Source organism: Tenacibaculum agarivorans, assembly GCF_001936575.1.
Taxonomy (GTDB): Bacteria; Bacteroidota; Bacteroidia; order Flavobacteriales; family Flavobacteriaceae; genus Polaribacter; species Polaribacter agarivorans.
Genome location: NZ_MSMP01000001.1, coordinates 346,029 through 403,699 on the forward strand (window position 1 = coordinate 346,029; position 57,671 = coordinate 403,699).

The 57,671-nt window shown below is 31.0% G+C and carries 46 protein-coding genes (2 of these 46 cut by a window edge); 16 read left to right on the forward strand and 30 right to left on the reverse strand.

What is annotated here, in order from left to right:
* Positions 1-415 carry the 3' portion of a succinate dehydrogenase/fumarate reductase iron-sulfur subunit gene (locus tag BVC87_RS01565; protein WP_075340577.1) on the forward strand. Its footprint begins 332 nt before the window's first position, so the window shows 415 of its 747 coding nt (coding positions 333-747); its start codon lies off the left edge, out of view; the stop codon is at positions 413-415.
* 77 nt (positions 416-492) lie between these two features.
* A complete protein-coding gene (locus BVC87_RS01570) occupies positions 493-2,262 on the forward strand; it encodes a MutS-related protein (RefSeq protein WP_075340578.1) in 1,770 nt (589 codons plus the stop codon).
* Between the two features lie 122 nt (positions 2,263-2,384).
* Here the strand turns inward: BVC87_RS01570 and BVC87_RS01575 are convergent, their stop codons facing one another.
* Complete coding sequence (locus BVC87_RS01575; protein ID WP_075340579.1) at positions 2,385-2,756, reverse strand: DUF1573 domain-containing protein; 372 nt, start codon at positions 2,754-2,756, stop codon at positions 2,385-2,387.
* 19 nt (positions 2,757-2,775) lie between these two features.
* A complete protein-coding gene (locus BVC87_RS01580; protein WP_075340580.1) occupies positions 2,776-3,657 on the reverse strand; it encodes a thioredoxin family protein in 882 nt (293 codons plus the stop codon).
* A gap of 476 nt (positions 3,658-4,133) precedes the next feature.
* Here BVC87_RS01580 and BVC87_RS01585 point away from each other — a divergent pair, with 476 nt between their 5' ends.
* The 3 genes from BVC87_RS01585 to BVC87_RS01595 all read left to right on the forward strand — a co-directional run bounded on the left by BVC87_RS01585 (position 4,134) and on the right by BVC87_RS01595 (position 6,168).
* Positions 4,134-4,814: a sensor histidine kinase gene (locus BVC87_RS01585; protein ID WP_234974611.1), complete on the forward strand. Its 681-nt coding sequence runs from the start codon at positions 4,134-4,136 to the stop codon at positions 4,812-4,814.
* Positions 4,811-5,494 carry a LytR/AlgR family response regulator transcription factor gene (locus tag BVC87_RS01590; RefSeq protein ID WP_075340582.1) on the forward strand — a complete coding sequence of 228 codons (684 nt, stop codon included), beginning with the start codon at positions 4,811-4,813 and terminating at the stop codon, positions 5,492-5,494. Before BVC87_RS01585 ends, BVC87_RS01590 begins: the two co-directional genes overlap by 4 nt.
* A gap of 341 nt (positions 5,495-5,835) precedes the next feature.
* The gene (locus BVC87_RS01595; protein WP_075340583.1) at positions 5,836-6,168 is read left to right on the forward strand and encodes a hypothetical protein; all 333 of its coding nucleotides are present in this window, start codon (positions 5,836-5,838) and stop codon (positions 6,166-6,168) included.
* A 1,574-nt stretch (positions 6,169-7,742) separates the two neighbouring features.
* On the opposite strand, the gene BVC87_RS01600 is transcribed toward BVC87_RS01595, so the two are convergent.
* The 4 genes from BVC87_RS01600 to BVC87_RS23300 all read right to left on the reverse strand — a co-directional run bounded on the left by BVC87_RS01600 (position 7,743) and on the right by BVC87_RS23300 (position 11,156).
* Positions 7,743-8,420: a response regulator gene (locus BVC87_RS01600; protein ID WP_075340584.1), complete on the reverse strand. Its 678-nt coding sequence runs from the start codon at positions 8,418-8,420 to the stop codon at positions 7,743-7,745.
* Positions 8,413-10,248, reverse strand: a complete 1,836-nt coding sequence (locus BVC87_RS01605; protein ID WP_075340585.1) for a tetratricopeptide repeat-containing sensor histidine kinase — start codon at positions 10,246-10,248, stop codon at positions 8,413-8,415. Before BVC87_RS01605 ends, BVC87_RS01600 begins: the two co-directional genes overlap by 8 nt.
* Positions 10,249-10,328: 80 nt before the next feature.
* Entirely contained in the window at positions 10,329-10,466 is a 138-nt protein-coding gene (locus tag BVC87_RS23295) for a hypothetical protein (protein WP_159439297.1), read from the reverse strand.
* 531 nt (positions 10,467-10,997) lie between these two features.
* Positions 10,998-11,156 carry a hypothetical protein gene (locus tag BVC87_RS23300; RefSeq protein ID WP_159439298.1) on the reverse strand — a complete coding sequence of 53 codons (159 nt, stop codon included), beginning with the start codon at positions 11,154-11,156 and terminating at the stop codon, positions 10,998-11,000.
* 369 nt (positions 11,157-11,525) lie between these two features.
* Here BVC87_RS23300 and BVC87_RS01610 point away from each other — a divergent pair, with 369 nt between their 5' ends.
* Both BVC87_RS01610 and BVC87_RS01615 read left to right on the forward strand, forming a co-directional pair.
* On the forward strand, positions 11,526-11,894 hold the full coding sequence (locus BVC87_RS01610; RefSeq protein ID WP_234974612.1) for a ribbon-helix-helix domain-containing protein: 369 nt from the start codon (positions 11,526-11,528) through the stop codon (positions 11,892-11,894).
* Complete coding sequence (locus tag BVC87_RS01615; protein WP_075340586.1) at positions 11,881-12,168, forward strand: type II toxin-antitoxin system RelE/ParE family toxin; 288 nt, start codon at positions 11,881-11,883, stop codon at positions 12,166-12,168. Before BVC87_RS01610 ends, BVC87_RS01615 begins: the two co-directional genes overlap by 14 nt.
* Before the next feature lie 224 nt (positions 12,169-12,392).
* Here the strand turns inward: BVC87_RS01615 and BVC87_RS01620 are convergent, their stop codons facing one another.
* Positions 12,393-12,923 carry an RNA methyltransferase gene (locus BVC87_RS01620; protein WP_075340587.1) on the reverse strand — a complete coding sequence of 177 codons (531 nt, stop codon included), beginning with the start codon at positions 12,921-12,923 and terminating at the stop codon, positions 12,393-12,395.
* Between the two features lie 130 nt (positions 12,924-13,053).
* On the opposite strand from BVC87_RS01620, the gene mutS reads away from it, so the two are divergent.
* Positions 13,054-15,663, forward strand: a complete 2,610-nt coding sequence (gene mutS / locus BVC87_RS01625; protein ID WP_075340588.1) for a DNA mismatch repair protein MutS — start codon at positions 13,054-13,056, stop codon at positions 15,661-15,663.
* 18 nt (positions 15,664-15,681) lie between these two features.
* Here mutS and BVC87_RS01630 read toward each other — a convergent pair whose 3' ends face one another.
* The 8 genes from BVC87_RS01630 to BVC87_RS01665 form a co-directional block, all read right to left on the reverse strand.
* The gene (locus tag BVC87_RS01630) at positions 15,682-17,133 is read right to left on the reverse strand and encodes an SH3 domain-containing protein (protein ID WP_075340589.1); all 1,452 of its coding nucleotides are present in this window, start codon (positions 17,131-17,133) and stop codon (positions 15,682-15,684) included.
* A 146-nt stretch (positions 17,134-17,279) separates the two neighbouring features.
* On the reverse strand, positions 17,280-18,317 hold the full coding sequence (gene glpQ / locus BVC87_RS01635; RefSeq protein ID WP_075340590.1) for a glycerophosphodiester phosphodiesterase: 1,038 nt from the start codon (positions 18,315-18,317) through the stop codon (positions 17,280-17,282).
* The gene (locus BVC87_RS01640; RefSeq protein ID WP_075340591.1) at positions 18,302-18,646 is read right to left on the reverse strand and encodes a DUF2147 domain-containing protein; all 345 of its coding nucleotides are present in this window, start codon (positions 18,644-18,646) and stop codon (positions 18,302-18,304) included. Before BVC87_RS01640 ends, glpQ begins: the two co-directional genes overlap by 16 nt.
* Positions 18,647-18,702: 56 nt before the next feature.
* Entirely contained in the window at positions 18,703-20,472 is a 1,770-nt protein-coding gene (locus BVC87_RS01645) for a T9SS type A sorting domain-containing protein (protein WP_075340592.1), read from the reverse strand.
* A gap of 68 nt (positions 20,473-20,540) precedes the next feature.
* Positions 20,541-21,128: a Crp/Fnr family transcriptional regulator gene (locus BVC87_RS01650; protein ID WP_075340593.1), complete on the reverse strand. Its 588-nt coding sequence runs from the start codon at positions 21,126-21,128 to the stop codon at positions 20,541-20,543.
* A gap of 361 nt (positions 21,129-21,489) precedes the next feature.
* The gene (locus tag BVC87_RS01655) at positions 21,490-23,388 is read right to left on the reverse strand and encodes an amidophosphoribosyltransferase (protein WP_075340594.1); all 1,899 of its coding nucleotides are present in this window, start codon (positions 23,386-23,388) and stop codon (positions 21,490-21,492) included.
* Between the two features lie 57 nt (positions 23,389-23,445).
* On the reverse strand, positions 23,446-24,570 hold the full coding sequence (locus BVC87_RS01660; protein WP_075340595.1) for an acyltransferase family protein: 1,125 nt from the start codon (positions 24,568-24,570) through the stop codon (positions 23,446-23,448).
* A 4-nt stretch (positions 24,571-24,574) separates the two neighbouring features.
* The gene (locus tag BVC87_RS01665; RefSeq protein WP_075340596.1) at positions 24,575-25,501 is read right to left on the reverse strand and encodes a PfkB family carbohydrate kinase; all 927 of its coding nucleotides are present in this window, start codon (positions 25,499-25,501) and stop codon (positions 24,575-24,577) included.
* A gap of 75 nt (positions 25,502-25,576) precedes the next feature.
* Here BVC87_RS01665 and BVC87_RS01670 point away from each other — a divergent pair, with 75 nt between their 5' ends.
* The 5 genes from BVC87_RS01670 (at position 25,577) to BVC87_RS01690 (ending at position 29,158) form a co-directional block, all read left to right on the forward strand.
* The gene (locus BVC87_RS01670; protein ID WP_075340597.1) at positions 25,577-26,002 is read left to right on the forward strand and encodes a SufE family protein; all 426 of its coding nucleotides are present in this window, start codon (positions 25,577-25,579) and stop codon (positions 26,000-26,002) included.
* Between the two features lie 2 nt (positions 26,003-26,004).
* Positions 26,005-26,325, forward strand: a complete 321-nt coding sequence (locus BVC87_RS01675; protein ID WP_075340598.1) for a DUF59 domain-containing protein — start codon at positions 26,005-26,007, stop codon at positions 26,323-26,325.
* Positions 26,325-26,834: a DUF2480 family protein gene (locus BVC87_RS01680; RefSeq protein ID WP_075340599.1), complete on the forward strand. Its 510-nt coding sequence runs from the start codon at positions 26,325-26,327 to the stop codon at positions 26,832-26,834. The genes BVC87_RS01675 and BVC87_RS01680 overlap by 1 nt, the downstream gene beginning before the upstream one ends.
* An 85-nt stretch (positions 26,835-26,919) precedes the next feature.
* Complete coding sequence (locus BVC87_RS01685; protein ID WP_075340600.1) at positions 26,920-27,846, forward strand: DUF3078 domain-containing protein; 927 nt, start codon at positions 26,920-26,922, stop codon at positions 27,844-27,846.
* Between the two features lie 238 nt (positions 27,847-28,084).
* Positions 28,085-29,158 (forward strand): CNNM domain-containing protein, encoded by a 1,074-nt coding sequence (locus BVC87_RS01690; protein WP_075340601.1) that lies wholly within the window; start codon positions 28,085-28,087, stop codon positions 29,156-29,158.
* A 362-nt stretch (positions 29,159-29,520) separates the two neighbouring features.
* On the opposite strand, the gene BVC87_RS01695 is transcribed toward BVC87_RS01690, so the two are convergent.
* The 6 genes from BVC87_RS01695 to BVC87_RS01720 all read right to left on the reverse strand — a co-directional run bounded on the left by BVC87_RS01695 (position 29,521) and on the right by BVC87_RS01720 (position 41,270).
* Positions 29,521-32,379, reverse strand: coding sequence for a TonB-dependent receptor (locus BVC87_RS01695; protein ID WP_075340602.1), 2,859 nt, complete (start codon positions 32,377-32,379; stop codon positions 29,521-29,523).
* 27 nt (positions 32,380-32,406) lie between these two features.
* Complete coding sequence (locus BVC87_RS01700; protein WP_075340603.1) at positions 32,407-33,147, reverse strand: energy transducer TonB; 741 nt, start codon at positions 33,145-33,147, stop codon at positions 32,407-32,409.
* A gap of 316 nt (positions 33,148-33,463) precedes the next feature.
* The gene (locus BVC87_RS01705) at positions 33,464-36,331 is read right to left on the reverse strand and encodes a TonB-dependent receptor plug domain-containing protein (protein ID WP_159439299.1); all 2,868 of its coding nucleotides are present in this window, start codon (positions 36,329-36,331) and stop codon (positions 33,464-33,466) included.
* A gap of 139 nt (positions 36,332-36,470) precedes the next feature.
* Positions 36,471-39,314, reverse strand: coding sequence for a carboxypeptidase-like regulatory domain-containing protein (locus tag BVC87_RS01710; protein ID WP_075340605.1), 2,844 nt, complete (start codon positions 39,312-39,314; stop codon positions 36,471-36,473).
* 165 nt (positions 39,315-39,479) lie between these two features.
* A complete protein-coding gene (hflX, locus tag BVC87_RS01715; protein ID WP_075340606.1) occupies positions 39,480-40,670 on the reverse strand; it encodes a GTPase HflX in 1,191 nt (396 codons plus the stop codon).
* A 21-nt stretch (positions 40,671-40,691) separates the two neighbouring features.
* Positions 40,692-41,270 carry a class I SAM-dependent methyltransferase gene (locus BVC87_RS01720; protein WP_075340607.1) on the reverse strand — a complete coding sequence of 193 codons (579 nt, stop codon included), beginning with the start codon at positions 41,268-41,270 and terminating at the stop codon, positions 40,692-40,694.
* Positions 41,271-41,312: 42 nt separating this feature from the next.
* Here BVC87_RS01720 and BVC87_RS01725 point away from each other — a divergent pair, with 42 nt between their 5' ends.
* Together BVC87_RS01725 and BVC87_RS01730 are read left to right on the forward strand one after the other, a co-directional pair.
* Entirely contained in the window at positions 41,313-41,990 is a 678-nt protein-coding gene (locus tag BVC87_RS01725; protein WP_075340608.1) for a ComF family protein, read from the forward strand.
* 40 nt (positions 41,991-42,030) lie between these two features.
* Positions 42,031-43,638, forward strand: coding sequence for an Ig-like domain-containing protein (locus tag BVC87_RS01730; RefSeq protein WP_234974613.1), 1,608 nt, complete (start codon positions 42,031-42,033; stop codon positions 43,636-43,638).
* Between the two features lie 51 nt (positions 43,639-43,689).
* Here the strand turns inward: BVC87_RS01730 and BVC87_RS01735 are convergent, their stop codons facing one another.
* The 4 genes from BVC87_RS01735 to BVC87_RS01750 form a co-directional block, all read right to left on the reverse strand.
* Entirely contained in the window at positions 43,690-44,409 is a 720-nt protein-coding gene (locus BVC87_RS01735) for an energy transducer TonB (RefSeq protein WP_075340610.1), read from the reverse strand.
* Positions 44,410-44,569: 160 nt separating this feature from the next.
* The gene (locus BVC87_RS01740; protein WP_075340611.1) at positions 44,570-46,258 is read right to left on the reverse strand and encodes a glutamine--tRNA ligase/YqeY domain fusion protein; all 1,689 of its coding nucleotides are present in this window, start codon (positions 46,256-46,258) and stop codon (positions 44,570-44,572) included.
* Positions 46,259-46,364: 106 nt separating this feature from the next.
* On the reverse strand, positions 46,365-48,227 hold the full coding sequence (locus BVC87_RS01745; protein ID WP_075340612.1) for a M1 family metallopeptidase: 1,863 nt from the start codon (positions 48,225-48,227) through the stop codon (positions 46,365-46,367).
* 59 nt (positions 48,228-48,286) lie between these two features.
* Entirely contained in the window at positions 48,287-49,933 is a 1,647-nt protein-coding gene (locus BVC87_RS01750) for a S8 family peptidase (protein ID WP_075340639.1), read from the reverse strand.
* 148 nt (positions 49,934-50,081) lie between these two features.
* On the opposite strand from BVC87_RS01750, the gene BVC87_RS01755 reads away from it, so the two are divergent.
* Positions 50,082-50,330 (forward strand): hypothetical protein, encoded by a 249-nt coding sequence (locus BVC87_RS01755; protein ID WP_075340613.1) that lies wholly within the window; start codon positions 50,082-50,084, stop codon positions 50,328-50,330.
* A 41-nt stretch (positions 50,331-50,371) separates the two neighbouring features.
* Here the strand turns inward: BVC87_RS01755 and BVC87_RS01760 are convergent, their stop codons facing one another.
* The 5 genes from BVC87_RS01760 to BVC87_RS01780 all read right to left on the reverse strand — a co-directional run.
* Positions 50,372-51,217, reverse strand: coding sequence for an MBL fold metallo-hydrolase (locus tag BVC87_RS01760; RefSeq protein ID WP_075340614.1), 846 nt, complete (start codon positions 51,215-51,217; stop codon positions 50,372-50,374).
* Between the two features lie 96 nt (positions 51,218-51,313).
* Positions 51,314-52,240 carry a hypothetical protein gene (locus BVC87_RS01765; protein WP_075340615.1) on the reverse strand — a complete coding sequence of 309 codons (927 nt, stop codon included), beginning with the start codon at positions 52,238-52,240 and terminating at the stop codon, positions 51,314-51,316.
* A gap of 39 nt (positions 52,241-52,279) precedes the next feature.
* Complete coding sequence (locus tag BVC87_RS01770) at positions 52,280-53,257, reverse strand: hypothetical protein (RefSeq protein ID WP_075340616.1); 978 nt, start codon at positions 53,255-53,257, stop codon at positions 52,280-52,282.
* Between the two features lie 1,243 nt (positions 53,258-54,500).
* Positions 54,501-56,030: a hypothetical protein gene (locus BVC87_RS01775; RefSeq protein WP_075340617.1), complete on the reverse strand. Its 1,530-nt coding sequence runs from the start codon at positions 56,028-56,030 to the stop codon at positions 54,501-54,503.
* Positions 56,031-56,676: 646 nt separating this feature from the next.
* On the reverse strand, positions 56,677-57,671 hold the 3' end of the coding sequence (locus BVC87_RS01780; RefSeq protein WP_075340618.1) for a hypothetical protein. 1,072 nt of this gene lie beyond the right edge of the window; only the last 995 of its 2,067 coding nucleotides appear in the window; its start codon lies beyond the right edge, outside the window; the stop codon is at positions 56,677-56,679.

A 57,671-nucleotide genomic window follows, 5' to 3' on the forward strand; every position in this document is an offset into this window, starting at 1 on the left:
AGATTTAGTTGTTGATAGATCTTCTTTTGATAGAATTCAACATGCTGGCGGATTTATTTCGGTAAATACTTCAGGGAATACTCAAGATGCAAATGCTATTCCAATTAACAAAGAGAATGCAGACAAAGCCTTTGATGCTGCAACTTGTATTGGTTGTGGAGCTTGTGTAGCTACTTGTAAGAATTCATCTGCAATGTTATACGTTTCTGCTAAAGTTTCTCAATTTGCCTTATTACCACAAGGACAAGTGGAAGCTACAGATCGTGTATTAAACATGGTGAAGCAAATGGACGAAGAAGGATTTGGTAACTGTACAAATACAGGAGCATGTGAGGTAGAATGTCCTAAAGGAATTTCTTTAGAAAATATTGCTCGCATGAATACTGAATTCTTAAAAGCAAGTTTAAAAGGATAGTATATACTTTTTAGATATATAAAAACCCAAGGCTCTGTCTTGGGTTTTTTGTTTCTTTACATCATCAAAAACAATACATGATTCATCACATCAGTTTCTATAAAGAACAACAAGAAAAATATCTTGGAGAAATCACCCTCATTAAAAAGAAAATTTCAAATTTAAGTTTGCTGCGATTATTTACTTTTTTAGCTACAGCATTTGGTATATATACATCTTTTACTATTTGGAAAATTAGTATTGTAATAGCTATTGTGGGGATTGCTACATTTATCTTTCTTTTATTGAAGTATACTAATGCAAAAAGAAAATTAGCGCTTCTTACTACTTTAGTTCACATAAATGAAGAAGAATTAGCCATTGTAGCTGGCGATTTTCACCATAGAGAAGCTGGTTTAGAATTTCAAGATCCTAAACATTATTACAGTTTGGATATTGATTTATTTGGGATTGGATCTTTTTTTCAATTCATAAATAGAACTACAATCCCTGAGAGTACATTAAAGTTAGCCAATGCTTTAAAAGCTAACAATATTGATAACATAAATTTTCGTCAAGAAGCTATAAAAGAATTAGCAACTAAACCAAAATGGCGACAACATTACCAAGCACTTGCTAGTTTAATTAAAGTAGAAACACCAGCAAAAAATATAATAGCATGGCTAAAAAATTACAAGTCTTTTATTCCGAATCAAATGCAATGGATTTCTGGACTATTCTCTCTAATATCATTAAGCTTATTTGTATGTGTGTATTTGAATTCAATTAGTCCATCTTTATTACTAATTTGGATGCTTTTAGGATTAGGAATTACTTCTCGTTATCTAAAAAAAATTAATGCTGTATCTCAAAATTCAGATCAAATAAAAGATACATTTCGCCAGTATGCACAGCTTTTAAACGAAATTGAAAATGAAGAATTCACGGCTTCAATATTAAAAGAAAAACAGCGTGAGATTCAGTCTGAAACGGAAAAAGCATCTGTCATTTTCACTGCATTCTCTAAAGCTTTGGATGCCTTAGACAACAGAAACAACATTATTATTGCCATTTTCGGAAATGGTTTCTTTTTATTAGATATCATAAACACCTTACGAATTGAAAAATGGATTGCAAATTATAAAAATACTGTTGAAAAATGGTTTGATGTGATTACCTATTTTGATGCTTATAATAGTTTAGGTAATTATACTTTTAATCATCCAGAATATGTATTTCCAGAAATAAAACAAAGTACAGCTATTTTAGACACAAAAGGTTTGGGACACCCATTACTTAAAAAAGAGAAAAGAGTTGATAATGACATCTTAATAGACAAAGAACAATTCTTTATTGTTACAGGAGCAAATATGGCTGGTAAAAGCACATTTTTACGTACTGTTTCACTTAATATAGTTATGGCAAATATTGGATTACCTGTTTGCGCAACATCCTGTGCTTATTCTCCAATACAATTAATTACTAGTATGCGAACTAGTGATTCTTTAACTGATGATAGTTCTTATTTTTTCTCAGAGTTAACACGATTAAAATTTATAGTAGATACAATTGAAACGGATCCTTATTTTATCATTTTAGATGAAATTTTAAAAGGAACTAACAGTACTGATAAAGCTATAGGTTCGAAGAAGTTTGTTGAAAAATTAGTAGGATCTAATGCTACTGGAATTATAGCTACACACGACTTAAGCCTTTGCGAAATAGAAAATGAATTAACCGCAATTAAAAATTACTATTTTGATGCTGAAATTGTTAATGATGAACTTTATTTTGATTACACCTTTAAAAAAGGAATATGTAGAAATATGAATGCTAGTTTCTTATTAAAAAAGATGGAAATTATTTAAAACTAAACATGTCACATTGAGTGATTTTTCAGAATAAAATGAAGAAAAATTGTATCGAGATGTTAACAAATCGCTCTCGATACAATCCTAATCGGTTCTTGAATCGTTACCAATTAACCCTTTTACTGTATTGCTTTAGCAATAAACCCCTTTATTTTTAATAATTTTCGTTCTTGCTTAGCGTTTGAAAAAACAGTTATTGCTTTTGAAAATTTACCCAGCCTCTTTGTATCGTAAGATACTGATATACTTCCTTTTTCTCCTGGCATAATTGGTTTCTCGGGTTTTTGCGGAACTGTACACCCACAAGTTGATTTAATTTGCTTCACAATTAGAGGAGCATCACCTATATTGGTAAACTCAAATACTCGTAATCCTTCTGATCCCTGAGCTATCTTTCCATAATCAATAGTTTCATTCTCAAATTTAAACTCTTGCGCATTACCACCTATTGCAAAGGCTAAAAGCAGTAAAAATGTAATTTGTACTTTCATAATATATAGTTTTTAATTGTTAACTCTTAGCATGTATTTCTTGAATTAGTTCTTTAATTTTTTTGTTTTCAGGATAAAGGCTCAATGCTTTATAGAATTGCTCTAATGCTTCTTTATACTTTTTTTGTTCATAATACAATGTTCCCAAACTGCTATATGTAACATAATTATTCGGATAGATTTTGGTGTTCAATTCAAATATATACGCCGCTTTATCAAACTCTTTATTTCTTAACTTCACAAAACCATAAGTATTCAGTTCTCTTGTTCCTTTTGTTATTTCTGGAAGGAAATGAAGTAACTGTTTTTCCATAGACTGAACACTATCTTTTGAATTTTTCAAGAGATTCTCTATAAGCTCTACAGCTCTGTATTTAGGATAATACTTTTCTTTAGTAACAATATTCAGCAAATCTCTTTCAAAAGTTTCTTTAGGATCTTCCACTATTCTATTAACTTCTTTTCCTTCTTTATACACTATAAATGTTGGGACTCTGTGAATATTCAATCCTTTTTCTTCTCTATTTGGAGATTGCTTATAGGCTTCTTTTTTTCTATCTACAGCAAAAACTTCAAGATTTTCTTTTGGAAATCCCGCCTCTTCAAGCACTTTATAAAAAATAGGAAGATTACGTTTGCTATCTCCACACCAAGAGCCAAAAAACACTTTTATGTTATAGTCTTTTAATTTACTCTTTAACTCAGTTATTACTTTATCATTAGTCAAATACTTTTGGTGATTTTTAGCAAACCAATCAAATGCTGAGGAATTAAAACCTTCTTTATCTACTTTTCCCAATAACATTTCGTTTCCTTTCTCATCTTTAGTTATAAAATTTAGTTGTGCATCTATACCTATAAAAGAGACTAAAAGCAAAAGGATGGTCATATTTTTTTTCATGGTTTATGTGTTTTTTTTCTCAAAACTAATAGCAAGATGGTTTTTAAAAAAAGAGAACTTAACACACTACATATAAATCGGTACAAACAACATTAACCAGCGTATAAAGTGCTTTTTATACTTCTTTTGCTGCATTTTGTACTTGATCTTATTGTAATAGCGTTTAAATCTGTATTTTCATCTTGACAATGGAAATTCTTAAAAAACACATTTCACAACTATTAGTACACCTATTATTTTGGGTGCTTTTTATATGTATATCATTATTTGTATTCTCAGAATACTATTGGTCTGAAAATCCTTTTTTACAATACCTATCTATTCTTATTTGTATAGTGTATACTAATAATTTCTTATTGCTTCCTTATTTTGTAAAAAAGAAAAGCTATTTTATTTACGCTATTATTTTCATTGCAATTTCATTTTTTGCTACTCAATTGTACTGCAACGTTTTTACACGATGTGGATGTACAATAATGAAATGTTTAAGTGATTATTTATGGCAAAGTTTAGTTCCTTTAATCTTTTTCTCTTTTGTTTGGATACTCTTTAAGTATTTAGAACGAGAGGACGAACTTCAAAAAGCACAACAAGAACGCACAGCAATGGAACTTAAGTTTTTAAAATCTCAAATGAATCCACATGTACTTTTTAATAACTTAAATACAATCTATTCTTATGCTATTGAAAAACCAGACGAAACTCCAGATTTGATTTTAAAACTATCTGATAATTTAAAACATGTATTGTATGAAAGTAATGCAGATTTTATTCCTTTAGAAAATGAACTACAATACGTTACTAATTATATCGATTTTCAAAGAATACGAATTGAGGGCGTTAAAAAACTAAATTATACTTCAACCATTAACAATACCAATTACCAAATTGCTCCACTACTTTTAATCGCTATTATAGAAAATGCTTTTAAACATAGTACGCCCAATAGTACTATTACTATTAGCATTTTTCAAGAAGACTCAAACATTATTTGTTTTTGTGAAAACGAATATGATGCTGCTAAAATTTCAGAAAGCACAAATATTGGGTTACAAAATTTAGAAAAAAGACTACACTTACTTTATGAAGATAAGTATAGTTTACAAATTAAGACTGATGCAACATTTTCAGTAACGCTAAAACTAAATTTAGTATGATTACCTGTATTATTATAGAAGATGAATTACCTGCACAGAACATTCTTAAGAATTTTGTAGGTAAAATTCCTGATATTACCATAACTGCTACTTTTCAAACGGCAGAAGAAGCAAGTCTATATTTAAAAACAAATAGTGTAGATTTTGTATTCTTAGACATCAATCTTCCTGATTATATGGGGCTCGATTTTATTAAAACGGTGCTAAATCCACCTCTTATTATTATTACTACAGCATATCCTAATTATGCCTTAGATAGTTTCGAATTAGAAACTATTGTTGATTATCTGGTAAAACCTTTTTCTTTTGATCGTTTTTTAAAAGCCATTCATAAAATTAAAAAGAGCACAAATAGTGTAGAAAAACAACCTCCTAAATCCATTGTTTTAAATATTGATAAAACATTACACAAATTATCTATTGAAGATATCCTATATATAGAATCTGATAGAAATTACATCACTTTTGTAACCATTGGTAAAAAACTTGTGATTATTGATACATTGAAGAGATGGAAAGAAAATTTATCCGATGCATTTTTCCACGTTCATAAATCTTACATCGTAAATATGCATCATATTGAAAAGGTTTCTGGAAATGTAATTTATATTAGAGATAAAAAAATTCCTATCGGAAGAGTTTTTAAAGCTGATTTTTTTAAAAAGTTTGACACTAAATAATTCTTCATTTTAGACTCATCAGTGCACCTGTAGGCATTGATTTTTATGAACTTCCTAACTTAAAATTAACTTAAGAGTTTAATTTTTATATCTTAAAATTTTATTAAAAACACATTTAAAATGCGTTTTTTGCTTTTTTAATTGAAAAATATATGTACTTTTGCGCCCGCAATTGAGAATTTATCAATGTTAGATAATTGTTAAGTTCTTTAAAAAGATCATAAAAAACATGTAAAAAAGACTTTTTGTTAATATAGCAAATCGCTCAAAAACAATTATCCGAAAGTATTTTTGCCATGTAATTTTTAACGAAAAATAATAAAACCCAAAATAAAAAAAAGATGAGAAAATTAGTAGTATTAGTTGTAGTAGCTTTAGTAAACTTTTCAGCATTTGCAAACAACGCTAGACCAGCAGAAGTGATTAAATCTGAATTAAGATCTGAGATTATTAAATTATTAGGAAAAGCAAACTTTGAGTTAGCTGAAAAAGAATCTACTGTAGTAGAATTTACAGTAAATCAAAAAGGAGAAATCATTGTTTTAACTGTTAACTCTAACAATAGTTTAGTTGATACTTTTGTAAAGAACAAATTAAACTACAAAGTAATCACTAACAATAATGTAGCTAAAGGTAAAACTTTCAAAATGCCTTTAACTCTTATCGCAGAATAATCATATACGAGTAGTATTTTTAGTAATAAATTATCCCTCAATTTAAAAACCAGTAAGAAGTCAGCTTACTGGTTTTTTGTTATATATAAGTTTATATAAACAAAAAGAGGTTGCTTTACAGCAACCTCTAAATAATCCCCTAAGATGTTTTCACCCTCTTATTACATTGTGGATGATCACCGATACAAAGGTATGACCAAGTCACTAGTTTATAAAGGGGATTTCCGCAGCATATATTGTGGATTTATGTAGTAGTGATTACTTTTTACAATAGTGAGATTATGAAAAGAAATCAGTTACACTAATTGCAACAGAAAACTGCTTTTCATTACACTTTTTTGTAATGATATTTTTAATCAATTATGATGGAATAAAAAGTTAGTTATTGAAATTCGAATCCTCAAAATGGATTCATAAAAAACTGAAGAAAAAAAAAGAGGTTGTTCCCACAACCTCTCATATAATCCCCTAAAATGTTTTTCACCCTCTTATTACATTGTGGATGATCACACGCACAAAGGTAGAACCAAGTCACTAGTTTATAAAGGGGATTTCCGCAGCATATATTGTGGATTTATGTAGCAGTGATTACTTTTTACAATAGTGAGATTATGAAAAGAAATCAGTTACACTAATTGCAACAAAAAACTGCTTTTCATTACCCTTTTTGTAATGATATTTTTAATCAATTATGATGGAATAAAAAGTTAGTTATTGAAATTCGAATCCTCAAAACGGATTCATAAAAATCTGAAACAAAAAAAGAGGTTGTTCCCACAACCTCTCATATAATCCCCTAAAATGTTTTTCACCCTCTTATTACATTGTGGATGATCACACGCACAAAGGTAAAACCAAGTCACTCGTTTATAAAGGGGATTTCCGCACTGTAGCGTGTGGATTTATGTAGTGGTGATCTCTGTTTATGATTAAAAGTGAGGGCAGGAAATTTACTAAGCTTTTTACAATTAACACGATAGGTAAACAACCTAAGTTAGATTAGTGTCATTTTAAAATTAGTGTTTTAATTTTAACATCACTTCTAGTGAAATTACCTGTAATATAACTAAGAGAAATTTTGTGCTGAATCAAATTCAGCAGAGCTATTGAGAAGCTTTCAATATGCATATTGTTCTCGATACACTTTTACTTTTGATTTCGACTAAGCTCAATCACCAGAAAAAGCACTCGAACTGACAATTAGTGTTTTGAAGACTTAACTGATCAAAATATGAAGCAAAAAAAAGAGGCTGTCACGCAACCTCTTATATAATCCCCTAAAATGTTTTCACCCTTACATTGTGGATGATCACTGAAACAAATGTATGGGATAGTCACATTTTTATAAAGGGGATTTCCGCAAAAAAAAATGTGGATTTCTGCAAATGGTTGTTTTTGAACCAAAAAAAACCCTTCAACCACGTTGAAGGATTCAATTCTTCTTTCTAATCTTTCCAAGGAATTTTTCCCTTTGTTCGTTTGAACTATTAAACTAATTCGATACAAATGTAACTAAGTTGTTTCTCCTCTGGAAAGGGATATCTGTAACTGAAAATGTGGATTTCCGCAACGGGTTAATCCAATATACCTAACTCTTTAGCTTTCAGCACTAAATCTGTATTATTATTAGCTTGTAAGTCTGTTCTAAGTTTTGCCAATTTGTTTTCTATGGATCTAATTTTTAAAAAACTACCATCTTCTTTTTTTACAACCCCCTCTAAGTTACTGATCTTAGGGTGGTTTGGTAATTCTTTTAAAATTTGAATAGCTACATCATCCATTTGAATTTCAACTAATGCTCTTTTCAATAGCTTCTGATGAATTTCATGTGTGTAGTATATTTCGCCTGCTAACATTTTTTGAATGGCAAAATTTAACTCATTCGTATTACATTTTCCTTTTAGTAAATACGCTGAAGGTTCTAAGTTTCTAATTACATTAAAAATACGATTGGTTTCAGAGTGCCCAGTAAGCACACCTACTTTAATATCTATATTTTCCGATCGTAATGTTTTAATTAGGTTTTCACCGCTATCTATTTTAGAACTATTATCTGTATTATCGAAACTTAAATCTGTAAAAAGAATATCAAATGGCTCATCAACCAATGCTACTTTAATTTTAGCATAAGCATCATCACACGAGTTTGTAGTTACAATATCTAAATTTTCTATTCCGTTTAAATACGAAAGTATTCCTTCAATGATTAACTGGTGATCGTCTGTTAAGAGTATTTTAGTAGTTTTAGGCATTTAGAGGTACTTGAATTGCTATTTGGGTTCCTTTTTCTAATTCACTAGAAATAGCCAACTTACCATTTAATTCCCCAACTCTCTCATCCATATTTTGTAAGCCAATTCCTTTTTTAGAATTATTTGTGTTGAAACCTTTACCGTTGTCTTGAATATCCAAATGTACAGCTTTTTTATGTACTTTAAAATTTATATCTATTCTAGATGCTTCGGCGTACTTCTGACAATTCTGAATGCTTTCTCTAATACTTAAATATAATACTCTTTTTATGGACTGATTTACATTGTGCCAATTGATCTCTTTTAGTCCATGTACCCTAATGATAAACCCTGGCTCGAAGTAATCACTAATTAGGTTAATAATCTGATCTACAAAGTTTACTTTCTCAAAACTTACACTACTCAATTGATGCGATAGGTTTCGAACGTTTTCTTTTACCTCTTCTAATTTTTGTGCCTCTGGTAGTAACTGTGATTGCGCTAATTTTTGATGCAACAAACGTAAATCTCCAGCTACCTCATCATGTAACGATTTTGCAATTTGCCTACGTTCATTTTCTCTGGCTTGTATTTTTTGTAATTGCGCTTGATACAATAACCGTTTTCTACGAAAAGAAAAGAAGGAAATACTCGATAATAAAATAAGTACACTTAAAATAGCTACTAGCCAACCTATTATTTTTTGCTGTCGTTGCTTTTCTACTTCAGCCAAACGCTTTTCATTCTCTGACTTTAAAAAAGTGTTTTCTTTTTCTTTTTTATCCGTCTCATAACGGATTTTAGCAAACTGATTTTTTAACTGACGTTCTTGTTGAAATAAACTGTCGTTTAAAGTTATATATTCTTCTAAATAGGCTTTAGATTCATTACCTGAGCTTAAAACAGAAAGTAATTGTAAAGCATCTAACCAACGCTTATTATTATGAGTTTGCTTGGCATATTTTAGAGCCTCAAGACCATATAGTTTAGCATTTTGGTTTTTATTTATATCTATATAAAAATTAGCTATATTTAGTAAAGTAGTACTAACCCCTTGTAAGTTATTTTCTCTTTTTTTTATTTCTAATACTTTATTGTAGCGATTTATTACTTGATCTTTCATCCCTAACTGCAACTCGCTAAATATTAAATTTTCTAATAGTAATGAGTATTGATGAGGGTGGTTTTGCTCTATACTATCGAACTTTAACCCCTTTAAAAAGTACTCTTTTGCTTTATTATGTTTTGATTGGTTTTGATATAAAAATCCTAAATTATTTATCGTAAACAAATACTCCCTATCATTCTTATTATTTTTATTGATCTCTAAAGCTTTATTATAATAAATAGATGCTTCTTCTTTTTTATCTAACTCTTCAGCAACAACACCGAGATTATTATATACTACCTCAATGTATTTATATGATTTTATTGGTTCTAAATATTGCAAAGCTTCTATAGAGCTGATTTCACTGCCTAAAAAATCTTTTGCATTTCTCTGCAGTACAGCTAAACTTAACAAACGCCTACCAACTGCTAAAGAATCATTAATTAGCTTTGAAATGTTCTTTGATTCATGATAAAAATAAAAAGCACTATCATTTTTATAAGTTAATTTATGCTGTAATGCTTTAAAATGATAGTATTTAGCAAATAAAATAGAGTCCCCTTCTAAATTATACAAAGAATCTACCTGAGTAGTTATTTTTTGTAACTTATTCAGATCTTTAGAAAAATATGCTTGTCTTCCTCTTTCTATCAACTCGTTTTTAATTGAAGGTCTTTCATTTAAATCCTGAGCAAATATGACAAGAGGAAACAATAAAAAAATAAGTAGTCGTTTAATCATTTACTTGTAAAATCAAAAAAACCATTATTTATCAAAAATAATGGTTTTTTTAATTTTCTAATTAGATAATTAGTCTATTTTTATCTATCACCATCTCCTGTTCCTGTATCTCCACCTCCACCTCCAGTAGATGTTCCGCCTCCTGTTGTAGGGCCTTCTTTTTCTTCGTTTGGAAATTTAGTAACTCCATTTTTTTGATTTTGAGTAATACTTAGCATGTTTAGAATTTTAAAGTTAATAATACAATAATCACTTAAATTTAAATCTTTCTGGCTAAAAAACACAATATACGACTCGTTTTCAACTGTAAATCAATAAATTGTTAGTTTTTTAACACGAATTTTAAATTTAGTTACTCTAATGTAAACTTATAATCTCTCTGTTTTTAGATTTTTCGTCATAGCTATTGCTAATTGACGTTAGTTTCCCTGTTTACAAAGATAAACAAACATTTTATTTGGGTAAGAGAAAAAAACAACGTCTTTACAGTGATCAGTTATCATTAATCAATTATCAATTTTAGTTTCCTTCGAGTGCCTCAGGAAACGCTTTGTGATTAAGAAAAGAAAGTCTTTGCGAGTGAAACGCAGTGGAACGAAGCAATCTGTTGTTTGAGAAACGAGAAGCAAGAAACAAGAATCGAGACATATTTCTAGCCCCAAGGGAAGCACTTAAATTATTTCTAATGAAGACATAAAAAAAACCGTTATTAACTAACAACGGTCTTAAACTTTTAAAAGAAATATAATCTAACAAACTTCTACAGTCTCATCGCAAACAGGTGTAGTGTTTACATCTCCGCTTCCATTACTTCCACCACCACCGCTTCCAGGACATGGTCTTCCTCCTCCATATACATTTAATAATTCTTTTTTTACAATTGCAAACTGCTTTAAATTTTCTAACATAATTTTAGTTTTAAAAGATTAATAAAGAGGAAAAATACTTTTGCAATACTTTTGCAATACTTTTAAAACAAATTTTTGCTGTTAAAAAAAGGATAAAGTAATTTTTTGTGTTTGGGAGTGGAGCATGAACGTTTTTGCGAGTGAAACGAAGCAATCTGTTGTTTGAGAAACATGAAGCAAGAGGTGAGAGAAAACTAATTCAATACTGCTATTTAGAATACTGGAAATTACTAACTCTTAGTAATAAGATCACTTCGGTCATTTCGATCCCTCGTGATGACGGAAAAAATAAACGTCTTTGCGAGCGATCCCTGGATGTTTCCTGAGGTTCTCGAAGGAAAGAGATGGGGAAGCGAAGCAATCTGTTGTTTGAGAAACGAGAAGCAAGAAACAAGAGAAAAGACTAATTCAATACTTCTATCTTATTATAACAATGGAAAAGAATTTGTGTTTGATTCGTTTTTGGTGTATTTTTACATCAAACAATACATTATGTCTAGACAAAGTATATCATTTACAAAACCAAACGATGAGTGGCTAAAAGCTCAAGTAGACAGTAAAGAATATTCAAGTAAAAGTGAGTTAGTTAACGACTTGATTAGACAAGCCAGAAAACAACAAGTTCAAATTGATTGGATTAAAGCTAAACTAGAAAAAGCTGAACATAGTGGATTTACAAACGATAGTAAAGAAAGTATTTTAGCACAATCTAAGTCTTTTCTAAATGGCCCAATATAGGTTATCCAACGAAGCAAAAAATGACTTAATTCGGATTCATCACTACGGAGTTGAAAAATTTGGAATGACCCAAGCAGACAAATACTTTGAATCCTTTTTCAATTATTTTGACATCATTGCTGAACGTCCTTTTTCCTTTGAATCCGTAGATTTTATAAAAAAAGGATATAGACGCTGTGTGTGCAGTGTTGACAGTATTTACTACAAAATAAATGGAAACACTGTAGAAATAATGGCAATAGTAGGAAAACAAGATTTGAATGAAAAACTATGATTCAAATTAAACCTCTTTATCAGCGGAACCCTTAACGTTTCCTGAGGTTATCAAAGGAAAGATAAGGGGAAGCAATCTGTTGTTTGAGAGACGAGAAGCAAGAAACAAGAGAAAAGACTAATTCAATACTGCTATTTAGAATGCTGGAAATTACTAACTCTTAGAATGAGATCACTTCGGTAATTTCAATCCCTCGTGATGACGGAAACATATAGCAAGTTATTCTAACCTCTTAACTTACAAAACAAATCCCATAACACTACTCCACAACTTACAGAAATATTTAGCGAGTGCTTGGTACCTAATTGTGGAATTTCAATACATACATTAGAAGCAGAAACTACGTCTTGCTGTACGCCTTTTACTTCATTACCAAATACCACAGCATATTTTTGATTTGGTACTACACTAAACGTATCTAACATAGTACTATTTTCTGCTTGCTCTATGGATAAAACCTGAACACCTTCAGCCTTTAATTTTTCTACCAAGGTCAAGGTATCTTCTACATATTCCCAAGCTACAGATTCCGTAGATCCTAATGCAGTTTTATGAATTTCTTTATTAGGTGGTGTAGCGGTTATACCACACAAATATATTTTTTCAATTAAAAACGCATCCGAAGTTCTAAATACTGAACCTACATTATTTAAACTTCTAATATTATCTAACACCACTATAATTGGCGTTTTATCAGCATTTTTAAACTCTTCTACAGATATTCTTCCTAGTTCGCTATTTCTTAGTTTCCTCATGTTTAGTTCGCAGTATATAGTTGGCAGTCGACAGTTATTTTTAAATAAAATATTCACAAACTGTTCACTGAAAACTGCCTACTGATGACTTTTTTCTATCTTCGCAAAACTAACTTAAAAATCTATAAACTTGGCAAAAACAAAGGCAAAAAAGGTAACTCCATTAATGCAGCAATACAACGGAATTAAGGCTAAGCATCCGGATGCTATGTTGCTATTTAGGGTGGGTGATTTTTATGAAACCTTTGGTGAAGATGCTATTAAAGCGTCAGAAGTTTTGGGTATTGTATTAACCAAACGTGGTAATGGTAGTGAAAGTGAAACAGCATTGGCTGGATTTCCACATCATTCCTTAAACACTTATTTACCTAAGTTAGTAAAATCTGGTTTACGTGTAGCCATTTGTGATCAGTTAGAAGATCCAAAAATGACTAAAAAGATTGTAAAACGTGGAGTAACTGAATTGGTAACTCCAGGAGTGTCTTTAAATGATGAGGTGCTACAATCGAAAACCAATAACTTTTTAGCTGCGGTTCATTTTGATAAAAAACAGCTTGGAGTTTCTTTCTTAGATGTATCTACAGGAGAGTTTTTAGTAGCTCAGGGGGATGAAGCGTATATAGATAAGTTGTTACAGAATTTTTCGCCAAGTGAAATTTTGGTTCAAAAACAACATAAACAACGTTTTTTAGAAGCATTTACTAACGATTTCCATACCTTTTATTTAGAAGATTGGGTGTTTCAAAAAGATTATGGTTATGAAACGTTACTAAATCATTTCAAAGTAAAAAATCTAAAGGGGTTTGGTGTAGACGAAATTACAAGTGGTATTATTGCTGCTGGTGCGGTAATGTATTACTTGTCAGAAACACAACTGAATAAAATTGAACATATTCAATCGATCAGTAGAATTGCTGAAGATTTGTATGTTTGGATGGATCGTTTTACGGTTAAAAACTTAGAATTGTATGGTGGTAATTCTGTAAACTCAGTTTGTTTATTAGATATTATCGATAAAACCATTTCTCCTATGGGAGGGCGTTTATTAAAACGTTGGTTGGCCTTACCATTGAAAGATTTAAAACCAATTCAGCAACGACAAGAACAGGTTCAGTTTTTAATTGATAACGAATCATTTTTCGATACAGTTACTTATCAATTAAAACAGATTTCTGATTTGGAGCGTTTAATTTCTAAGGTAGCTACAGGTAAAGTTTCACCTAGAGAGGTTGTTTTATTAAAGAATTCGTTAAAAGCTATTCATCCAATAAAATCTGCTGCCGAAGCCACTAAAAATGCTACGGTAAAAATGATTGGTTCTTTACTAAAAGATTGTAATGATCTTATTGATAAGATTAGCGCAACTTTATTTGAAGATGCTCCTGTAAATATTAACAAAGGCAATGCGATTGCCAATGGAATTTCTGAAGAGCTGGATGAACTACGAAATATTGCCAATTCTGGAAAGGAGTATTTGGATGATATGTTGGCTCGTGAATCAGAACGTACTGGAATTCCAAGTTTAAAAATTGCATTTAATAATGTGTTCGGCTATTATATTGAAGTCCGTAATACCCATAAAGATAAAGTACCTGAAGAATGGATTCGTAAACAGACTTTAGTAAGTGCAGAACGCTATATTACTGAAGAATTAAAAGAATACGAAGCTAAAATTTTAGGTGCTGAAGATAAAATTCAGTCGTTAGAAGCTGATTTATTTATTGAACTGATTCAGTATATTGTAAAAGATGTGCAAGATGTACAAAGTAATGCACAACTCATTGCGCAATTAGATTGCTTATTGTCTTTTGCCAATTTAGCTAAGGAGAATAATTATGTGCGTCCTGTTATTGACAAAAGCACTACTCTTGAGATAAAAAATGGTCGTCATCCTGTTATTGAAAAACAATTACCAATAGGTGAAGAATATGTAGCTAATGATGTTGTTTTGAATCGTGAAGATCAACAAATCATTATGATTACAGGGCCTAATATGTCGGGTAAATCGGCAATATTGCGTCAAACGGCTTTAATTGTGTTGTTAGCACAAATGGGAAGTTACGTTCCTGCAACTGAAGCTAAAATTGGTATCGTAGACAAGATTTTTACACGTGTTGGTGCTAGTGATAATATTTCGATGGGAGAATCTACATTTATGGTAGAAATGAATGAAACGGCTTCTATTTTAAATAACATTTCTGATCGTAGTTTGGTATTGTTAGATGAAATTGGACGTGGTACCTCTACGTATGACGGAATTTCTATTGCTTGGGCAATTACAGAATATTTGCATGAACATCCTTCAAAAGCAAAAACGTTATTTGCTACGCACTATCATGAATTAAATGAAATGACTACGACTTTTGAGCGTATCAAAAACTTCAATGTTTCTGTAAAAGAATTAGAAGATAGCATTATCTTTTTACGTAAACTAGTTGCTGGTGGAAGTAATCATAGTTTCGGAATTCACGTAGCTAAATTAGCTGGAATGCCTAATGTGGTGATTCGAAAGGCTAATAAAATCTTAAAACAGTTAGAAGAAAGTCATGCTAACAAAAATGTTGAAGACACCTTAAAAGATGTTCAAAACAATGATATGCAAATGAGCTTTTTTCAATTAGACGATCCTTTATTAGAAGATATTAGAGAAGAGATTTTAACCACAAATATTGATACACTAACTCCTATTGAAGCTTTAATGAAACTGAATGAAATTAAGCGGATGTTAGTAAAGAAATAATATTTGTTTTTCTAATTATTACCAATCTGTTATAGAAGCATAATTTAAGTTATAGGTATCCCTAAAAATAGCGGGGTAATTATCATTGTATTTTTTGATCCATTCTGGATAATAATATGTAGCTTTTAAGGTATCTCCTTTCCATACATACTTTGCAAAAGGTTTTCCTTTTTCTGGAACATTTTGTAAATCAAAGTTATCACTAAGACCACTTTTAAATTTACAATCCATGTCTTGAGACCAAATCAACTCTACTTCTGTGTCAGAAATAATTTTAACAGGGTACGTATAATAACATTGACTATGCAATTCAATTATTATTCCTTGTTTAGAAATTCTTAATTCACCCCATCGACTAAAAATAGAATAGTAATCTAAATTAATTAAAAAACCACTAAATACATATCCTAATCTTTTTGTATTACTTTCCTTATCTATAAATTCAGTTTGATACCAATAGCCTTCAATAGGATACTCTTCTTCTTTATCATTATACTTCATTTCAATATCTGTCTTCTCTAGAATAGTTATCTCAGTACCATAATCAAATTTACCTATTACATTACCATATGAAGCTGGTTGATCACGAATAAGTAGGCCGTTTTTTGCAAAAACTTTATATCTATTATTTAGAGTAATGTGGGGCTTGTATTTGTATTTTTCTCCATCCCATGCGAGAATCTCATTACAATCAATTACTAAATCGTTAACTTCATTTGTTTTTGATGCCAACACTCCCAACCTTTTTATACTTCTTTTCGGTATTGCTATATTTCTATTAGGATTATATTCATGAAATAGCACGTCTAACTTATCAAATCCTTTGGTAATTTTATTATATGTTAAAGTCAATTGATCTATATGACCATCATTATCTAAATCAAAATCAATATACTTTCTAGACTCAACAATCGATTGGTTTTCGATGAGGTTTATACAATCTACTCCAGTAATTGCCTTTCTTTTGCCTACTTGATTGACAGAAACTCTCTTAAAATTATAACCATCCAATACAAAAACCTCTTCTTTATCATCACAGGAAAGTGTTGTTGTATTACTGTAAACACTTGCAGCATGAGTCTCAATAGTGAAATGAAGTTTCTCTTCTTTCATTTCCATTTCAATACCATTCCAAGCTTTTCCTACTTCTTTTGTTCTTCGAAATTTTTTTCCATCATAAGTCATAATGAAATAAGAACTTCCTTCATGGCTTACATAACTATACTCACCTTTATCATAACATCCTTTTCTATTTTCTAACAAAACATCTAACGCTCCATCGTTATTAAAATCGTCTTGCAGTTGAATATACAAATTCAACTTTTCATTGTAATTAATAAGTATCTGTTCTTTACCATTAACATTAGCCAATAATTGCCTACCACAATGATCTTTACCTTCTTTTAATTGATAAGAAATAGTAACATCCTGTTGTTTTAAAATCTCTTCTTTGTCGGTTTTGCAACACATCAAAGACATAAAAAAAGTTAAAATGGTACTACAGGAAAAAAACTTCATATAAGGTATTAATTGTAAATGAGAAGTAATGTTAAAGAAAATAACCCAAAATGAATATTATGATTGTATTATTGCCTGTATTAAAGTAATATTCGCAACTATTGTTTCTCTAAAAAACGGACCACCTGATCAGGAAAATCGCTAAAACAACCATCTACTTTTGCTTCAAATAGTAGGATTTTTATATTTTCTTCAAAAGAAGAAAACTCTCCTAATTGGTCTGCTCTCAACGTGTAGGTATGCACTTTTAAATCTAAATCATGTGCGTCATTTACTAATGAAGTAAATTGCCATTTTCCATCTACTTTTTTATCTACAATTTGTTTATACCATGGACCTATTCCATCAGCATAAGTGGCAAAATATGCTAACTGTTTGGTTTCTTCAGGAAATTCAATTAATTGAATTAAAAACAATTCAGATTTTAATTCTTTTCGAATGCGCTCTAACTCTTTTGCATCAAAACATTGGAAGATACATTTATCTGATTTGCTTGTATAACCGTACTCTGCTAAAATTGAAAGTGTAATTTTAGCGATATCTTTTCCTTCTTTATGATGGAATTCAGGATTTTTAATCTCTGGGTAAATTCCAATATCATTTCCTGTACTTGAGTTTAATCCTTGAATTAACTCTATCTCTTGTTGCAGTGAATGCAACCTAAAATTTCCTTTTCCTTTGGGGAAACGATTCGGATAAAATTGTTTTCCGTTTTCATGATTAAATCGTTCATAAACTTGAAGCTGTTGTATTTCTTCGAAAGTAAAATCTATAACATAATAACGTCCATCTTCTCTTTTTCTATCTGGAAATTTTTCTGCTACGTTAGTTACCTCGTCCAAGTGGATATCGTGAATTACTACTGGCACACTATCTTTACTTAACACCAAATCTTGCTCAATATAATCAGGCTGCATCGCATACGCCATTGCTTTTGCTTCCATGGTATGTTCAGGTAAATATCCTGATGCTCCTCTATGCGCTACTACAATTTTGGATTTCATAGGTTTTGGGGTTGGTTTTTCTTCGGTTTTACAGTTACTAACACATAAGATAACTATTGCAACAACTAAATATCGCATTATTTTTTGGTTTGATACATTTCTAATGGCATTAATAATTATGACCTGGTCCATAGCATCGTTTTTTTGAAGAGTCCAGCTTTTACCAATACATGAAGTTCATTTTCTTTTAATTCTAAAATAGCATTGTACCATTTATTACGTTTAATACTAAATATTTTTCCTTTCCATTCACCATCTTTAACCTGAACGTCTTTTACAATTTGCTTTCCTACTTTAGCTTTACTTGTATCAGAAGAAACTATAAATCCGTTACATACTCCTTTATTTTCTTTGATCTCTATTTTAGTATTGAATCTTGCTGTATTCCATACACCTACTATTGCTTCCTGAGCATTTAGTGTTGAAGAAAATAATAGTGTAAAAATGATAATTAATTTCATTTGATAATTTTATGTACCAAAACATTATAAGCATCCAATATTTTAGTCAAAAAAAATTATTTCTTAATTAGTTTGGAAATATAACTATTTTTTTTCTCATTGTTTATATTAATAAAGTAAACCCCCAAAGGTAGATCTTTAATATCAATTTGAAGATCTTCATTAGTTTCTTTTGTTAAAATTAACTGCCCTTTAATATTATATAGTGCTACTTTAAAATTACTGCTGATACTATAGTTTTCAATGTTTACAATATCTGAACTAGGATTGGGGTAAATATTAAAAGAAGTATTGGGTTTTAAAGACAAATTATCATTAGTTAAACTTAGAGTAGCTGTAATATCTAGTTTCATCACAAAAAAGTCTGAACCTCCATTAGAATTTACAGGAAAAGATATATTGTTACCAATCGTAAAATCAATATTTTCTTTAAATATGCCCGAAATCACCCAAGCATTATCGGTTATATCTGCTTCATAAACATTTTCGTTTCCTGTTCCACTAATCATTGAACTCCATTCTATTGCCCCATCTACTGTATTTAATCTAGCCAATAATATATCTTGAAGTATTGGAGTATATGTAGTATTTCCGAACAAAAAGTTTTTTTCTTCAATAGAATTAACATCCCCTGCATAGTATAAATTATTGTTATTATCTAATGAAAGGACACCTCCTTGCTCTGGGTCTAAAAAGTCAGGGGTATTATACCAAGGCCCAAATGTTGTAACCCATTCAAAATCACCTGAAGCATTTAGTTTGTGAATGAATTGTTGACTTTCAGTTGTTTCAGATCTACTAATAGAAAAAACTTCAGGTCCAGGATCAAAATCTATTCCACTAGTTGAACCTTGGTATACCCCACTAGTATATACATTCTGCTCCTGATCGACAGCTATCGAGTGAATTACCGTATTATATGGATTTTTTAGTTGCTTTGCCCAAATAAAATTGGCTTCTGAATCCAATTTTTGGATATACCCATCTTGAGTTATTGGAAAACCTGTAATAGACAGCCCTGTTTCTTTCATTATAAAACTCCCCTCCCCTTTATAGTCAAAATTATTTTCAAATAAAAAAAGACCTGCTATATAAATATTATTATCATTATCGAAAGTAATGTCTTTGGGAATTGTTACACCTGTTGCATAAGCCCACAAAATATTTGCATCTGAATCTATTCTAATTAAGGTACTAGATGCCGGTATGTTATCTGATGGGCTAGTCAGACTAACTGTTGACGAAAGTTGTATGAACTCATGAAATAAAATACTTAAAATAACATCCCCTGTATTATCTTCTGCCATAGCGTACAAGTAATCAGCACCAATCGAACCATAACTATTTGCCCAAACTAAATTCCCGTTAGAGTCTAAATGTATTATATAAGTATCATAATCACCATTAGAAATTAGATCAAAAGTATTATTGCTTGGATCTGCATCTATGATACCTTTATATATACCTCCAATTAGCACTCCTCCATTGATTGTGGAAGATAAAGATAAAACTTGCATTTCATTTGAAGTATTTAGGCTTTTAACCCATAAAAGATCTCCATCAGAATCTCTTTTTTCTATAAAAACATCTGTATTTCCCAAATATGGTAAGGAAAATTTGCCATAGGAAAAAGGTTCATTATAATTCCCAGAGGTAAAAACATTTCCATTATTGTCTAAATCTGTTAAAACAAAGTGTTCATCATCTTTAGATCCTTGACTTTTAACCCAGTCTAAATTTTGTGCTGTGGTTAGCAAACTATAGAGTAAAATCAACGGTAAAATTATACGAACTCTAATTTGCTGTAGGTAAGGTAATCGTTTCATTTTGTGTTTTTGTATAATGTAAAAATGGCAAATACACACAAAATTAACCTGACACAAATGTGACAGAATTATGTTAAAATTTTCTTTCTAATTCTACTTAGGGTTTGACGCTCTATCCCTAAGTAACTTGACAAATGAGAAATTGAAATACGATTTCGTAATTGTGGATTGTTTTTCAAAAAATTCAAGTAACGTTCTTTCGTATTTTCAAATAAAAAACTTTCGATTGTTTTTTGCCTTTCTATGAGTACTTTTTCACCTATTAACCTCCCAAAACGTTCGTAGTTTTTATATTTAGAATACACCTCTTGAATCATATCATAACTGAGTTCAATTACAGAAGTTTGTTCTAAACATTTAAAATTATAATTTGTGGGAATTTGTTGTATAAATGCACTGTAATCCGTAGAAAAACTATTATCAGCATTAAATCTTATACTGATTTCTTTTCCTTTTTTATCAATGTAAAATTGTCTTATTAACCCTTTTGAAACAAAGGCCATACTTCGTTGAACTTCACCTTGTTTTAAATATAAAACTCCCTTTCGGAAGGTTTTTAATTTTAAATTAGGTTTTATTAAATTAAGTTCTTCAATTGTAAAATCAGGAACTATTCTTTTATAAAAAGAAAGATAATTTTCAATTTCACTAATCATTGGTAACTCTTTTAATTTTAACCAACTCCTTTTTCAAATTGCTAATTAACCTTTGAACGTTAGACTCATTATATTTTTTATTATAAAAATAACTCATAAGATTAATCCATTTTTTCACCCGCCTTCTTAAAATTCTATTAGCTATTTTATCAACATATATAGATTTTAAATCTCTATCAAAGAAGATTACTTAATACCTTTTTTCATCACATCAGTAATCATTCCAATCGATGTTTTGGATTTTCAATTCTTGATCCTACCCTATTCCTAATATAACATATTTAAAACAAAGACTTTAAAAAGCAAACTTCCCTGAGGTTATTCTTGGCGTACGTTTTGAAAGAAATGATAAAAGAGCGTATTAATACGCTCTTTTATCATTTCCTTCGTAAAAATTAATGAAGGCTTCATTTACTACTCGATGCCCTCCTGGTGTTGGGTAATCTCCTGTGAAATACCAATCTCCTGTATGTCCTGGACAAGAATTATGTAAACCTTCAACAGTTTGGTAAATAATATCTACTTCAGCTTTCACATCCTCTGTCTTTAACATTTTACCAATTTTAGCTGAAATTTCTTCATGCGTAAATGGCGCGTAGATTTCTTTAACAAAATTTATAATCTCTATATCTTGTTTTCCTCTCTGCTCAATACATTTTTGATATACTTCATCAACAATATGATATTGATTCGTTTCTTTTAATAATTCTAATGCTGCTTTAAATGCAATAAAATCACCAATTCTAGCCATATCGATTCCGTAACAATCTGGATAACGAATTTGAGGTGCAGAAGATACTACCACTATCTTCTTAGGATTTAATCTATCTAAGATTCTGATAATACTCTTTTTTAACGTAGTACCTCTTACAATACTATCGTCTATAATTACTAAATTATCAGTTGGTTTTACTACTCCATAAGTAACATCATATACGTGGGCTACCAAATCATCTCTACTGTTATCATCTGCAATAAAGGTCCTTAGTTTAGCATCTTTAATTGCTATTTTTTCAAAACGTGGACGTTCTGATAAAATCTCCGTTACTCTTTGCGCAGATAATTTTCCTCCTCCAGCTAAAATTTCCGCTGTTTTTTGCTGGTTTAATACATCTTCTGCAGCTTCCATCATTCCATAAAATGAAGTTTCTGCTGTATTAGGAATATAGGTAAATACGGAATTAGAGATATCATCATTAATAGACTTCATCACTTCAGGAAACACATACTTTCCTAAGTTTTTTCGTTCTTGATAAATATCTGCATCACTACCTCTAGAAAAATAAATACGTTCAAAAGAACATGATAATTTCTCTCTTTTCTTTAATACTTTCTCTATAGAAGTAGTTCCATTTTTCTTAATAATTAAGGCTTTTCCTCTTGGTAATTCTTTTACTTCTTCGATAGGAACATTAAAAGTAGTTTGTATAACTGGTCTTTCTGAAGCTACCACAACCACTTCATCATCTTGATACCAAAAAGCTGGACGAATCCCTGATGGATCTCTTAATACAAAAGCATCTCCATGCCCTAATAAACCAGCCATAGCATAACCTCCATCCCAGTTTCTAGATGATCTTTTTAAGATGCGTTGGATATCTAAATGTTCTTCAATAAATGGAGAAGCTTGTTTTTTATTGAAACCTACAGCTTTTGCCTTTTTGTAAGTGTCTGCCACTTCATCTTCTAAGAAGTGCCCAATTTTTTCCATCACCGTCACCGTATCCGTTGCTTCTTTGGGATGCTGACCTAGAGTAATTAATTCTTTCATTAACTCTCCAGAGTTTGTCATGTTAAAGTTACCTGCAACAATAAGATTTTTATGTTTCCAATTACTTTGACGTAAAAATGGATGCACATTTTCAATGCTATTTCCACCGAATGTTCCATAACGGACATGTCCTAAAAACAGGTTTCCTATATATGGCATATTTTCTTCTTGCCATTGAACATCTTCCAATTTCTCTGGATCTTTCTCAAAAATATCGTTAATTCTATTATTGATTTGGCCAAAAATATCCTGAATTGGTTGCGTTTTATTCGAACGAATTCTGCTAATGTATCTTGTGCCCGGATCAACATTAAATTTAATACTGGCTAAACCAGCACCATCTTGTCCACGGTTATGTTGCTTTTCCATAAGCAAGTACAACTTGTTTAATCCATAAAAAGCAGTACCGTATTTTTCTTTGTAATATTCTAAAGGTTTTAATAATCGTACTAATGCTATTCCGCACTCGTGCTTTAAAAAATCACTCATTTATCAGAAGTTTTGTGCAAAGTTAATGTGATATTTTTATTTGATAAGGGTTTTGTATTAAAAATTATTTCCTCCATTTTTTATAATTGTATATCTCGTTTTTATCTTTAGAAAAACACTTTCATAATAATAATACGAAATGCTCGAAATTAGTATGGTAGTTGATAGTAATAAACTATAAACAAACCAATTAAAATCATAATTGTATTTTTTTGCTATAATTAATGTAGGAATTAAAACTATAAAATGATACATGTATATTCCATAAGATATTTTTCCTAAGTAATTTAAAACCTTCCATTCTAACACTTTTGACAAACTAGTATTACTGGCCAAATTAATAATGAGAACACCAAATAAAACCCCGTAAAACAAATAATGAAAAAAAGGTATTCTAATGCTAAAAGTTAGAAGTACTACAGTCAGCAATAAAGTAATGTAAAAGGTTGCTCCATTTACTAAATACTTTAAAAACCTATGTTTTTCGAAAAGTAATAAAGCTAATAAACTACCTATAGCTATAATATCAATATTAAAATGCATCCAAAACTTTTTAATAATCTCGACATACTTAAAATCAAAAATATTGATATACAAGAAAACTCTTACTAGGGCATGAATTATAATAACAGTAATAAACAATTTATACCTATTTCTCTTTATTTTTTTTAGTAGTAAAGGCCAAATCAAATAAGCTTGCTCCTCTGTTCCTATAGACCATGCTGGTGCTATATATGGTAAAAAACCATAAATAGCAGTAACTAAGTTTGGTAGAAACAAAATATGCAACACAAGAGTTTCGAAAAAGTTGTTTTTTATTGGGTCTTTCATCCTAGGAATATCCCAAAAAGAAAAGTTTTGAAGTACAAAAAAAACGATAATAATAATGAGAAAGTATAGCGGAGCAATTCTTAAGAAACGCCTCATGTAGAATTTTTTTACATTAATAGTACTTAACTTATTTTCTTCAAGTAATAATAAGTATGTAATTAAAAAACCACTTAACACAAAAAAAAGCATTACTCCTATTTTCCCACAGATTTTAGCAAAAGGAGCGACTGTGCCATCTCCTAAATTAAAAAACAATTTTAATTGTTCTGTATGATTTATGATGACAAAAAAAGCAGCTATAAATCTTAGTCCATTTAAATTAGGAAAGTAAATTCTAGCTGCTGAAATCATAAAATTAAACTAATTCTATATCGAATTGTGTTAATTTCTTAAATGCCTCTAAACGTGTTTGTACTTCGTCTTTCGAAAGTTCTTGCATACGTTCTGTACCAAACTTTTCTACACAGAAAGAAGCTAAATTAGATCCGTAGATAATAGCGTTCTTCATGTTTTCAAACGAGTAATTTCCTGTTTTACTTAAATAGCCACAGAAGCCACCTGCAAATGTATCTCCTGCTCCTGTTGGATCAAATACTTCTGCTAATGGTAATGCTGGAGCAAAAAACATATTATCATCGTTAAATAATAACGCACCGTGCTCTCCTTTTTTAATTACCACATATTTTGGTCCCATTTCATGAATTTTCTTAGCTGCATTTACTAATGAATACTCACCACTTAACTGACGTGCTTCTTCATCATTGATTGTAATTACATCTATTCTTTTTAATACTTCATGAAGATCACTCAATGCTATATCCATCCAAAAGTTCATCGTATCTAGTACCACTAACTTTGGTCGTTCATTCATTTGATCTAAAACTGATGCTTGTGTAAGTGGATGTAAGTTTCCTAACATTACTACTTCAGCATTTTTAAATGTTTCAGGCACTACTGGATTGAATGTTTCTAATACATTTAGTTCTGTTACTAATGTATCTCTAGAATTCATATCGTTATGATATTTTCCACTCCAGAAAAATGTTTTTCCATCTTTCACAATTTCAATTCCAGAAGTATCTATGCCTTTATTTTCCATCATATCTAAGTATGATTGTGGAAAATCTCCTCCAACTACAGATACTACTCCTGTTTGTACACCAAATTGTGAAGCTGCTAAACCGACAAAAGTTCCTGAACCTCCTAATATTTTGTCAGTTTTACCGAAAGGTGTCTCTATTGCATCAAAAGCAACAGTTCCTACCGCTAATAGTTTACCCATTTATTAATTTTTATCAGTAATTTTGCACGGTAATTGCACAAAATAATTTATAAAGTGCAAAAATAGTTCTAAAAAATGACTATCAAAGAAATACAAGAAGAAATTATCGATGAGTTTTCAATGTTTGAAGACTGGATGGAGCGATATGAATATATTATAGAGTTAGGAAAATCCTTACCTCTTATAGATGACCAATATAAGCTTGATGAAAATCTAATCAAAGGATGTCAATCTAAAGTATGGATGCATTCTGAAATAGATACTGATAAAATTAAGTTTACTGCAGATAGTGATGCTATTCTTACCAAAGGAATTGTAGCGTTATTATTACGTGTGTTTTCCGACCAAACTCCTAAAGCAATACTAGATGCTGATACTAGTTTTATTGATGAAATTGGTTTAAAGGAACATTTAAGCCCAACTAGAGCAAACGGATTGGTATCTATGGTAAAACAAATTAAAATGTATGCGATTGCGCAGCAAGCCAAATTATCAAGTTAATTATGACCGAAGAAAAATTAGAAGAATTAGGAGATAAAATCGTAAGAGTTTTAAAAACAATATTCGATCCTGAAATTCCAGTAGATATATATGAATTAGGATTAATCTATGATGTTTTTATTTCTGAAGAAAACGATGCTAAAATTTTAATGACCTTAACTTCACCTAACTGCCCTGTTGCGGAAACGTTACCTGTTGAAGTAGAAGAAAAGGTAAAAACATTAAAGGAGATTAACGACTGTGAAGTTGAAATTACGTTTGATCCTACATGGACTCAAGATATGATGAGTGAAGAAGCAAAACTAGAATTAGGTTTATTATAATGGAAGATGAAATTGTAAATAGAGTCGCCAACAGTAAATTAATCAATATAGATTTGGAGGATTATTATGCTGAAGGTAAACGAATATTGTTTGATATTTCTGATTGGTTATTTGAAGGTTTACTGCTTAGAGAAAAAGACTTTAGAGAACAGGTTAAAAACCATGATTGGTCTCAATATCAAGATACTTTTGTAGCCTTACACTGTTCTACTGATGCTATTATTCCTTCTTGGGCTTATCTATTACTAACGACAACACTAAACCCTTTTGCTAAAAAGGTTGTGATTGGGAGTTTGGAATTGTTAGAAACTGTAATCTTTGCAGATATCATACAAAATTTATCTGTTGAGGAGTTTAAAGATAAACCTGTAATTATAAAAGGTTGTAGTACTAAACCTATACCAGATAGTGCATATACATTGTTAATCTCTAAAGTTCAACCTGTTGCCAAAACCATCATGTTTGGTGAAGCGTGTTCTACTGTTCCTTTGTACAGAAAAAAAGGGTAATTAATTATATTTCCTGTGACTTTTAAACTTTATTTTTGTCTAATGTTAGTAACGAACTAATATCATAAAATAAATAATTAAAAACATGAAAAAATTAGTTATAGCTACAGCATTGTTAATGAGCACCTTTACTTTTGCTCAAACAATCGAGGAGTTAAAAGCAGAAAAGGCGAAGAAAGCTGCAGAAGCAGCAAAGTTACAGGCAGAAGTAAATGCTTTACAAGCAAAAATTGATGCTTTTCCTGGATGGAAATTTAGTGCGTTTGGTACAATTGGTGCTAATTTTTCTGGATTCAATGATTGGTTTTCTAATGCAGTGCCAAATTCATCTGCTGGTAACATTGGGATTACTGTAAATGGAGTAGCAAATCTAGATAGGGAAAAGTTTTTCTGGAGAAACTCTGGGAATTTAAATTTAGGATGGGTGAAGTTAGATGACAAAAATGACCCTACTGATGACACAAGTTTTAGAGGAACCACGGATGTATTTACGATTACTTCTCTTTATGGTCGTAAAATAACAAAAACATTAGCTGTTTCTACCTTAGGAGAATATAGAACTTCTTTTATTAGTAATTTTAATGATCCTGGTTATTTAGACGTTGGGGTTGGTGCTACTTGGACTCCAATTCCTGAATTAGTAGTTGTTGCTCACCCATTAAACTATAACTTTGTGTTTAGTAGCGGAGGTAATACTTTTGACTCTTCTTTAGGAGCTAAAATTGTTGCTGAGTATAATAAAACATTTGGAAAATTAAAGTTTAGATCTAATTTCTCTACCTTCCAAAGTTATAAGTCATTTGACTTATCTAACTGGACTTGGATTAACTCTTTAGGGTTTAATATTTGGAAAGGAATTGGTGTTGGTTTAGAGTCTGGTTTAAGAGACAACAGACAAGAAGTATTTAACTTAGATTTAAATGCTGATGGAACTCAAAAATATTCAAGTTTAGATAACACTCCAACTAAAATACAATCATACTGGTTAGTTGGTTTAAGTTATGCTTTCTAATAAAGATAATTTCATATACTATTTTAGCCCCAAGATTTTTATTCTTGGGGCTTTCTTATTCAAGACAACCTTTTTAAAAGTAGAGAATAAGTAAAAGATTCAAAAAATAAATCAAGCTTTCGAATAATGTTCTAAGCTATAAGAATTAAAATATAGCTTCAACTCAGTTTTTGTCTTTTGTCTTTCTTCTTCTTTCTTTAGTCAGAAATAATAGTATTTTTACAAAAAATCAAACGCAATGGGATTACTTATTTTTTATGGTGTTATATCTATCTTTTTTTCTTTTCTATGCTCTATTCTAGAAGCGGTTTTATTAAGTGTTACACCAACTTTTATTAATGTAAAGAAGAATGAAGGTAAATCATTCGCAACAGAATTAGAGAAATTAAAAAAAGATGTAGATAAACCTTTAATTGCTATTTTAACTCTTAATACTATAGCGCACACTGTAGGTGCAATTTTAGTGGGGTCTCAAGCAGAGAGTGTGTTTAAAGACAATCCAGGAAGCGGAATTTTTAGTGGCGTTTTTATTGTTTCTGCTATAATGACTATATTAATTTTAGTAGCTTCTGAAATTATTCCAAAAACTATTGGAGCTACATATTGGAAATCATTAGCAGGTTTTACAACTACTACATTAAATATTCTAATCACAGTTTTAAAATATACCGGTATCATTTGGGTACTACAATTATTTACTAAAATGTTTGGTAAAGGTGGGCATGGAGAGAGTGTTTTAAGTAGAGAAGATTTTTCCGCTATGACAGAAATTGCTGAAAAAGAAGGTGTTTTTCAGGAGAGTGAAAGCAAAGTAATACAAAACATGCTAAACTTTAAAGAAGTAGCGGTAAAACATGTAATGACTCCTCGTACTGTATTAAAAACTGCTGATGCATCTCAGACCATTCAGTCTTTCTTTGATGATAATCCTACATTGCGCTTTTCACGTATTCCGGTGTATTCAGAAAGTTCAGATAATATAATAGGTTACTTTTTAAAAGATCAGCTTTTAGAGGCTATTATACGTGGTCATGGAGGTGAACCATTATCTACGATTAAGCGTGATATTATTATAACCAAAAGAGATTTACCAATTCCTGAGTTATTCGAAAAATTAATTGAACAAAGAGAACATATTGCTTTAGTTGTTGATGAATATGGTTCAGTAAGTGGTTTAGTTACTCAAGAAGATGTAATAGAAACATTGTTAGGCTTAGAAATCATGGATGAAAGTGATAAAGTAGCTGATTTACAAAGCTTAGCTAGAAAAAGTTGGGAACAACGTGCTAAACGATTAGGTATTATTGAATAATATGAACCTCGTTTAAGAACAAAAGTGTTACTTCGAATGAAATTCATTAGAGTAAAGCGGAAATGAATATTGTACTTCTACTATTGCTCAATGTAGCTATTGAGAAGTAAAAATATTTTTTCAATACAATTTTACTTCATTACAGTTATATAAAATCACAACCATTAGCATCTGCTATATGTTTTTGATATTAAAGCCTAGTAAAAGATATACAGCCCTCTTCTTTTTCTTGATAAAAAGAAACAAAAATCAAGACCTATGATAAGAGTTTACGTTGAATAATATATTTCCTCATAAAAATAAAACGAGATGCTAAAAAGCATCTCGTTTTTTTATGTATAGTAACTAGTTAGTTAATTAACTTAGTTATTAATTGTCCAAGAAATGTAATATAAGCTTCCTATACTTCCTGATCCAGGAGCTACTAAATATTCTTTTCCTAATAGATTGGTTCCACCAATTTTAAACCTCGATTTAATAGATGGAATACGGTAATTTAATTGCGCATCTAATACAGTTCTAGGATCTATATATCCTTTTGCAAAAGTAGATACCCATCTGTATTTATCTGACCATCTTGCATTCACATTAAAGCCAAAATTTTTGAAAAGTTTAGTACTTCCTAATTGAACTTTTGCAGTGTGCTTAGGCGTATTAAAGTTTGGTTCAAATGATCCAAAGTCTAAATCTTCTTGCAATTTAAAGTCTGCATAATTATAATTTAAACCTAAATCAAAAAGTCTAAATAATTTAGTGTGAACCCCTAAACCTACACCATATGATTGTACTTCAGATTTTGCATTCGTAATTAAGTTAAACTCTCTTACTGCACCTATTCTTATAGCTTCAGCAGCAGTTGCATCTAATTGTCCAGTTGCAATTACTTCTCCAGCATTTGGAACTACAATGTCTTGAAAGAACACAAAGTTATTATGGAAACTATAATATGCGTTAAAATCTACATCTAAATTCGCTTCTCCAAGTCCGATAAGACTTCTATACCCTAACTCAAAAGTTTTAACTTCTTCTGGTATAATCTCAGTATATTCTGACTTTATATTCTGTCCAACATCAGCTATAAAATCTAAATCATAAACAGATCTAGTTAATAGTGCATTATTAATTAAATCACTTCCTGTAATTTCTGTATTCTGAATCGCGATTCTTCTAATATTATCACCAACAGAACCTACTGTAGTTTTTCTAGCAGAAGGAGCAAAAATATATTGCTCTTGTATTGTTGGGTTTCTAAATCCTGTTTGATAAGACGCCCTAATTATATGATCTTTATCTTCGCCTAAGGCATAGTTTAACGCTAATCTTGGAGAATAGTTAGGACTAAAGTTTTCTGATTTATCAAAACGAATTGATCCTGTAAATTTCAATCTATCTTCAAGAAACTTCTTTTGTAATTGTGTATAAAAACCGTACTCTGTAATATCTATTTTCTCAGCACGATCATTAAAGATTGTTCCTTGAGATTCTGGGTTATAAACCCTGTAAGAACCACCTACTTGTACTTCTGCCCATTCGTCTAGTAAACTACTAAAGTTATAGTTTCCATCTATATGAGTGTATGCACTTCTATCGTAAATCTTACTTCCACCCTCAGTAATAAGTGTTGATGTAGCTAAATCAAATCCTTGATTAAACTCAGGTGTACCAGGGATTAATCTAAATTGATCTGCGAAATCTCTTGATACTTCTCTTAATGAAGGATCAACGTCATTTACATCAAAAGGATTACCTGAAGGACCAATTAAAGATGCATTATTATTAATTAAAGTCATGTATTGAATACCGTAGTAATCTCCCCAAGTAAGTCTTCTTCCATTAGATAATACTGGTAAATTAGCATCAGCTAAAACATTTAACCCTTGTGCTGTTCTTGTTAAATCATAAGTATCACCAGCATCGTTTCTTGTATAATATCCCCTAACGAAAAAGTTATCTCCTTTTACTTCTAATTTAGATTGACCAATGTAATAATTACGTTGTGCAAATCTTGATGCTATTCCTTGAAACATGTTATCTCCTCTAGCAATTCTTGTCGCTAATTCAACTTCTAAAGATTCATCTTTAAAAGGACGGTAATGTAAAGAAGCAGAGAACTTTAAGTTTTTAGATCTATAATCTCTAACCAATTCACTTTCTGTATACCCTTTTCTACTTACGTGCGTACCTATTTCAAATCCAGGATCGGTTGGAAAAAATAAACCAAGTGCATTAAGTAAGTTATTTGAATTTGCTAAATCTGCAAAATCCTCATCTCCATAAGTATTCACTCCATCATAATCTACAGGACTATCGAAACTTCCATCAATGATTTCATTGGTGTCTATTTTTTTATTTCTAAAATCGGTAGCATGCCATTCTTCAGCTTCGAAATATGAAAAATTAACTTTAGCAGCAAAAGCATCGCTAAACTTGTGAGCCATACGAATTGAAAAATCATAAAATGGATTTGTTCCTGCTGCTTGTTGTCTTGTAGCTCCACTTTTTAACAAAAAACTAACCCCTTCAAAATCGAAAGGACTTTTTGTATTCATGATCATAATACCATTATAGGCATTAGCTCCATATAATGCAGAAGATGCTCCTGGTAATATTTCAACATTTGCAATATCAAGCTCTGAAACTCCTGATAAATTTCCTGCACTAAAATTTAATGCTGGTGCCGATGTATCCATTCCATCTACTAACTGCACAAATCTTGAGTTATTGAAATCGGCAAAACCTCTCGTGTTAATAGATTTATATCCATAACTCACCTCTCTTGCATCTACTCCTTTTAAATTTACTAAACCATCATAAAAAGAGTTGGAAGAATTCTTTTTAATATCAGTAAGACCTAGTCTCTCAATAGTTACAGGAGATTCAATAATTCTTTCCGGAACCCTAGATGCAGAAATTACTACTTGATCTAATAAAAAGTTTTCCTTAAGAATTACATTTACAACTTGATCAGCTTTAACAATTTCAACGGTTTCAGCTTGGTGACCAAAAGCAGTAATTTCTAGAGTTTGAGGTAAATTTCCGTCAATAATAATCGTAAATTCACCACTAATGTTAGACTCTGTTGCAAATAATCCGTTTGTGATTTTTGCATTGTAAAATGGTTCTAAATATTCATTATAAACCACTCCTTTTATTTTTACTTGAGCATACGTTGAAACGCAACACAAAGCAAAAACAATTAGTACTAATTGCTTCTTAAACATTTTAAATTAATTAAATTTTTGGGAAAATTATTCTTCTAATGAAAAGTTAATTGGAAAACCATATTTAACTGCAACTCGTTTTCCGTTTTTCTTAGCTGCTATAAATTGTGGTAGTTTTGTTACTACTCTCTTAGCCTCATCATTTAGTATTTCGGCATTTTCAGGACCTAATGCTTTGATATTTCTAACATCTCCATTTTTATCTATGATAAATCTAATCCATACTTCTCCTTCAGTTTTGTTTCTTACAGCTTCTCCTGGGTACTTGAAATGTTCTTGAATATGATTAATCATTTCTTCATTGAAACAATCATATGCTTCGTTTCTCTTCACTTTTTTACACTTCGCAAATAAAGGAATTTTATCTACAGAATTAAACCTATCTGCATTTCTAACTTCTTCTTCAGAAAGAGATGCGGTTAATGCTGCTATACTATTAGTTGCTGTTTTTTTCTTTACGGTAAGTTTGTTAGATATTGTGTTGCTTCCTGCTATTTCAGTAATTCCAGAAGTATTTAACGAATTAGCGCTAGAAACAGCCTGCTTTTTTCTTATCTCTCTTTTCTTTAGAAACCTTCTTTTAGAAGCAGATACACGTACAGTAATTTGCCTACTGCTTTTTCCTTTACCTTTCTTAGCAGGTTTAATAGAACACTTTGTAATACTGTTTAAATCTTCAAAAGAAGTTTCTTCTTTAGATTCACACACTTCTTGTGTATAACTATTAAGGGATAATAATACTACTATTAGTAAATATACTTTCTTCATATTTTAACATTTACGAATTACTGCAGTAGTTGGTTTAGTTTTCGGGCGCGAAAGTACAACTATTTTTATGTTAAAATCATATTTAGCAAAATTTTAACAAATAATAACTCCTATTTTGAATGATTTGCAATTATTGCTTATACTATGTTAATACTTTTCAATTTTTCATCAGCAAAAAATACTATTTCAATATATCGTATTCAAAATCAAACATGTAAATTTTAATTTCATAATGTTAAAAATGAGTGCCGTTAAAAATAAAAAAAGACAACCTTAAAAGTTGTCTTTTTTTATAAACTAATATGTTTATTAATCGTTATTGATTTACGATCCAAGAAATATAAAATTGAGAGCCTACATTTCCAGCTTCAGGAATACTTATATAATCTTGACGTAAAATATTAGTACCACCTAATTTTACAACTGATTTAATAGATGGTATTGTGTAATTTACTTGTGCATCTAACACTGTTCTCGCTGGAACAATTCTATCTATAAATCTTGTTTGGTATAAAAATGCATCTTGCCATCTAGCATTTACGCCAAAACCAATATTTTTAAATAATCTTTCGTTACCAAATTGAACTTTAACCGCATGCTTTGGAGAATTAAAGAAAGGCTTAAAACTGAAAGCATCTTTATTTTCTATAGTAAAATCAGAAAAAGCATAACTTGCACCAAGTTCAAAATTTCCTACAACTTTAGTATTAAAACCTGCTGAAAATCCAAAGGCCTGGATTTCAGATTCACTATTGGTATTGATTATATATCTCTGGAAATCATTTAATGCTATTGATCTTACTGATCCACTAGCAGGATTGTCTACAGTTCCTTCAAATGGCACTACCACATCCGTTGATGTAATAAAGTCTTTGTGGAAATTATAGAAACCTACCATATCGAACTCAAAAAGTTTTCCTCCAATGTTTACAGCACCTCTATATCCAGCTTCAAATGATTGCACCGTTTCTGGCTGTAATAATTTTGCTTCAGATTTCACTAATAAACTTGGATCTACTACTGGGAACCCGCTTCCATCTAGATTTCCATTTACTGCATTAGATCTAAAATTTCTTTGAAAAGCTGCAACTGATTCAGCAGTATAGGCATTTTCAAATGCAGATACTCCTGTTAAGGTAACTGTTCTAGTATTGTCTGACACAAACTCTCTTATTGTTACCTCTCTTGGTAAATTCTCCGCTACTGAACCTAATAAGATTGAGTTCCCTAATTGCAAACCAACATACTGATCTTGAGAAGTTGGGTTTCTAAAACCTGTTTGGAAACCTATTCTAAAGTTATGATCTCTCTTTTCACCTGCTGCGTACGAAAGAGTTGCTCTTGGTGAGAAATTTCCATCAAAGTTTCTTGATTTATCAAAACGCATAGTCCCTGTAAACTTGAAACGATCGTCACTAAACTTCTTTTGTATTTGTGTGTATATACCATATTGTCTATATCTTAGTACGCCATCATCATCAGTATATACCTGACCTTGAGAATCTAAGGCAAAACTTCTAAAACTACCTCCAACTTGAATATCAGCAAAATCAATATAATCAGCTAAATTTACGTTAGCATCTACATGATAATACCCTGAATTTTCAAATAATTTAGCTCCTCCTTCAGATAAATTTATACTTTCTGCTAATCTGAGACTATTCTCAAATTCAGGAGAACCTGGTTGTGGTATATCTCTATCAACAAAAGCTCTTGCTGTTGCATGTGCATTTTCAACAGACAAACCATTAGCTAGCATACCAAAAAATGCTCCTGCATATTCTGTAAAGAACGTACCATTACTCTTTAAATTATTAGTTACAAAAATTCCTGCTAATCTACTATCTATAGAGTTACCTGCTCCATTTTCATTAAAATACCCTCTAACAAAGTAATTTTTTCCTCTAGCTTCTACTCTAAATTGTTGCATAGAAGAATTCTCTTGGAAATATCTGTTACTTGATTGAGCTACATTAGTTCCTAAATTAAATTTAGCTCCTAACATAATTTCTGTTGAATTAGCTCCCCAAGGGCGGAAGTGCAATGCTCCATCAAAAAGGGTAGATCTAATTCTATAGTCTATTAAATCGCTTTCATTAAATCCTGTTCTACTTACTCTTTGATCTACTACATTTGGAATTCCTGCTATTAGTGCTAAGGGGTTGCTACCTGCGAAAGGTGAAGATGGATCAGCTGCTAATGGAAGAGCTAATAATGCTAAATCAACTAAGTTTAATGTTGTCTCATCACCATATACATTTACCCCATCATAGTTTGGATTAGTAGAATGATCTACACTTGAACCTCCACTACTATTACTTCTATCTCGAGCAACCCAATCTTCTCCATTTACATAATGAAGATTTACTTTACCTGCTATCCAATCATTAAACTTGTATGCAAATCTTGCTCCTATATCGAAAAAAGCGTATGTGGCTCTATCTTGTTGCTCAGTTATTCCTGATTTCATAGCAACACTTACACCGTCGTCATCAAATGGATTTTTACTAGTCATTAATACGATGTTGTTGAAGGCATTCGCACCATATAATGCAGATGCAGCTCCTGGTAGAATTTCAACATTTTTTACATCTAACTCATTTAATCCAAAAAGGTTACCTATGGCATAGTCGAAAACGGGTACGGCTGTATCGTAACCATCTACCAACTGTACTGCTCTAGTGTTTGCTGTACTACCAAAACCTCTATTGGAAACTATTGCCTTAGTTAAATAGTTATTATCTAAAACATCTATTCCTTTTAAGTTCCCTAAACTTTGGTAAAAGTTAGGTGAAGGTGTTTTTTTAATATACTTCTCATCTATTCGCTCAATAGTTACTGGTGATTCAGCAATTCTTTCTGGGGTTCTCGAAGCAGAAACAACTACTTGGTCTAAAGCTAACGTTTGTTTAAGAATAACATTTATTTCGTCATCAGCACCAGATACTTGTATAGTTTCAGTTTGATATCCAACAAGAGATACATTAAGTATTACGGGGAATTTTTTTACTTTAACTGTAAAGGCTCCATCAAAATCAGAACTTGCTGTTTTTCCTTCACTAGTTTTAATAGTGGCTCCGGGGAACGGCTCTAAATATTCATCAAATACTAGACCCGAAATTTCGTTTTGGGAAAACAAAAAACCGCTACTTACAAGAAGTAGTAGCATGAGTACTTTTTTCATCATTCTTTGTTAAATTTGTTACAATCGCCAACAACTTAAACAAAATATTCCCAAATTCCAAAAAATAGGCTTTTATTATTTTTAAAAAAAGAATAAAAGGCAGTCTAAATTTAGACTGCCTTTTAAAACTTTAAACACGTTATTGATTCACTGTCCAAGAAATATAAAATTGAGAACCAATGGTTCCTGCTTCTGGAACACTGTTGTACTCATTTCTTGTGATATTAGTTCCTCCTACTTTAAAAACTGATTTAATAGACGGAACAGCATAATTTAATTGTGCGTCTAAAACAGTTCTAGCTGGGAGAACTCTATCAATAAATCTGGTCTGATATAACATGGCATCTTGCCAACTTGCATTAACTGCAAAACCAAAGTGTTGGAATAAGCGCTCATTACCAAATTGAACTTTTGCAGCATGTTTAGGCGCATTAAAGAATGGCTTAAACACAAAGTTATCTTTATTGTCTATTGTAAAATCTGAATAGGCATAACTACCTCCAAGGGTGAAGTTACTAAAGATTTTAGTATTAAATCCAGCAGTGAAACCAAAAGCTTGAATTTCAGAGCTACTATTGGTAACTATACTAAATGTTTGAAGATTTCTATTTGCTATTGATAAAGGAGCTCCAGAAGTGGGATCATTAACATTTCCAACGTAAGGTACTACAACATTAACAGGTGTAATGAAGTCTTCGTGAGCATTAAAAAAACCTACCAAATCAAATTCAAAAAGTTTATTGGCAATATTAGTTGCTCCTCTATATCCTACCTCAAAAGATCTTACAATTTCAGGTTGTACTAAACTAGCAGTAGACACTTGTAGTAATGTAGGGTCTGCAGCTAACGTTCCATTAAGTGCATTTACTCTAAAACTATTTTGAAATTGCTCTACCGATTCAGCTGTATATGCATTATTAAAGGCATCTTCTCCTGTTAATGTCACTGTTTGTGCTGCACCAGAAGCATCGGTAAATCCACGTGTAACTGTTTCTCTTAATAGGTTTTCTTGTACTGAACCTATTAAAATAGCTCCTCCCAATTCTAAACCTAAATATTGATCTTGTGATGTAGGGTTTCTAAAACCTGTTTGAAAACCAATTCTAAAGTTATGATCTCTTTTTTCTCCTGCTGCATATGAAATTGTGGCTCTTGGAGAAACATTACCATCAAAATTTCTAGATTTATCAAAACGTAATGTACCTGTAAACTTTAGTCGATCATCTAAAAACTTCTTTTGTATTTGAGTGTAAACACCATATTGCCTGTATCTTATTATTCCATCATCATCTGTATATACTTGTCCTTGAGAATCTAGTGCGTAACTTCTAAAGCTACCTCCCACTTGTATGTCTGCAAATTCTATGTATTCGGATAAATTTAAATTTGCATCAGCATGGTAGTATCCAGAATTCTCTATAAGACCTCCTCCTCCTTCAGCTATTGGAGTAGATCTGGCTAAACTCAACCCATTTGAAAATTCAGTAGAGCCTACTACAGGTTTATCTCTATCTACAAATGCTCTAGCTGTAGTGTGTGCATTATCATTTGTTAAACCATTTGCTAACAAACCAAAATACATGGTAGCATATTCAATAAAATAGTTTTCATGTGTTTTCCAATTATTTAATAAAAACACACCTCCTAACCTAGAATCTAAAGTGTTTCCAGCATCATTTTCATTATAATATCCTCTAATAAAATAATTCTTCCCTTTAAATTCAATCTTATATTGTTCCATAAAAGAATTCGTTTGTAGGTATCTATTACTTGCTTGAGATATATTATCACCAATATTAAATTTTGCTGCTAAAATAATTTCAGTGTTATTTTCTCCCCAAGGTCTAAAATGTAATGCTCCATCAAATAAAGTTGATCTTAATCCGTAGTCTATTAAATCTTTTTCATCATATCCAGATCTGGTTATTAGTTGATTTTCAACACCTGGAACTCCTGCAATTAGATTTAACGGATTAATACCTAGTGGCGCAAATGCGGGAGAGGCCAAAATTGCTAGATCTACTAAGTTAATAGAAACTTCGTCTCCATATACATTTACTCCATCATAAGCTGGATTGGTAGAATGATCTACACTAGCCCCACCATTACTATTGCTTCTGTCTATAGCTGCCCAGTCTTCTCCTTTTATATATGTCATATTAACTTTACCAGCTATCCAGTCGTTAAACTTATATGCGAATCTAGCTCCAACATCATAAAAAGCGAAATCACCTCTTCCTTTTTGAGTTGTTACACCCGATTTGGTATACACACTGATTCCATCATCATCAAAAGGATTTTTACTGGTCATTAAAACAATGTTATTTAACGCATTTGCTCCATATAATGCTGATGCTGCGCCTGGTAGAATTTCCACATTCTTAACATCTAGTTCATTGAGTCCAAAAGTATTTCCTAATGAATAATCAAAAACGGGTACGGCAACATCTACTCCATCAACTAATTGAACAGCTCTTACGTTATCTGTACTTACAAATCCTCTATTTGAACCTATAGCTTTAGTAATAAGGTTATTATCTAATACATCTATCCCTTTCAAATTTCCTAAACTTTGATAGAAATTAGGTGAAGGAGTATTCTTTATGTATTTCTGGTCAATTCGCTCAATTGTTACTGGCGATTCTGCAATTCTTTCTGGGGTTCTCGAAGCAGAAACTACCACTTGATCTAAGGCTAGTGTTTGTTTGAGGATTACATTTATCTCATCATCTTTACTTGATATCTGAATTACTTCTGTTTGATATCCAATTAAAGACACACTAAGTGAAACAGGGAATTTTTTCACTTTAATTGTAAAAGCTCCATCAAAATCTGATCTGACAGATTCTCCTTCGCTAGTTGAAATATTGGCTCCTGGAAATGGTTCTAAATATTCATCAAAAACTAATCCTGAAATTTCGCTCTGAGCAAGCAAAAAACTGCTGCTTACTACAAGAAACAGTAAGAGTACTTTTTTTATCATACTTTGTTAGATTTAATTACTAAACTTCTTTAATTCAGCCTTAAAATAACAATTTCCTAATTACCTTCCAAAGAAATAAATAATAACAGGATCTAATAAAAAGAGTATAGTCTGTTTTTTAAACAACAAAACAGTAGCTAAAAAAATGTGAGTTTGTGCTCAGATTTAATATAAGAAATTATTGTATGGGAATATTTTTGAGTGTATTTTTATAACACTGTCATATAATGTATCCTTGAATATTAGTATGTTTTCTTTATTTGCTGCTGATATAAAACATGCATTTTTTTCCAGATCATTCATCCATGTTTTTTCCCAATCTTCTAAAGTATAATGTGCCTTGGTTTTTTCAGTTACCAAATCGTCTTCATCTATTACTTCATGTGTATAAGCATCAATCTTATTAAAAACCATTATTGTTGGTTTATTTGAACTGTCTATTTCATCCAAAATTTTATTTACTGAAGTAATATGATCTTCAAAATTAGGATGTGAAATATCAACTACATGTACCAATAAATCTGCTTCTCTTACTTCATCTAGAGTCGACTTGAAAGACTCTACTAACTGTGTAGGTAATTTTCTAATAAACCCTACTGTATCCGTAAGTAAAAAAGGCACATTTTTTACCACTACTTTTCTAACAGTAGTATCTAAAGTTGCAAACAGCTTATTTTCAGCAAAAACCTCACTTTTACTAATTAAGTTCATCAATGTAGATTTACCAACGTTAGTATACCCCACTAATGCTACCCTAACTAGTTTTCCTCTGTTCTTTCTCTGAACAGCCATTTGCTTATCTATGGTCTGTAACTTTTTTTTAAGTAGAGAGATTTTATCTCTAATGATACGACGGTCAGTTTCTATTTCTGTTTCTCCAGGTCCTCTCATTCCTATCCCCCCTTTTTGTTTATCAAGGTGAGTCCACATTCTTGTTAACCTAGGTAACAAATATTCATATTGTGCTAATTCAACTTGTGTTTTAGCTGAACTTGTTTGTGCTCTTTTTGCAAAAATGTCTAAGATTAGATTGGTCCTATCTAAAATCTTACAGTTTAACACTTTTTCTATATTTCTTAATTGAGCAGGCGATAGTTCATCATCAAAAATTGCTGTACCAATCTCATTTCCTTCAATAAATGCTTTTACATCTTCTAACTTACCTGATCCTATAAATGTTTTAGGGTTAGGTCGGTCTAGTTTTTGTAAAAATCGTTTCACAGGAACTCCACCAGCAGTAAATGTTAAAAATGCCAACTCATCTAAATATTCGTTTGCTTTTTTCTCGTCTTGGTGTTGTGTTATTACTCCTATTAAAACGGTTTTTTCCGATATTACCTCTTGCGTTTCAATCATAGAAGGCAAAAGTACAAATTCCTAAGATGATATTGTTGAATTCTTTGTACACTTATATACAAAAGCTGGCGGCATATTTAAAGGCTGAAAGTGCAATGTAACATTCTCTTTTTTGAAAATCTTTTTCATTTTTTTAAAATAGTCTAAACTATATTGAAATTGAGAAAATGTACCTTTATTTTTTAATGCGCTATACGATGCTTTTAAAATCTTTTTAGAGACTTCTTTGGGAATAATTGATAAAGGTAAACTTGAAACTATATGATCTACTGATGTAAAACCTCTGTTATTAATTTCTTCAATAATATTTTCGGCAGACACCTTTAAAACAGTAAGTTGTGGATGGTTTATCTTTAGCAATTCATTGTAGAATAGCTCATTGATTTCAAAACAAATCAGATGTGAGTTTGGTTGTATTTTCTGAAGAATGTGTTTTGTAATAGCTCCATTTCCTGCTCCTAATTCAACTATCAAATTAGCATCACTAAAATTGATACCTTTCAACATCTTTTCAGCTAAAAAACGAGAACTTGGAACTAGAGTTCCTGATGTTTTTGCTGTTGCTATGGCTTCTTTAAAGAAATTAAACTTCTTCCCCAAAAGTATATTTTTTTATTTTTACAGAAAAATTGTTAGGCAAATATGCGCTTTTTTCAAGATTTATTTCGTCTTTTTTATCCAAATTTATGTGTTAATTGTGATAGAAACTTATTTTCTTCTGAAAAAATTTTATGCGGTCATTGTAAAAATGACTTACCTATATTACAAAATAACGATAATATAACTGAGCTATTTTATGGTAGAATAAATGTAGAACAGGTTGTTTCTTTTCTTTCTTACCATAAGAATAATAGTACGCAAAAACTTATTCATACATTAAAATACAAGGGAAGAGAGGATATTGGTGAATTTTTAGGAGATTGGTTTGTTAAAGAGTTTAATTTATTATCTAGGTTTTCTGATATCGATGTTATTCTTCCTGTCCCTTTACATAACAAAAAATTGAAGACTAGAGGTTATAATCAGCTGACTTCATTTGGTCAAAAAGTTTCAAAAGAATTGAATATCGAATTTTGTTCTACCAAATTCCTAAAGGTTTCTGCAACAAAAACGCAAACCTTTAAAAATCGTTTCGATAGATTTTCCAATCATTCTAGTTTTAAACTCAGTGACCCTTCTTACTTTAAGAACAAACATATTCTACTAATAGATGATGTAATTACTACAGGAGCTACGCTTATTTCTTGCTGTGAAGAGCTTTTAAAAGTTGAAGGTGTAAAAATTAGCATTGCTACCTTAGCTTTAACAAAAAAAATCTAGTAGTTTTTACTACTTTTGATGTATGTTTAAATTTATTCATGTGAAATTTTTTAAGCGACTTGCTTTATTGATATTAGGTTGTATTACAATATCTAATTGTGCTAGAAAAGGTACTCCTAATGGTGGGCCTAAAGATGAAGAAGCTCCAATTTTAGTAGCAGCTAAGCCTGAGTTTAAAAGTTTAAATTTTAATGATGATAATATTAGAATTTACTTTAATGAATATATTACACTAAAGGATTTAACTAAACAGCTAATTATTTCTCCTCCTTTAAAGAATAATCCTTTGATAACTCCTCAGGGTACTCCAAGTAAATATATAAATATTAAAATTTTAGATACACTTAGAGATAATACAACATATACTTTTAATTTTGGAAATGCTGTACAGGATAATAACGAAAACAATCCTCTTGAGAATTTCCAATATTTATTTTCTACAGGTGATTTTATCGATTCCTTATCTATTAGTGGCTCTGTAAAAGATATTGCTTTAACAAAGCCTGATAAAAATTATAGTGTTTTACTTTATAAAATTGATTCTACTTTCAACGACTCAATAGTATACAAACAAAAACCTAACTACGTTACTAGAACGTATGATTCTATTAATTATAAGTTTACAAATCTTAGAGATGGTAAATACTTTTTAATGGCGATAGATGAAGAGGTTTCTGATTATAAGTTTAGTTCTATTACAGATCAAATAGGTTTTTTAACGGATACTATTTCACTTCCTAGAGATAGTGTAATTACATCTCCTATTATCCTATTCAAGGAAATACAGCCTTATAAGTTTAAAAGAGGTAGAGAGGTTAGTAAAGGAAAAATTCAGTTTGGTTATACTGGTAGGCAAGAAGGAATGAAATTAAAACTTACTTCAGATGTACCTTCCGATTTTAAAGCTGAATCTGAATTTGAGCAAGATAGCGACACCTTAAATTATTGGTATTACACAAAAGAAAAAATAGATTCTCTGAACTTTTTAGTTACTGAAAAAAGTACTGTAGATACTATTACCGTTTTTTTACGTAAAAAGAAACTAGATTCTCTATCTATTGAATCTAACGTACAAGGTATTTTGCATTTAAAAGATACATTGATACTCAGCACTAACAATCCTATTTCAACGTTTGATCCTTCTAAATTTTCTCTTGTAGATGGTGATACCGTTGCGATTGAACATACCTTGAAAAAGGTGTCTATTAATAAATTAGGGCTCTTTTTTAAGAAAAAATCAAACACTTCTTATAAGTTCACTGCATTACCTCAAGCTATAGAAGATTTATATCAAGTTAAGTCTAAAGACACTCTTTCGTATTCTTTTAGTACTAAAGATATAGAAGATTATGGAAGTATTATTTTAGATGTTAAAAAAGAAGTAAGTTCTCCAGTAATTATAGAGTTGTTAACAGATAAAAAAGTAATTAAAAAACAAATTATTACTGCTTCAGGAAAGGTTGAGTTTGACGTGCTTGAACCTCAAAAATATATAATTAGAGCAATAGTAGATGAAAACAATAATGGAATTTGGGATACCGGTAATTATTTGAAGAAAAAATTTCCTGAACGAATTATTTATTATCCTGAAGATCTCCCTGAGCTAAGACCTAATTGGATTTCGAATTTAAACTTTATTATAAAATAAAAAGGGACTAAAATGTCCCCTTAAATTAATTCATAGTTTTTATACAAATATTTATAACGAAAAATCCAAGTGCAATTCATAAGACACTGCTACTGATTGTCCATTTTTCTCTGCTGGTTTTATTCTTGATAGTTTAGAAACTAATTCTTCACTATATTTTGTTAGAATACTCGTTTGATCGTTATTATTTTCATCAACCGCTTTTACATTTACTACATCTCCGTACTTGTCAATAACAAAACTTACAATAACCTTACCAACGATTTCTTTATCTAAAGCCTCTTCTGGATATTCAAAATGTTCTTGTATAAAATCCCCTATTCCAAGATTAAAACATCTTAATCTATCCTTATGTTCTGGGTTTTTACAAGACTGAAATGAAGGTAGTTTATCCACCTGTTGGAAGTTGTAAACATGATTACTCAACTTTGTAGTTCCAAGTTCATTTTTAAAATTTGCTTGCTGCTTTTCATTAGAAATACCTTTGGTAGAGAGAGATAAGGCGTCTATACTTTCAGCAATTCGCTTTGTTCTTTGGATTTCTTTTTTCCTTTTTCGAAGGAATCTTCGTTTCGTGTTATTAAGCCCTAAAACAATATATCTAGAAGGGGTAGAATCATCTCCTGCATATTTTGATTTGCACTTATCAACACCATTAAGATCTGTCTTAGTGGTAACTTTTGACGGCGAATCGCACGTCTTTGTGGACTGTGATGTTACAATTTGTTGTAAAAATAACAAACATAAAAGTAACCAATGTAATTTTTTCATCTAGGGGGATTTTACTTGGTTATTACTAATATAATATTGGGATGTTAAAATTAACAAAATTTTATTAAAAAACAAAAAAACATGTTATATTAATTCGCGAATTAATAATTAACATGCTCTTTTTCTGAGTTTTACAAAAAAATATTTTATCTTTTTTGGGTTATTTATTCATTTTAGCCCAAGTATCTCGTAGTCCTACAATTTTATTGAACACTAATTTTTCTTCAGTAGTATCATTATCAACATTGAAATACCCTAAACGTTGGAATTGAAATCTGTCTCCAATTTTTGAGTTTACTAATGCTGGTTCTACAAATGCATTAATAACATGTAAAGAATCTGGATTTAAGAACTCCATAAAATCTTTATCTTTATGAGAGTCTGGTGCTTCATCAGAAAATAAACGATCATATACTCTAACTTCAGCTTTTACTGCGTGTTTAATAGATACCCAATGTAGGGTTCCTTTAACTTTTCGTTTACTCTCTTCGGTACCACTTCCAGATTTACTCAAAGGATCATAAGTACAATGAATTTCTGTTATGTTTCCTTCTTCATCTTTTACACAGCTTTCTCCTTTAATGATATAAGCATTCTTTAAGCGCACTTCTTTACCTAATGTTAACCTGAAGTACTTTCTATTTGCTTCTTCTTTAAAATCCTCTCTTTCGATGTATAATTCCCTAGAAAAAGGAACTTCTCTTGAGCCTGCGTCTAATTCCGGATTGTTCTCTGCAATTAAAATTTCTTCTCCATCTTCAGGGTAATTTGTAATTACCAGTTTAACAGGATTTAAAACTCCCATTACACGATTTGCATTTTTATTTAAATCTTCACGGATCTTAAACTCTAATAACGCAACATCAATTACATTTTCACGCTTAGAAACTCCTACAGTTTCTATAAAACTTCTAATAGATGCTGGTGTGTACCCTCTTCTTCTTAATCCTGAAATTGTTGGCATTCTCGGATCATCCCAACCAGAAACTATACCTTCTTCTACCAATTTAAGTAGCTTTCGTTTACTCATTATGGTATAACTCAAGTTTAACCTTGAGAATTCACGTTGTTTTGGAGTTAATGGGTATTCACTTTTACTATATTCGTATACATGATCTCTAAACCAATTGTATAAATCTCTATGAGGCTTGAATTCTAGAGAACATAGTGAGTGGGAAATTTGTTCAATGTAATCGCTTTCTCCATGCGTCCAATCATACATAGGATAAATCACCCAATCATTACCTGTTCTATGGTGTGATTTCTTAAGAATTCGATACATTAAAGGATCTCTTAATAACATATTTGGTGAAGCCATATCAATTTTAGCGCGTAAAACGTGTTCACCTTCATCAAATTCACCATTCTTCATTTTAGTGAATAGATCTAAGTTTTCTTCGACAGTTCTATCTCTATACGGACTAGCAACACCAGGTTCTGTAGGTGTTCCTTTTTGTTCCGCCATTTCCTCAGAAGTTTGGCTATCTACATAGGCTTTTCCATCTTTTATCAATTGAACCGCCCAGTCATATAACTGTTGAAAGTAATCAGAAGAATAACACTCATTTTCCCATTGATATCCTAACCAAGCTACGTCTTTTTTTATTGCATCAACGTATTCTTGCTCTTCTTTTGCTGGATTAGTATCATCAAAACGTAGGTTTACTGGAGCATTATATTTTTCACCTAAACCAAAACTAATTCCAATAGCTTTGGTATGTCCAATATGAAGATACCCATTAGGTTCAGGAGGGAAACGAAAACGTAAATTTTCGTTTTTCATACCGTTCGCTAAATCTTCTTCAATAATTTGCTCAATAAAATTTAATGATTTCTTTTCTTCTGACATACTCACTATAAGTTTGAAGGCAAAAGTAATTATTTATAAAAAAAAAGCAGCGAAAAACTATTCGTTTTTGCTGCTTAATTATTGAAGTGGTTTAAAAATATTTTAATTACTCTACTGAAAAAGTATTATTTAAAGGATTTACATCTGCCATGTATCCACTTTTATCTATAGTAACTGATTTCACTGGTTTTTTCACTTCAAAGCTGTAGGTAGGATAAGCCCAACCCCAATCTTTTAATAATGTAGCTTTGGTAGGCTTGTTTCCTCTCATCATTTCAATAGGAATATTAAATGCTTCTTTTGTTCCGTCAGTATATTGAACCTCTATATCCATAGGCATAGGCATTGCTCCAACTCTTTCCAAGGTAATCTCTTTGTCTTTTACTTGCTTTACTCCATAATCTATAAAATGTGTAGTTTGTGTCCATTCATTTAAATACCAATCCAAGTGAATTCCTGACACTTTTTCTGCACATCTTTTAAAATCATTTGGTGTTGGATGTTTGAAAGAAAAATCATCATAATATTTTTTTAAGGTTTTTGCTACATTCTCTGCTCCAATAACATACTCCAATTGGCTTAAGAAAATACACCCTTTACTATAACTCGCAATCCCATAAGCTCTATTTGTATGATATCTATCTGCATGAGTAGATATCGGTTCTTCACTTCCAGATTTTACTAAATATGTATATCCTTTATAAGATCCAAGATTAGGATTGTCTTTATTTTTTTTCATAATAAAATCACTAGCTTTATTCGAGATGTAGGTAGTAAAACCTTCATCCATCCAAGGATGTTTGCTTTCGTTAGTTGCTAATAAAAATTGAAACCAGGTATGTGCTAACTCATGTGCTGTAACTCCAAATAAGCTTCCCCAAGGACGTTTTCCTGTTATTAAAGTACATTGTGCATATTCCATTCCTCCATCTCCTCCTTGAATTACTGAATATTGTTTATATGGGTATTGACCAATATGTTCGCTAAAATAGTCCATAAGTTCAGCGGTTTTTGGTTGCAATTTTTTCCAATTTTCTAAATATTCAGGCTCTAGTGTTTTTTTGTATAAGAAATGTAGATCAATACCATTTTTCATGGTGTAGATATCATGTGCATACTCTGGATCAGCTGCCCAAGTAAAATCGTGGATATTTTCTCCTTTAAATTTCCAAGTTAATTTATCTCCTTTTGGCAATTTAAGTTTCTTGCTTTTATCTTCATATCCGTGACCTACTTCTTGTGGGTTTTGTAAATCTCCTGAACCTCCAACAACAAATTTTTTATCAATATGTAAGGTTACATCAAAATTACCCCAAACACCATGAAACTCTCTCGCAATGTATGGTGGTGTATGCCAACCTTCAAAATCGTATTCTGCTAATTTAGGATACCATTGCGTCATAGATAATACTACACCTTCTTTATTATTTCTTCCAGATCTACGAATCTGAACTGGCACTTGAGCATCAAACTCCATATCTAAAGTTATCTTTTTCCCTGGCTTGATCGGTGTATGTAAAGTAACTTCAAGTATGGTTCCTACAGTTTCATAGCTTACCTTTTTACCATTTTGTTTTAAGCTATTTACTTTTATAAATCCTATTTCATTAGGTTGTAAAGTTTGAATTCTACTTGCTTTGACTAGTTCATCACCAACAACTTTTTCTGTTACCATTCTACCATCTGGATCTTCTATAGTATGCAAACGAGCATTCATTTGAGAACCTGGTTGAAAAGCATTAAAATATAAGTGGTAAAATACTTTATTTAATTCATCAGGTGAATTATTAGTGTATACTATTTTTTGTTTTCCTTTATATTGATATGTATTTACATCCATATCAATATCCATAGTATAATCAACATGTTGTTGCCAATAACCATCGTTTTTAGATGAAGTTGATTTTTGCGCAGAAGTTGCACAAGAAATCATAAATATCGACACTACTAAATAGGTGATTTTTTTCATATTTGATTGAATAAAAAAAAGAGCATTTTAACAATGCTCTTTTTTATGTTATCGTTTTTTTATTTACTACTTACCATTTTTTCTGCCATTTGCAATGCATTATATGCATTTACTACACGACCAGATACTGATAAGTCTGAAAAAGGAACTAACTCTTCTTCTGAACCATATCTTCTCCCTGTTCCAGGCTTAACCACTTGCATGTTAATTTTAGTTCCAGAATTCATAATAATATGCTTTACCTGACTTGCAGATAACTGTGGATAATAAGAACGAATTAATGCAGCAACTCCAGCTGTAGAAGGTGAAGCCATTGACGTTCCACTAAATTTCTTATATTCTCCTTCAGGAGTAGTAGAATAAATTTGTACACCTGGAGCAAAAACATCTACATTAATTTTTCCATAGTTTGAGAAACCTGCTGGTAATTCTTTATTGTAGTTAGAGCTCATAGCTCCTACAGTTAAGAAGTTATCTGAAACTTCATTTACTAAATCTGGCGCATCATTTGGAAACGTTTTTTCAACATCTATGTTTTTCCCATCGTTTCCAGCTGCATTAACAATTAATACATCTTTAGAAGCTGCGTATTTAATAGCATCGTAAACCCATTCTTTATTTGGTGAAAATCCTTTACCAAAACTTGTATTAATTACTTTTGCTCCGTTGTCTACTGCATATCTAATTCCTAACGCTACATCTTTATCATACTCATCTCCGTCAGAAACAGATCTTACTGCCATAATTTTTACATTATTAGCCACACCATCCATTCCTTTTCCATTACCTCTTGTAGCTCCAATAATCCCTGAAACGTGAGAACCATGAGCTTCATCTTTTTCAGAGTGTCCTGTATTACCGTCTCCAGAACCTGGCTTATCATTAATATCGTAAGCGTTATCTCCTACTATAGTTCTATAATCTGTTTTAAGATTATCACCATCTATAGTTTTCTTTGCTTTTTTAAGCTCTCCATCTAAGTATTCTTCTGCTTCATTCATTGTAGGAAAACCAAAACCAAAGGTTTGTTTCGCAATAGCCAAAGCTTCATTCAAGGAAGCATCATCTGTTTTTATAGATTCTACTTCTTTTAAAGTGTAATCATCTTTCTTAAAATGGCTCTTCAAATTTGCATTGGCATATTTTACCTGAGCCATAATTGAATTATATCTAAATTGATTCTTTTTTGCTTCTTCTACTTTCTTATCTTGGAATTTTTTTACTTCTGCTAAAGTTTCTGCATCTGCAATAGAAGGATTCATTAAAATTCTCTCATACTCTAAATGCTCTTTATATGATTTTCCTAAGAAGTTCCAACCATTAATATCATCTACATATCCATTATTATCGTCATCTTTATTGTTTCCAGCTACTTCATCTGTATTTATCCAAGCTACATCTTTTAAATCTTCATGTCCTAAATCGGTACCACTATCTACTACTCCAACTACTACTTCTACTCCTTTTTTTCCAGCTAAAAATTTATGTGCCTTAACTACACTCATACCTGGAATTGAATCAGTAGCTAAATCTAAATGTTGCCAGTTGTTCTCTTCAAATGTAGTAAGTGGTTGTTTTTTTTCTGCAATACTTACTTCATTGTTCATTGCAGGTGGTACTGGTAATTTATGTAAGTTAGCCACCGACGAACAGCTAGCTAAACTAGCTAAAACGATTGAGGATACAATTGGCTTGTAAATTTTCATATTCATGTTTCTATCTCTCTTTAATTTAAATGTCTTTATAAGTTATTTTTTGTTTACTTCATAGGTAATCACTAAAAGCAAAAATAATGATTATTAAAATAAATTTTAATTTGATTCGTTAATTATTAAATTTTTAACTATTTAAAATATGAAAAATCTACAAAGTCTAAAAAAATTTGAACTATCTAAAGAGGATACTAAAAAAATTAGTGGGGGAGATAATGGTCAAGGCAGTGTTTTTCAGATTCAACTATGTGAATCAGCTGTTAATTTAGCTCAAACAGTAATTGATAATGGTTTTGGAAGATGCCCAAGAGGCTGCTGGGAACAAGAAATTATATGGGCTGCAAATTCTTGCCTTGGTAATTCTGATAAACCTTGGATAGGTCCTTTCTAGAAACGAATATTAGCCTAGTTATAATTAGGCTAATCTTACTTTTAATTAAATATCTCTGTAAATTTATATGTTTTGTCTAAGCGCACTCCTTTTTCAGTATGTTTTACTGTAACCAGTTCGTTATGAGCATCATGTTCTAAAAACAAATAATACTCATGGTCAGCAGCTACATTTAAAAAGGATTCTTTTTCTTTTATGGTGAGTAAAGGTCTGGTATCGTAACCCATAATGTAAGGTAACGGAATATGACCTGCGGTAGGTAATAGATCGGCCATAAAAACAATGGTTTTTCCTTGGTACTGAATTTTAGGAAGCATTTGTTTTTCTGTATGACCATCTTTAAATAAAACATCAAAACCTACATAGTCTTTAGTGTTTAGATGTAAAAAATTAAGTTGCCTACTCTCTTGAATAGGTAAAATATTTTCTTTTAAAAAAGAAGCTTTTTCTCTTGGGTTTGGATGCATAGCCCAATCCCAATGACGACTATTACTCCAAAACCTTGCATTTTTAAATGCTGGTTCAAATCCTGTTCTATCTTTATTCCATTGAATTGCGCCTCCACAATGATCGAAATGCAAATGAGTTAAAAATACATCTGTAATATCATCTCTATGGAATCCTATTTCTGCTAATGATTTGTCTAAAGAAAAATCTCCATAGAGGTAGTAGTAACCAAAAAATTTATCTGATTGTTTATTTCCTATCCCTGTGTCAATTAATGTTAATCGATCTCCATCTTCAATAAGCATACATCTCATTGACATTTCAATCATATTATTATGATCTGCAGGATTCGTTTTTTGCCACAGTGATCTTGGAACAACGCCAAACATTGCTCCTCCATCTAATTTAAAATTACCTGTTTCTATAGGATAAATACGCATAAGGACAAAGATGCAAAAAATTAGTGAGCAAAATAGTTAATAAATTAGTAATACTTACAAAAAAGAGCACTTGTAAGTGCTCTTTTTATAATATGTTTAACTTTTGGTTGTTTTATCTACAAGATAACCTATAGTGAAGTTACTTTCCCAATCGAAAATTAGTGTGTTACAATCTGTACCTTCCACCAGTGCTTTGTATATGTTTAATCCTGATTGTACTTTTTTCCCTTTCTCTGCTGCAATCTTATCAAACTTTTTTCCGTCAGTAAAAAGTAGGGTGTACCTTTCGTTATTTTTTCTCAATCCACTTGCTAGTTGAGCAGGAACTCCTCCTATGAAAAAACAATACTTAGTGTTTTCCTTAGGAATAGAGGCTACTATTTTTTTAACATCATCAAATACTTGTTCATCTTCTGTTCCTCTTTGATGATACTTACTACCATGAGTTTCTAAAACTATAGTGTCATTATCTTTAATGTACGATACCTTTGTATTTCCTGAACCTAAATCTACTATAAATGATTCTTTAGCAAACTTTTTGGGCAATACTGATTTAAGCGCATAGATTCCTTCTTCTTTTGGTGTCACTACTTTAGTTTCATGATCTTTTTTTCTAAGTTCTTCGACAAACAGATTGGTGCCTTCTTCTTTTATAGCTCCTGAACTTACTACAAAACTAATATGCTCTTTACTCACGCCTATACTTTCAATCTCTTTGATAAAACTATCTAGCTTCCCTTCAATTTCCTCAGCAGTTGTCATTCCTTCAGCAATTAAGCTTTTACCATACTCTAAATGCTTAAGTTTCCAGTTACTTAATGTATCTATTTCAATAATAAAATAATTATAACCTGTATTGCCTAATTCGACCACTCCTTTTAAAGTTCCACTAACAGGAGCTTTAGGTAAATAGTTAAATTTTGCACTAATACTATCTACAGTTTTCTCACTACTACTATTGGTTTTACAACATATTAATACTATGGATAAAACAGTTATAAAGGTGTATTTTAAAAAATTCATAAGAGCAGATTAAACACTTCTAATATTATTAAACTTCTGTTAGTAGGGTAAATTTAATAAGTACCCAATAGTAAAATTAGCATCCCAATCGAAAATAATCGAACTTGGGTTTGTTTGGTCGTTAATGGCCTTAAAAATAGTAAGTCCACTTGCTACTTTTCTACCTTTTTGTTCTGCCAATTTAGCATAGGTAGTTATATCTTTATTTAGAATAGTAAATCGCTCATTTCCTTTTCTTAATGTTTTTGCCATTTGATACGGTACTCCTCCAATAATAAAGCTTTGTACTCTTTTAGTTTGAGGTACTTCTGATGCAATTTTATTAGCTTCTTTATATACTTTACTTGCGTCTATATTTTTTTGAAAATATTTAGCTCCGTGAGTTTCTTTACTAATGATTTTATTTCCATCGAGATAAGCAATCTTAGTGTTTCCAGAGCCTATATCTACTACGAATGCGGTTTCTTCAAAACATTTAGGCATTGCACTTTTTAAGGCATATTGCCCTTCCTCTTCCGCAGTTACCACATTTACTACATACCCTATTTTTTTTAATTCTTTTTTAACGGTCTTAGTAATTGTTTTTTGATCTGCTCCAGAGCTTATTACAAAATGTACATCTTTAGGATTTACTCCAAATTCAAGGATTTTTTGGATATATGATTTCAGTTTAGCGTTAACTTCTTTTGTATTCGTTAATTCTTCCAAGATTAAACTGTTCCCAAACTCTTTCCTTTTGGCTTCCCAATTTTTATCCTTATCAACTTCAATAATGAAAGAGTTAAATCCCGAAGCTCCTAATTCAACAACTGCTTTTAATTTTCCTTGAACTGGTTTTTGAGGCTTAAAATTAAATGTCGCTGTTTCCTTATCATTTTTTATACTTGGGACTGCAGTATTTCCTTGCTTGATTTCAGTCGCAACCTTTGTTTCTTCTTTTTTTTCTTGTGTTCTACAAGATGATAATAGTGCCAATGTGAGCACCAACAACAATTTTAAAAACGTTGTTTTTCTCATGTGTTTAAAATTTTTACTTCTGAATATTCAAAAACTCGAATACGCTCAAAAGACCACATAAATTCTAATCATTTTCTGTATGAATTTGAAATGATAAAAATCCATGCCCGTTTCGTTCTAAATTTTAATTAGTTTAAATTTTTTACTTGGAGAGACGTACAAATATATACTTTTTGAAAAAGAATTGAAAACTGCTAATATTAAAAAAATGTTTCTAGAACTATAAATAGAAGCAACTTTTAATAAGTAATTAGGTTCTTCAATAGCCATGAAACAAGAGTTCTGATAGTAATTGAAATTTAAAGCATTACTTTACGCTCATGACTCACTTTTAATCATTCATTCCTAATTTTTATACGTTTGTGGTTTTTATCTATTTGTTTTTATGGTGCTATTTTTAACTTTATAAACTGTCTGACCTAAAACTAAGTAGTTAAATTAATTGGGGGATTAACTGAAGTTACTTAGTATCTAAAAGACCTTAAGCCTTTCCCGTGGAAGGCTTTCGTAGTATGTACAAGCAAAAACAATGATTATAGTATTCGCCGATATCACTATTGGTAAAATAAGAAAGCATCATAGTGACTATGATGCTTTTTGTTTATTTGGTAGAGAAACTATTTTCTTGATAAACTAAACTTTAATCCCCCAATTATTATTTAAGTTTATGAGTAATTTTCTCTATTCCTATACGACAAATTTATATTGAAGTTCTTAGGATATAGTTCAATAATGTTACTTCTCATAAAAAACTATAAACTACTGTTTTTATATCTTTTATCTATATAAAATGTAACATAGTTAACAATAAACATAATTTAATAGGTCTACTTATTGTATTTCTAAAATTATCTAATTATGATAATGACATTTAAAAAGTGAGTAAAAAACAACAACACAACCTGTTCAGGTTGTGTTGTTTCTATCAGCTATAAAACTAGCTACTAGTGAATGTAAAATTTTGATTCTTTTTGAACTTAAAAACACGTCCCCCAACTAGTTTTTATCCGAATCAAAAATTTATTATGCTGCAAATATAGCTTAGTCATCCACCTTGATTCTTCAATGATGTTACATTTTTAATTTATTGTATAAACTGTCATTATTCGTTCTTTTCTCGTTCAATTAACATGACAAATGACATTGTATATGTTGAAATTCACACCGTTTAAAAGGATATAACTCTTACTTTTTTACATGTTAACATCTCTAATTTATATCATCAAAGATGTATATTGAAGATTTATTTTGCATTTCCAGAACCAAATGTTTCACTTCCTTCTTTCCAATCTCCTGAAGTATCTCCTTCTCCATCGTATAAAATACTAGAGCTTGCTGAAGCTACTTCTGGCATGAAATCACCTGCAGTCCAAATACCTGCTGCAACAGCTACATTTTCTCTCGCACTTCCTGCTGCTCCCCATTGTACAAAATCTCTAATCGCATCTGAGCTAGTAAAGGCATTTGTTGCATATAAACCTAACCCTGCACTGTTACTTAAGTCATTCCAGTTTACGACTAAGAAATCTCCTGGCTCTAAAGAAGTGTTTCCACTAACTACTGTAGCATTCTTTAACTGTAAATACATCCCAGGACCTAAGCATAACCAGTAATCTGCTACATCTACAGCGATATCACCATTATTCCATAATTCTATTTGCTTACTTTGACTATAGTTTACTTCATTTATCACTACAGATTTCACTGGTGCTTCTAAAATATTTTTCTCTCCAAATGTAGCTTTAGTTGTTTCTGACCAATCAGCAGCTGCATCTCCAGTTCCGTCATAAATAATGTTGTGGCTATCATTCTGAACTTTTGCTACAAACTCACCAGCAGTCCAAATACCAGCTGCAGCAGCTACATTTTCTCTTGCACTTCCTGCTGCTCCCCATTGTACAAAGTCTCTAATTGCGTCTGCACTAGTAAATGCGTTAGTAGCGTATAAACCTAATCCTGCACTATCACTCAAATCATTCCAATTTACTACTAAGAAATCTCCTGCGTTTAAAGTAGTACTACCACTTACCACTGTTGCATTTTTAATTTGCACATACTTTCCTGGGCCTAGGCATAACCAGTACTCCGAAAGATCTACAGTTACATCACCATTATTCCATAACTCAATTTGCTTACTATCTGCATAATTTACTTCATTAATTACTACTGATTTTACAGGTTCTTGAGGAGTTTCTAAAACGTTAACATCTCCAAAAGTCATTTTAGCAGTCTCAGCCCAGTTATCAGCACCATTTCCTGTTCCATCATAAATAATACTATTGTCTTCATTTTTTACAACTGGAACAAACTGACCTGCAGTCCAAATGCCCGCTGCCGCTGCAACATTTTCTCTTGCGCTTCCTGCAGCTCCATATTGTACAAAATCTACAATAGCTTCTGAGTTTGTAAATTCATTTGTTGAGTATAAACCTAATCCTCCATTATCTGCTGGTAAATCGTAACTTACTACTAAATATCCTTTTGATGGTAATGCAATTGTACCTGATTCAGGAGTTAAGTCTCCAATTTTTTGATACGCTCCTGGACCTAAACATAACCAGTACTCGCTTAAATCTGCAGTTGCATTACCTCTGTTATAGATTTCTATTAAATTTTTATCGCCTTGATATTTAACCTCATTAAAAACTACATCTACTGTTGTTGGTTGTGGATTATCATTGCCTGTATCTGGATCTTGAATAACGTTGTCTTCTTCACTACACGATGCTAATGCTACAATTAGTGATAGTAAAAATAAGTTGAATGATTTCATGATATAAATTTTAATTAATTTCTGAGACGAAATTATCTCAAGCCCTTGTTTTTTGGGCAAATAAATAGAGGCAAGAGGAATTTTAATAGCCTAAAAGGGAAAAAAAAGGGTTGAATATTTTACTAAATATTGATAATTCTAATGCAACTACTTATAGTGGTCAGAAATGAGAAAGACTTTATGAAAATAAAATAAACTCATCAAGAAGAAGTATTCGAGAGTAGGCATCCAGTAAACCTAAGTATAAAAAGGGATGCCTTGATTTTTCAGACACCCCTTAAAACTTAGTTAAGTTCTAATATAAAAATACAGATCTTTTATTTGTAGGATTTAATTCTTTTAATTAGTGTTAATATTTTCATCTATTTTAGATTGTAAATACTTAATTTTAAATTTTAAATATTTAGTAAACAAAATGTATAGTCTTGTAATGAAAATAATTATGACTAATAAAACAACTAGGGCTAGTACGTCTAAAAAGCTAGATAAAAAGGACTTTTCAACTACGTAATTATTCATGTTTTCTTCTTTTTTTTAAAATTCTAAATTTTTTATTTTCAAATTTAAATAAAAATTATTTAACTCATAAGCACCTTAAAATTGACAATATAAATGTGACTAAAATTATATATTTGTAATATCATATTTATATTCTAGTAGGTCTCACTACTATTAGTATTGCTTGACCTGTTTTTTTATTGATTCTCACTTCAACTTCATGGCTTTCGGTTACATGAAAAGGAAGCTCTTTAATTTTTAGTCCTATGACCATCTTGTTGTTGATAATTATTCTTTTTTCATCTTTAACGTCTTCTTCATAATGTTGTAATTGTTCATGATCTATGATTTCGGTTAATCCAGTTACATAAGTTCGTACATCTTCAACTTTAAAGTCATCTCTTAATGTTTTTGGATTATCTAGTACACACTTTACATCGACATTCATGTAAGCATTAAAGAGGTCGTTACCATATCTGTGCCTAAATTTAACAATTCTTTCTAAATTAATATCCTCGTTTATTGATTCTGTCTGTTGATTTGAAAAATTATTCAAAAAAGTTGAGACTTCATCTATTGACTGAAAACTTAAAGCCTCTAAAGTACCAAATGAACCTATTTTAATTGTATGATTTTTGGATAAGTCTATTAATTTTTCTGATTCTGCTTCATTATCGTATAACCATCTTTTATATTCCTGTTTTTCAACATTTAAATCTTCAATTAACTTTTGAATACGTCCACCTCTTATAGCTTCTGCTCGTAATGGGTTTACTGTATTTGGTCCATCATTAAAAGCTAACATTGTCGAAAATCTAGAGACAATATTAGGATTAGCTTTTAACCATCTTTTTTGAAAAGCATCGGTGATATTAAGTTTTCTAACTATAGAAAATAGATTCCCTCCTGATACAATTTCAGCTCTAATCCCTGCTCTTGCTGATTGTCCTCCATCTAAATCTGCTGCAGCTAATTTGTACCAATTTTCTAATTCTTTGGCTTTATTAGGATCATCATTTAAAAAGTTAAATTGATCTATATTGGTAATAGTAAACTTATCTACTAAAAAGTCTACACTAAAATTGGCCCCAATAGGTGTTTCTTGTAAGAATTTGTCAATAAGATCTTGTTTTAACTTGGCAT

Excerpts from the sequence above, each read along its gene's own strand:
- BVC87_RS01570 (WP_075340578.1), top strand. The coding sequence starts at position 493 with ATGATTCATCACATCAGTTTCTATAAAGAACAACAAGAAAAATATCTT.
- BVC87_RS01575 (WP_075340579.1), bottom strand. The coding sequence starts at position 2,756 with ATGAAAGTACAAATTACATTTTTACTGCTTTTAGCCTTTGCAATAGGT.
- BVC87_RS01580 (WP_075340580.1), bottom strand. The coding sequence starts at position 3,657 with ATGAAAAAAAATATGACCATCCTTTTGCTTTTAGTCTCTTTTATAGGT.
- BVC87_RS01585 (WP_234974611.1), top strand. The coding sequence starts at position 4,134 with ATGAAATGTTTAAGTGATTATTTATGGCAAAGTTTAGTTCCTTTAATC.
- BVC87_RS01590 (WP_075340582.1), top strand. The coding sequence starts at position 4,811 with ATGATTACCTGTATTATTATAGAAGATGAATTACCTGCACAGAACATT.
- BVC87_RS01595 (WP_075340583.1), top strand. The coding sequence starts at position 5,836 with ATGAGAAAATTAGTAGTATTAGTTGTAGTAGCTTTAGTAAACTTTTCA.
- BVC87_RS01600 (WP_075340584.1), bottom strand. The coding sequence starts at position 8,420 with ATGCCTAAAACTACTAAAATACTCTTAACAGACGATCACCAGTTAATC.
- BVC87_RS01605 (WP_075340585.1), bottom strand. The coding sequence starts at position 10,248 with ATGATTAAACGACTACTTATTTTTTTATTGTTTCCTCTTGTCATATTT.
- BVC87_RS23295 (WP_159439297.1), bottom strand. The coding sequence starts at position 10,466 with ATGCTAAGTATTACTCAAAATCAAAAAAATGGAGTTACTAAATTTCCA.
- BVC87_RS23300 (WP_159439298.1), bottom strand. The coding sequence starts at position 11,156 with ATGTTAGAAAATTTAAAGCAGTTTGCAATTGTAAAAAAAGAATTATTA.
- BVC87_RS01615 (WP_075340586.1), top strand. The coding sequence starts at position 11,881 with ATGGCCCAATATAGGTTATCCAACGAAGCAAAAAATGACTTAATTCGG.
- BVC87_RS01620 (WP_075340587.1), bottom strand. The coding sequence starts at position 12,923 with ATGAGGAAACTAAGAAATAGCGAACTAGGAAGAATATCTGTAGAAGAG.
- BVC87_RS01630 (WP_075340589.1), bottom strand. The coding sequence starts at position 17,133 with ATGTGTTGCAAAACCGACAAAGAAGAGATTTTAAAACAACAGGATGTT.
- glpQ (WP_075340590.1), bottom strand. The coding sequence starts at position 18,317 with ATGGACCAGGTCATAATTATTAATGCCATTAGAAATGTATCAAACCAA.
- BVC87_RS01640 (WP_075340591.1), bottom strand. The coding sequence starts at position 18,646 with ATGAAATTAATTATCATTTTTACACTATTATTTTCTTCAACACTAAAT.
- BVC87_RS01645 (WP_075340592.1), bottom strand. The coding sequence starts at position 20,472 with ATGAAACGATTACCTTACCTACAGCAAATTAGAGTTCGTATAATTTTA.
- BVC87_RS01650 (WP_075340593.1), bottom strand. The coding sequence starts at position 21,128 with ATGATTAGTGAAATTGAAAATTATCTTTCTTTTTATAAAAGAATAGTT.
- BVC87_RS01655 (WP_075340594.1), bottom strand. The coding sequence starts at position 23,388 with ATGAGTGATTTTTTAAAGCACGAGTGCGGAATAGCATTAGTACGATTA.
- BVC87_RS01660 (WP_075340595.1), bottom strand. The coding sequence starts at position 24,570 with ATGATTTCAGCAGCTAGAATTTACTTTCCTAATTTAAATGGACTAAGA.
- BVC87_RS01665 (WP_075340596.1), bottom strand. The coding sequence starts at position 25,501 with ATGGGTAAACTATTAGCGGTAGGAACTGTTGCTTTTGATGCAATAGAG.
- BVC87_RS01670 (WP_075340597.1), top strand. The coding sequence starts at position 25,577 with ATGACTATCAAAGAAATACAAGAAGAAATTATCGATGAGTTTTCAATG.
- BVC87_RS01675 (WP_075340598.1), top strand. The coding sequence starts at position 26,005 with ATGACCGAAGAAAAATTAGAAGAATTAGGAGATAAAATCGTAAGAGTT.
- BVC87_RS01680 (WP_075340599.1), top strand. The coding sequence starts at position 26,325 with ATGGAAGATGAAATTGTAAATAGAGTCGCCAACAGTAAATTAATCAAT.
- BVC87_RS01685 (WP_075340600.1), top strand. The coding sequence starts at position 26,920 with ATGAAAAAATTAGTTATAGCTACAGCATTGTTAATGAGCACCTTTACT.
- BVC87_RS01690 (WP_075340601.1), top strand. The coding sequence starts at position 28,085 with ATGGGATTACTTATTTTTTATGGTGTTATATCTATCTTTTTTTCTTTT.
- BVC87_RS01695 (WP_075340602.1), bottom strand. The coding sequence starts at position 32,379 with ATGTTTAAGAAGCAATTAGTACTAATTGTTTTTGCTTTGTGTTGCGTT.
- BVC87_RS01700 (WP_075340603.1), bottom strand. The coding sequence starts at position 33,147 with ATGAAGAAAGTATATTTACTAATAGTAGTATTATTATCCCTTAATAGT.
- BVC87_RS01705 (WP_159439299.1), bottom strand. The coding sequence starts at position 36,331 with ATGAAAAAAGTACTCATGCTACTACTTCTTGTAAGTAGCGGTTTTTTG.
- BVC87_RS01710 (WP_075340605.1), bottom strand. The coding sequence starts at position 39,314 with ATGATAAAAAAAGTACTCTTACTGTTTCTTGTAGTAAGCAGCAGTTTT.
- hflX (WP_075340606.1), bottom strand. The coding sequence starts at position 40,670 with ATGATTGAAACGCAAGAGGTAATATCGGAAAAAACCGTTTTAATAGGA.
- BVC87_RS01725 (WP_075340608.1), top strand. The coding sequence starts at position 41,313 with ATGCGCTTTTTTCAAGATTTATTTCGTCTTTTTTATCCAAATTTATGT.
- BVC87_RS01735 (WP_075340610.1), bottom strand. The coding sequence starts at position 44,409 with ATGAAAAAATTACATTGGTTACTTTTATGTTTGTTATTTTTACAACAA.
- BVC87_RS01740 (WP_075340611.1), bottom strand. The coding sequence starts at position 46,258 with ATGTCAGAAGAAAAGAAATCATTAAATTTTATTGAGCAAATTATTGAA.
- BVC87_RS01745 (WP_075340612.1), bottom strand. The coding sequence starts at position 48,227 with ATGAAAAAAATCACCTATTTAGTAGTGTCGATATTTATGATTTCTTGT.
- BVC87_RS01750 (WP_075340639.1), bottom strand. The coding sequence starts at position 49,933 with ATGAAAATTTACAAGCCAATTGTATCCTCAATCGTTTTAGCTAGTTTA.
- BVC87_RS01755 (WP_075340613.1), top strand. The coding sequence starts at position 50,082 with ATGAAAAATCTACAAAGTCTAAAAAAATTTGAACTATCTAAAGAGGAT.
- BVC87_RS01760 (WP_075340614.1), bottom strand. The coding sequence starts at position 51,217 with ATGCGTATTTATCCTATAGAAACAGGTAATTTTAAATTAGATGGAGGA.
- BVC87_RS01765 (WP_075340615.1), bottom strand. The coding sequence starts at position 52,240 with ATGAATTTTTTAAAATACACCTTTATAACTGTTTTATCCATAGTATTA.
- BVC87_RS01770 (WP_075340616.1), bottom strand. The coding sequence starts at position 53,257 with ATGAGAAAAACAACGTTTTTAAAATTGTTGTTGGTGCTCACATTGGCA.
- BVC87_RS01775 (WP_075340617.1), bottom strand. The coding sequence starts at position 56,030 with ATGAAATCATTCAACTTATTTTTACTATCACTAATTGTAGCATTAGCA.